50 protein-coding genes (2 of these 50 running past the window's edge) are annotated in these 57,671 nt (G+C 56.6%); 9 read left to right on the top strand and 41 right to left on the bottom strand.

The features are described from left to right. From BLP82_RS11450 to BLP82_RS11440, 3 genes are all read right to left on the bottom strand, one after another. Positions 1-204, bottom strand: partial view of an urea carboxylase-associated family protein gene (locus BLP82_RS11450; protein ID WP_092167565.1) — the start only. 648 nt of this gene lie to the left of the window's left edge; only the first 204 of its 852 coding nucleotides appear in the window; it begins with the start codon at positions 202-204; its stop codon lies beyond the left edge, outside the window. A gap of 15 nt (positions 205-219) precedes the next feature. Beyond that, on the bottom strand, positions 220-873 hold the full coding sequence (locus BLP82_RS11445; protein WP_092167563.1) for a GntR family transcriptional regulator: 654 nt from the start codon (positions 871-873) through the stop codon (positions 220-222). 154 nt (positions 874-1,027) lie between these two features. After that, complete coding sequence (locus BLP82_RS11440; protein ID WP_063322342.1) at positions 1,028-1,363, bottom strand: ComEA family DNA-binding protein; 336 nt, start codon at positions 1,361-1,363, stop codon at positions 1,028-1,030. A gap of 397 nt (positions 1,364-1,760) precedes the next feature. Between BLP82_RS11440 and BLP82_RS11435 the strand changes: the two genes are divergently transcribed. Next, positions 1,761-2,723, top strand: a complete 963-nt coding sequence (locus BLP82_RS11435; protein ID WP_170842298.1) for an acyltransferase family protein — start codon at positions 1,761-1,763, stop codon at positions 2,721-2,723. 55 nt (positions 2,724-2,778) lie between these two features. Here BLP82_RS11435 and BLP82_RS11430 read toward each other — a convergent pair whose 3' ends face one another. The 28 genes from BLP82_RS11430 to mtnA all read right to left on the bottom strand — a co-directional run bounded on the left by BLP82_RS11430 (position 2,779) and on the right by mtnA (position 36,919). Continuing rightward, positions 2,779-4,773 carry a polysaccharide biosynthesis protein gene (locus BLP82_RS11430; protein WP_092167558.1) on the bottom strand — a complete coding sequence of 665 codons (1,995 nt, stop codon included), beginning with the start codon at positions 4,771-4,773 and terminating at the stop codon, positions 2,779-2,781. 114 nt (positions 4,774-4,887) lie between these two features. Further along, positions 4,888-5,904: an MraY family glycosyltransferase gene (locus BLP82_RS11425; protein WP_092167556.1), complete on the bottom strand. Its 1,017-nt coding sequence runs from the start codon at positions 5,902-5,904 to the stop codon at positions 4,888-4,890. 4 nt (positions 5,905-5,908) lie between these two features. Then, a complete protein-coding gene (locus BLP82_RS11420; protein ID WP_092167553.1) occupies positions 5,909-6,865 on the bottom strand; it encodes an NAD-dependent epimerase/dehydratase family protein in 957 nt (318 codons plus the stop codon). Positions 6,866-6,879: 14 nt separating this feature from the next. Further along, complete coding sequence (locus BLP82_RS11415) at positions 6,880-8,100, bottom strand: glycosyltransferase family 4 protein (RefSeq protein ID WP_170842297.1); 1,221 nt, start codon at positions 8,098-8,100, stop codon at positions 6,880-6,882. Between the two features lie 46 nt (positions 8,101-8,146). Continuing rightward, positions 8,147-9,211, bottom strand: a complete 1,065-nt coding sequence (gene wecB, locus BLP82_RS11410; RefSeq protein ID WP_092167548.1) for a non-hydrolyzing UDP-N-acetylglucosamine 2-epimerase — start codon at positions 9,209-9,211, stop codon at positions 8,147-8,149. 7 nt (positions 9,212-9,218) lie between these two features. After that, positions 9,219-10,319, bottom strand: coding sequence for a glycosyltransferase family 4 protein (locus tag BLP82_RS11405; RefSeq protein ID WP_371914133.1), 1,101 nt, complete (start codon positions 10,317-10,319; stop codon positions 9,219-9,221). A gap of 30 nt (positions 10,320-10,349) precedes the next feature. Further along, positions 10,350-11,483 (bottom strand): N-acetyl sugar amidotransferase, encoded by a 1,134-nt coding sequence (locus tag BLP82_RS11400; protein WP_092167612.1) that lies wholly within the window; start codon positions 11,481-11,483, stop codon positions 10,350-10,352. A 101-nt stretch (positions 11,484-11,584) separates the two neighbouring features. Beyond that, positions 11,585-12,346 (bottom strand): AglZ/HisF2 family acetamidino modification protein, encoded by a 762-nt coding sequence (locus BLP82_RS11395; protein WP_060738580.1) that lies wholly within the window; start codon positions 12,344-12,346, stop codon positions 11,585-11,587. Next, positions 12,346-12,954 carry an imidazole glycerol phosphate synthase subunit HisH gene (hisH, locus tag BLP82_RS11390; protein ID WP_092167544.1) on the bottom strand — a complete coding sequence of 203 codons (609 nt, stop codon included), beginning with the start codon at positions 12,952-12,954 and terminating at the stop codon, positions 12,346-12,348. The genes BLP82_RS11395 and hisH overlap by 1 nt, the downstream gene beginning before the upstream one ends. Next, positions 12,951-14,186, bottom strand: coding sequence for an oligosaccharide flippase family protein (locus BLP82_RS11385; RefSeq protein ID WP_218189414.1), 1,236 nt, complete (start codon positions 14,184-14,186; stop codon positions 12,951-12,953). The genes hisH and BLP82_RS11385 overlap by 4 nt, the downstream gene beginning before the upstream one ends. Then, positions 14,183-15,499: a polymerase gene (locus tag BLP82_RS11380; RefSeq protein ID WP_092167542.1), complete on the bottom strand. Its 1,317-nt coding sequence runs from the start codon at positions 15,497-15,499 to the stop codon at positions 14,183-14,185. The genes BLP82_RS11385 and BLP82_RS11380 overlap by 4 nt, the downstream gene beginning before the upstream one ends. Positions 15,500-15,502: 3 nt before the next feature. Continuing rightward, on the bottom strand, positions 15,503-16,585 hold the full coding sequence (locus BLP82_RS11375) for a DegT/DnrJ/EryC1/StrS family aminotransferase (protein WP_092167539.1): 1,083 nt from the start codon (positions 16,583-16,585) through the stop codon (positions 15,503-15,505). Between the two features lie 2 nt (positions 16,586-16,587). Next, on the bottom strand, positions 16,588-17,163 hold the full coding sequence (gene wbpD, locus BLP82_RS11370) for a UDP-2-acetamido-3-amino-2,3-dideoxy-D-glucuronate N-acetyltransferase (protein ID WP_092167537.1): 576 nt from the start codon (positions 17,161-17,163) through the stop codon (positions 16,588-16,590). Further along, positions 17,160-19,010 (bottom strand): acyltransferase family protein, encoded by a 1,851-nt coding sequence (locus tag BLP82_RS11365; RefSeq protein ID WP_092167607.1) that lies wholly within the window; start codon positions 19,008-19,010, stop codon positions 17,160-17,162. The genes wbpD and BLP82_RS11365 overlap by 4 nt, the downstream gene beginning before the upstream one ends. Before the next feature lie 110 nt (positions 19,011-19,120). Then, entirely contained in the window at positions 19,121-20,071 is a 951-nt protein-coding gene (gene wbpB / locus BLP82_RS11360) for a UDP-N-acetyl-2-amino-2-deoxy-D-glucuronate oxidase (RefSeq protein WP_092167535.1), read from the bottom strand. Positions 20,072-20,088: 17 nt separating this feature from the next. Beyond that, positions 20,089-21,402 carry a UDP-N-acetyl-D-glucosamine 6-dehydrogenase gene (gene wbpA, locus BLP82_RS11355; protein WP_092167532.1) on the bottom strand — a complete coding sequence of 438 codons (1,314 nt, stop codon included), beginning with the start codon at positions 21,400-21,402 and terminating at the stop codon, positions 20,089-20,091. A 617-nt stretch (positions 21,403-22,019) separates the two neighbouring features. Then, the gene (locus BLP82_RS11350; protein ID WP_092167529.1) at positions 22,020-23,075 is read right to left on the bottom strand and encodes an LPS O-antigen chain length determinant protein WzzB; all 1,056 of its coding nucleotides are present in this window, start codon (positions 23,073-23,075) and stop codon (positions 22,020-22,022) included. A 176-nt stretch (positions 23,076-23,251) separates the two neighbouring features. Next, positions 23,252-23,476: a lipopolysaccharide assembly protein LapA domain-containing protein gene (locus BLP82_RS11345; protein WP_041475801.1), complete on the bottom strand. Its 225-nt coding sequence runs from the start codon at positions 23,474-23,476 to the stop codon at positions 23,252-23,254. Positions 23,477-23,502: 26 nt separating this feature from the next. Beyond that, on the bottom strand, positions 23,503-23,799 hold the full coding sequence (gene ihfB / locus BLP82_RS11340) for an integration host factor subunit beta (RefSeq protein ID WP_003199243.1): 297 nt from the start codon (positions 23,797-23,799) through the stop codon (positions 23,503-23,505). A gap of 144 nt (positions 23,800-23,943) precedes the next feature. Continuing rightward, positions 23,944-24,222, bottom strand: coding sequence for a hypothetical protein (locus tag BLP82_RS31605; protein ID WP_092167526.1), 279 nt, complete (start codon positions 24,220-24,222; stop codon positions 23,944-23,946). 231 nt (positions 24,223-24,453) lie between these two features. After that, entirely contained in the window at positions 24,454-26,145 is a 1,692-nt protein-coding gene (rpsA, locus tag BLP82_RS11330) for a 30S ribosomal protein S1 (protein WP_053120388.1), read from the bottom strand. 120 nt (positions 26,146-26,265) lie between these two features. After that, complete coding sequence (gene cmk, locus BLP82_RS11325) at positions 26,266-26,955, bottom strand: (d)CMP kinase (RefSeq protein WP_014337227.1); 690 nt, start codon at positions 26,953-26,955, stop codon at positions 26,266-26,268. Continuing rightward, positions 26,952-29,159: a bifunctional prephenate dehydrogenase/3-phosphoshikimate 1-carboxyvinyltransferase gene (locus BLP82_RS11320; RefSeq protein ID WP_256576585.1), complete on the bottom strand. Its 2,208-nt coding sequence runs from the start codon at positions 29,157-29,159 to the stop codon at positions 26,952-26,954. The genes cmk and BLP82_RS11320 overlap by 4 nt, the downstream gene beginning before the upstream one ends. Before the next feature lie 28 nt (positions 29,160-29,187). After that, positions 29,188-30,300, bottom strand: coding sequence for a histidinol-phosphate transaminase (gene hisC, locus BLP82_RS11315; RefSeq protein ID WP_092167521.1), 1,113 nt, complete (start codon positions 30,298-30,300; stop codon positions 29,188-29,190). Between the two features lie 13 nt (positions 30,301-30,313). Beyond that, on the bottom strand, positions 30,314-31,408 hold the full coding sequence (gene pheA / locus BLP82_RS11310) for a prephenate dehydratase (RefSeq protein ID WP_003199233.1): 1,095 nt from the start codon (positions 31,406-31,408) through the stop codon (positions 30,314-30,316). Next, complete coding sequence (gene serC, locus BLP82_RS11305) at positions 31,408-32,493, bottom strand: 3-phosphoserine/phosphohydroxythreonine transaminase (RefSeq protein ID WP_041024563.1); 1,086 nt, start codon at positions 32,491-32,493, stop codon at positions 31,408-31,410. The genes pheA and serC overlap by 1 nt, the downstream gene beginning before the upstream one ends. Before the next feature lie 239 nt (positions 32,494-32,732). Next, positions 32,733-35,396, bottom strand: coding sequence for a DNA gyrase subunit A (gyrA, locus tag BLP82_RS11300; protein ID WP_092167520.1), 2,664 nt, complete (start codon positions 35,394-35,396; stop codon positions 32,733-32,735). Positions 35,397-35,842: 446 nt separating this feature from the next. Then, positions 35,843-36,919 carry an S-methyl-5-thioribose-1-phosphate isomerase gene (mtnA, locus tag BLP82_RS11295; RefSeq protein ID WP_092167518.1) on the bottom strand — a complete coding sequence of 359 codons (1,077 nt, stop codon included), beginning with the start codon at positions 36,917-36,919 and terminating at the stop codon, positions 35,843-35,845. 106 nt (positions 36,920-37,025) lie between these two features. On the opposite strand from mtnA, the gene BLP82_RS11290 reads away from it, so the two are divergent. From BLP82_RS11290 to BLP82_RS11270, 5 genes are all read left to right on the top strand, one after another. Next, positions 37,026-38,357, top strand: coding sequence for a TRZ/ATZ family hydrolase (locus BLP82_RS11290; protein WP_092167515.1), 1,332 nt, complete (start codon positions 37,026-37,028; stop codon positions 38,355-38,357). A 61-nt stretch (positions 38,358-38,418) separates the two neighbouring features. Next, entirely contained in the window at positions 38,419-39,117 is a 699-nt protein-coding gene (gene ubiG / locus BLP82_RS11285; protein WP_063322361.1) for a bifunctional 2-polyprenyl-6-hydroxyphenol methylase/3-demethylubiquinol 3-O-methyltransferase UbiG, read from the top strand. 4 nt (positions 39,118-39,121) lie between these two features. Beyond that, positions 39,122-39,793 (top strand): N-acetylmuramic acid 6-phosphate phosphatase MupP, encoded by a 672-nt coding sequence (mupP, locus tag BLP82_RS11280; RefSeq protein WP_092167513.1) that lies wholly within the window; start codon positions 39,122-39,124, stop codon positions 39,791-39,793. Positions 39,794-39,978: 185 nt separating this feature from the next. Next, a complete protein-coding gene (locus tag BLP82_RS11275; protein ID WP_060738597.1) occupies positions 39,979-40,719 on the top strand; it encodes a YciK family oxidoreductase in 741 nt (246 codons plus the stop codon). Between the two features lie 348 nt (positions 40,720-41,067). Further along, positions 41,068-41,994 carry a GGDEF domain-containing protein gene (locus BLP82_RS11270; protein ID WP_092167510.1) on the top strand — a complete coding sequence of 309 codons (927 nt, stop codon included), beginning with the start codon at positions 41,068-41,070 and terminating at the stop codon, positions 41,992-41,994. A 254-nt stretch (positions 41,995-42,248) separates the two neighbouring features. Here the strand turns inward: BLP82_RS11270 and BLP82_RS11265 are convergent, their stop codons facing one another. The 7 genes from BLP82_RS11265 to BLP82_RS11235 form a co-directional block, all read right to left on the bottom strand. Beyond that, on the bottom strand, positions 42,249-43,019 hold the full coding sequence (locus BLP82_RS11265; protein WP_371914132.1) for an iron-containing redox enzyme family protein: 771 nt from the start codon (positions 43,017-43,019) through the stop codon (positions 42,249-42,251). A gap of 78 nt (positions 43,020-43,097) precedes the next feature. Next, a complete protein-coding gene (locus BLP82_RS11260; protein ID WP_092167504.1) occupies positions 43,098-45,557 on the bottom strand; it encodes an EAL domain-containing protein in 2,460 nt (819 codons plus the stop codon). 181 nt (positions 45,558-45,738) lie between these two features. Beyond that, positions 45,739-47,565 carry an ABC transporter ATP-binding protein gene (locus tag BLP82_RS11255; RefSeq protein WP_092167501.1) on the bottom strand — a complete coding sequence of 609 codons (1,827 nt, stop codon included), beginning with the start codon at positions 47,563-47,565 and terminating at the stop codon, positions 45,739-45,741. Beyond that, positions 47,558-48,160, bottom strand: a complete 603-nt coding sequence (locus BLP82_RS11250) for a DsbA family protein (protein WP_170842299.1) — start codon at positions 48,158-48,160, stop codon at positions 47,558-47,560. The genes BLP82_RS11255 and BLP82_RS11250 overlap by 8 nt, the downstream gene beginning before the upstream one ends. A 36-nt stretch (positions 48,161-48,196) precedes the next feature. Further along, positions 48,197-49,138: an oxygen-dependent tRNA uridine(34) hydroxylase TrhO gene (locus tag BLP82_RS11245; RefSeq protein ID WP_092167497.1), complete on the bottom strand. Its 942-nt coding sequence runs from the start codon at positions 49,136-49,138 to the stop codon at positions 48,197-48,199. 302 nt (positions 49,139-49,440) lie between these two features. Further along, a complete protein-coding gene (locus BLP82_RS11240; protein ID WP_014337210.1) occupies positions 49,441-49,740 on the bottom strand; it encodes a BolA family protein in 300 nt (99 codons plus the stop codon). A 12-nt stretch (positions 49,741-49,752) separates the two neighbouring features. After that, positions 49,753-50,274: a DUF2059 domain-containing protein gene (locus BLP82_RS11235; protein ID WP_092167494.1), complete on the bottom strand. Its 522-nt coding sequence runs from the start codon at positions 50,272-50,274 to the stop codon at positions 49,753-49,755. A gap of 202 nt (positions 50,275-50,476) precedes the next feature. On the opposite strand from BLP82_RS11235, the gene BLP82_RS11230 reads away from it, so the two are divergent. Then, on the top strand, positions 50,477-51,871 hold the full coding sequence (locus tag BLP82_RS11230) for a class II fumarate hydratase (protein ID WP_092167491.1): 1,395 nt from the start codon (positions 50,477-50,479) through the stop codon (positions 51,869-51,871). 133 nt (positions 51,872-52,004) lie between these two features. On the opposite strand, the gene BLP82_RS11225 is transcribed toward BLP82_RS11230, so the two are convergent. Further along, positions 52,005-52,967: a DMT family transporter gene (locus BLP82_RS11225; protein WP_092167488.1), complete on the bottom strand. Its 963-nt coding sequence runs from the start codon at positions 52,965-52,967 to the stop codon at positions 52,005-52,007. 192 nt (positions 52,968-53,159) lie between these two features. Here BLP82_RS11225 and BLP82_RS11220 point away from each other — a divergent pair, with 192 nt between their 5' ends. Next, positions 53,160-53,357: a DUF6316 family protein gene (locus BLP82_RS11220; protein WP_060738608.1), complete on the top strand. Its 198-nt coding sequence runs from the start codon at positions 53,160-53,162 to the stop codon at positions 53,355-53,357. A 195-nt stretch (positions 53,358-53,552) separates the two neighbouring features. On the opposite strand, the gene BLP82_RS11215 is transcribed toward BLP82_RS11220, so the two are convergent. Continuing rightward, positions 53,553-54,737, bottom strand: a complete 1,185-nt coding sequence (locus tag BLP82_RS11215) for a thiolase family protein (protein ID WP_092167486.1) — start codon at positions 54,735-54,737, stop codon at positions 53,553-53,555. Between the two features lie 103 nt (positions 54,738-54,840). Further along, complete coding sequence (gene pap, locus BLP82_RS11210; RefSeq protein WP_092167484.1) at positions 54,841-56,355, bottom strand: polyphosphate:AMP phosphotransferase; 1,515 nt, start codon at positions 56,353-56,355, stop codon at positions 54,841-54,843. 151 nt (positions 56,356-56,506) lie between these two features. Here pap and mnmC point away from each other — a divergent pair, with 151 nt between their 5' ends. Next, a protein-coding gene (gene mnmC / locus BLP82_RS11205; protein WP_092167482.1) for a bifunctional tRNA (5-methylaminomethyl-2-thiouridine)(34)-methyltransferase MnmC2/FAD-dependent 5-carboxymethylaminomethyl-2-thiouridine(34) oxidoreductase MnmC1 crosses the window boundary here: on the top strand, positions 56,507-57,671 show its 5' portion. 818 nt of this gene lie beyond the right edge of the window; the window shows 1,165 of its 1,983 coding nt (coding positions 1-1,165); the start codon lies at positions 56,507-56,509; its stop codon lies off the right edge, out of view.

Here is a 57,671-nt window from a genome sequence, read left to right as displayed (position 1 = left end):
CACCTGCGGGCCCACTGGCGTCGTGACGCGGAACACATGCCCGGCCGGCACGTGCCAGGCGCGACCGGTACGGATCGGCACCTCGAACTGTTCGATCAGGGTGCGCTTTTCCTGCTGCGCGCGAATTCGTTCGTAGAAAGGTTTATCCACCTGCAGGGCAGAACCTTTGCTGACCTGGTAGGCGGCTGGGTAGTCTTTGTACATGGCGCAGGTCCTTGATCATTGGTGATGGGTGGGAGCCAGCAACTGCAAAAGCAGTTGCTCGGAATCGTCGAGGTAAAGACCCATGGCTTCGTGAGCCGCAAGCTTGTCGCCCTCGGCCAGCGAATCATGGATGTACCGGTCACGGGCCAACCACGGAGCCTGAAAACACGCCTCATCGGGCGCGGAGCTGAACACCAGGCGCAGTTGTGCAACCACATTGGTGAAAAACTCATCCAGCAACGGACTGCGCATCAAGCCCACGATGTGCTGATGAAAGGCCAGGCCATGGGTGCCGACCGAACGCCAGTCTTCACGCTCCCGAGCCAAATCCGTCGCTTCGAGGGCTTCGAGCATCCGGTCAGATTGATACTCGCGCAGTGGCTGACTGCCCATGATGGCTTGCAGCTCCAGAGTGCGACGGACCTTGAACAGATCTCGCACGTCATCGACACCTAACCTGCGGACCATCACCCCTTTGTTGCGCACGTAACGGGGCAACCCTTCCTGGCCCAGGCGGTGTAAGGCTTCACGGATGGTGTTGCGCGAGGCGTTGTAGGCCGAGACCAGGTTGTTCTCCACCAGCGCGATGCCTGGCAGCAAGCGGCCACCGATGATGTCGGCGCGTAGCTCCAGAGTGATCTGGTCGGCCAAGGAAAGTGTATGGATCATGGAAGAAAGGCCTCGGATTGTTGAACAATCGGTTGGCTGTAGGTAATCATTATTTATGCCAACGGCTGAATGCCTCCAGAATGCGTCCAAAAATGTGCATCCGCCAGACAGCAAAAAGGCCAGTCAATACGACCGGCCTTCTTCACTCACAAAATCAATTCACTTCCAGTTTGTCACGGTTCCTGTCGAGAATCGCCTTGCCAATCCCCTTGACCTCCAACAGCTCCTCCACCGAAGAGAACGGCCCATTATTCTCCCGATACGCAACAATCGCCTCGGCCTTGCCCTTCCCTATTCCTGACAGCTCGCGCTGCAGCGTGGCAGCATCCGCCCCGTTTAAATCCACCTTGGTACTCTGCGTTTTGGCTGGCTGCTCCACTGCTTGCGGCGTAGCGACCACCTCAGGCTTGACCACTGGGGCGGCGATAGCAGCAATCGAGGCGCTGGTGAGAAAGGCAAAAACCAGAGAGTAGAAATAGCCTGTACGCATATAAATGACGCTCCATGACATCGTTAAGAGAGAAGCAGCTTTTCCGAAGCTGCCTCTCAAACTTAGGCGATGAAGATAGCTTGTCAAAAATCAGAATGTTACAGAAAGCGTAAGAAAGGGCGCGAATCCATCGAGGTGACGTCGTGGTCGGCGGCATCCTTATGACCCTGAATATCGGGCTAAAAACTGGAAGCCCCAGGGAAGCGACCTTGGCGGTTGCGCGCATCGTGACCATACGGCAAACTTGCCGCGCTTTTAATTTTTGGGAACGTGATGAGTTTAAAGATATAGGGACTTGACGGTCTGCGTGGCATTTCGGTCCTACTTGTTATTATGTCCCACGCGGTCATCTGGCCTGTCATAGGTAGGGATCACGAACCCTGCCTTCCTGTCAGTTTTGAGTTCTCATGTAGGTGTCAGCACCTTCTTTGTTCTATCTGGCTTCCTGATAACCTTTTTGCTCATTAAAGAGAAAGAGACTACTGGAAGAGTCGACATCTTTTCCTTTATAAAACGACGTGCCCTACGTATATGCCCACTCTATTATCTGGCTATTTTCTTCCTGATAATCATGGATGTAACGGAAAAAGCCGGAATAACCAATTGCATTTATCCCTACGCATTGACATACACCATAAACTTCGCCCCCAAGGCGTGCGCGTTTTCTGCAATGTCACACTTCTGGTCTCTGTCCGTTGAAGAACATTTTTATTTATTCTGGCCAATAGTTTTTGCTTTTGGCAAACGAACCGCGATCACGACGATTTCGCTGCTGGTCCTCGGCTGCCTTTATTTCGGAACCAGTCTTTATGAACCTACAACGCTCTATTATTTGAGCCGGTGGACTTTTCCGGCAATGTTGCCGATTTTAGTCGGCTGCCTGGTTGCCTTTGTTTGCAACATTGAAAAGGTCAAGAGCATTTTCACAAATACGGCCACATCGGGAATATTACTCATCTCGATATTAGCTGGACTCACTGCACCGGCCTTCATAAAAACGGAAGCTGCCTGGCTTGTCTCGGTAGGCGCCTTAGTTCTATATATCTATCACAATCAGGACTCTCTGCTGGTGAAGCTACTTGAACTCAAACCTTTAGCAGCCGTTGGAGTCATCAGCTACGGCTTGTATGTATGGCAAGGCATTTTTACAGGTAACGGCCCATATCGAACAAAACATGTTTTTCCGCCCAGCGTGGACATCGGCTTATGGCTAACTTTTGTAGTCGCCCCATTAAGTTATATATTCTTTGAAAAGCCGCTATTGAAGCTAAAGAAAAAATATTCCTGGCAAGAGAAAAAGTCAAAGGACGATGAAGCTTTCAACCTGGAGAACTTAACTGTCGCAAGAAAGCTGGATTAACAATTAGCTTAAGATGCCCAGGGTCTGATACCAGGCCCTGGGCATACACACTTCGTCAAGGCTCAAGACGACGTTGTTGATAGATCCAGTCGACAATTTCCCCGTCAGGGGCGTACCCACTGACCGTGTCCCGCAGCAACTGACGGACTCTCGAGTAGTCATCATGCTCGATGGCGGTCAGCAGTTCAGCCAACCTCGCCTTAAGCACATCCCACGGCAGATGATCTTCGTTGGCACTCATGATCATCGGATGGGAGGTTGCGACAACGTTGTCGCCGATCAGCAACTCCTCGTAGAGCTTCTCGCCAGGACGCAACCCTGTGAACTCGATTGAAATATCGCCTTGAGGGTTTTTCTCCGAACGCACACTCAAGCCAGATAAGTGAATCATTTTTTCCGCCAGCTCGACAATCTTCACCGGCTCGCCCATATCCAGCACAAACACATCCCCACCCAGCCCCATAGAGCCCGCTTGAATGACCAGTTGAGCGGCCTCAGGGATCGTCATGAAATAACGTGTGATCTTCGGATGGGTAACGGTTAATGGTCCACCTGATTTGATCTGTTTATGAAACAGTGGAATAACCGAACCGGATGACCCCAGTACATTACCGAAACGGACCATCGTAAAACGGGTTTTGTTGACACGTGATACGTTGGCGTTGTCGCCAAACAGCACAGGCGCCAATTCACGGCTAAGGGCTTGCAAGGTCAGTTCGGCAAGGCGCTTGGTACTGCCCATCACATTGGTTGGACGTACGGCCTTATCCGTCGAAATCAATACAAAATTCGATACACCTGCCTGAAGCGCGGCTTGCGCAGTATTCAGCGTGCCGATCACATTGTTCAAAACGCCTTCGGCAATATTATGCTCCACCATCGGCACATGTTTATAAGCGGCTGCGTGATAGACCGTATCGACATTCCATGTCTTCATCACGTCCAGCAACTTGTCCTGATCCCGCACCGATCCGAGGATAGGTAATAATCGAACCGACAGTGACTCACGAGCAATTCGAGGCTCCAGTTCGGACAAAATGCTATAGAGATTGAATTCGCTATGTTCGAATAACAGCAGCGTGGTTGGCTTGAGAGCAAGGATTTGCCGACAAAGCTCGGAGCCGATCGAACCACCCGCCCCTGTCACTAAAACCGACTGTCCCGCGACGCAATGCTCAAGCAAATCAGCCTGTGCGGGTACTGGATCACGCCCAAGGAGATCCGCGATATCGACTTCCTGGATGTCGTCGACTTTGACCCGGCCGCTGGCCAGGTCCATGAAGCCGGGGACGCTACGCACATGCAGCGGAAAACCTTCAAGCAACGTCAATATCTCTCGCCGGCGACCTCGCGAGGAGGACGGAACAGCAAGCAAAATCTCTTGCGCACCGGTGGAATCAATCATTTTTTGAATGTGTTTAGGTTGATAGACCTGCAACCCTGCAATGACTCTATCGGCGATGCTACTGTCATCGTCGATGAACGCGACCGGCCGCATCACTCGCCCCATGCGCAATGCAGCAACGAGTTGGTTACCGGCGGCCCCAGCACCATAAATAGCGACCTTGGGCAGGCCATCGTCACGACTGGTAAACGGCACATGCTGGGCTGCGGTAAACCAATCCCCGAGAAAATACTGCCGCATCACCAGACGCAGCCCGCCAATCATGATCAGGCTCAACCACCAGTAGTTAAAAATGATAGAGCGTGGCACTACGGTCTTATGATTGCTGTACCAATACACCACAAGAGCCAGCAGCAAGGCCGAAAGGCTGACAGCCTTGCAAATGGTAATCAGCGCATCGTTACCGAAATAACGCATGACGGCGCGATACATGCCAAAACGGATGAAAATCGGGATGGCAATCAGTGGCGCGGAGGCAAAAAGCCAAAGATGTGTTTCGATCGGACTGGCCAAAGCCTCGACCCCCAGCCGCACGACGAACGCCAGCCATAAGGCGACCCAGACCAGAACGACATCAGTGGCCACCTGGATAGCGCGCTTGTGGCGTCTTGGCAGCCCCAGCAGGACGGTTCTCAATTTGTCCATAAACCCTTCACGCACCTCGGCCAGCTCCTAAATCCAATCCATTTTCGATACACGCAGTTACATCTTCGTCCGTTGGACAATCGATAAACGAAAAACGCGAACCCTACAGCGAAATCAGGCTTTCTCAAGCTCACCGGCGTGAAACCTGACCGCCAGCACGAGCAGTGGCACGTAAGCCAATATTAAAGCCAATGCTCCATCCATGTTCCACAACACGACACAAGCTGCCAAAGGCAGCAGCCAGAACAGATTGATTGCCGTCACTACCAGTGTAACGGGCAGGTGGCCGCCATAATGACGGGAAGCGAATTGATAGGCATGGCTGCGATGAGCCTCGTAGACCTTATCTCCACGTAGCAGGCGCCGTAACAATGTAAGGGTTGCATCGACAATAAAGACCCCCAGCAAAATCAGCCAGACCCACAGCAGCTTAGGTGAACTCCAAGCCGCCTGCAGCGACAGCACCCCCAGGATAATGCCAAGAAATCCACTACCCGCATCGCCCATGAAGATACGGGCGGGAGGAAAATTCCAATACAGGAACCCCGCTACAGCCATCGCTAGTACCAGCGGAGCCAAGATCAGGTTTTCAAAACCTCCCAACCAATAGAGCAGGCAGGCTCCAAGACAAGCACAAATAGCCTCGACGCTGGCGATTCCGTCGATCCCGTCCATGAAGTTATAAAGATTAAGCATCCAAACCAGATAAATCGCCGCGAGCACATGCCCTAGCCAGCCCAAATCCAATACGAAACCAAACAGCTCCAATGCAGGCAAGCCACCCAGCCAAAAAAGCGCCCAGATAGCACCGAGGAAATGTCCCAGCAATCTCCAGCGTGCCGCGATGTGGCCATGGTCGTCGAGAAAGCCCAAAAGCGCTATACCTGATCCCGCCCCCAACAAGGCCCAGGTGAATGTCCAACTAAGCCCCCCAAGAAAAGCCAGGATCGGCAACACCGATAGAAATCCTAATACGATCGCCACCCCACCACCGCGAGGGGTTGGAACCGAATGAGAACTTCGTGCGTTCGGAACATCCATCAGGCTTCGCGCCAAAGCGTAACGTCGCAAGCCACCGGTTAAGACCAACGAAACAAAAAACACTACAAACACTACAAAAAAAATTGCCATGAATTCAAACTCGACCTTTTTTTGATGAAAGGGTCATATAATCCGCGCCGGCCTTGGATAACGCTTCAGTTGTTCCAAGCGGTGGGGTCCAGCCAAGCAGCTGATGCGCCTTGCGGGAATCGATAACCAAAGAACCAAACAATTGGGAAAACATATTCTCTCGCCCTAATAGCTTCGCCGCCACACGAATGACTCCAACGGGTACATAAATCAAGCGAGGTTTACGCCCCATACCATTGGCAATGGTACGCACAATATCTACAGTAGAGACATCCGTTCCATCGGAAATCAAAAATAGCTCCCCGGCCGCAGCAGGATGCTTAATACAATGCACGATAAAGTCAATAAGATTATCCAGCGCTATCATGCTACGTTGATTATTGGCTGCCAAGAAGGGAAGTGGCATACCGAGTCGAACAATCTTTAGCAAGCGGTGAAAGTTTCCAGGAGCACTCCCGCCATAGACCAAGGGTGGGCGGATAATAACCAGCTCCATGGAGGAATCTTTGACCAGCGCTTTTAACGCCTCTTCAGCTTCAAATTTTGAAAGCGCATACGGCGTACTTGGGTTATTGCCACTCAACTCTGAAACCTTTGAATTCTTTGTCTCAGTGGCGCTGACACCAATTGAACTGATAAAAACAAACCTCTTGACCCCCCCCCGCATTGCCTCTCTGGCTAAGCGAAGAGTCGCGTTCACATTCGCACGCCTGAACGCCGAAAGAGGATCCTCTTCCTTGTCATTCAGAATATGTGCCCTTCCCGCAAGATGTACGATTGTCTCGACACCAAGGCATACCCCGTCCAAAGGGTCATTTTCAAGATCCAGGCAAACATAGTCAAAATCTTGTGACGGAGTCATGGAGCTACGACCTATGCCCTTTACGGCGTAGCCTCGCTCCTTCAGAACCTTACAAAGCAAACTACCTATATAACCTGACGCCCCGGTAACCAACTGCATGCAATGCACCTTAATCAATTTTCCAGAATCCGCCGAGCCAGAGACGTATACTCAAAATTAGCCTCAAGGAAAAGGCGACCTTTCGCGCCCATCTCACGCAAAACAGTCCCATCAAGTAACAACATTTCCTGGAACGTATGTGCAAGCTGCTCAGGTTGATCGGGAACCACGGACATGCCGCAACCAGCCTCTTTTATTGGATCATTAAAGGCATTATAAGAAGCAATGACAGGGACCCCGGCAGCCATGTAATCATATAGTTTGTTTAAACTCACACCGAATCTGTAAATAGGCAGGTCATGCATAACAAAAAACCCGGCATCGACAACACGAAGAGCTTGCTGGATCTCTGCTTTATCGACCTGCGGGTAAAAAAGAACAAAGTCGTAACCGAGTTTACGACAGCGAGCATTAAGCTCAGCGCTTTGCTCCCCCTTACCAACGATGATAAATTTTACTGACACCCCCTCTGGAACCTCAAAAAAATGCAGCGCATCCAAAAACAGGTGCATCGCATTGGGTTCCCCCAAGGCGCCGGCGTAAAAAAACAAAAAATCGCCTTGCGATTTAAATCTCGTCAGGTCATCTAATAAATTAGAGCCCTGAGACTCACCGCTTGCATTTACATCATTAAGCGAAAAACCATTAGGAACGTATCGAAACTTCCCCGGTTTCATTCCCCGTGACACCATGTGCTGTTTGGCACCCGGCAAAAGGGAAATCACAGCATCCGCTGAAAAATATGCGAACCTCTCAATAAGCGACAAAACCACAACGACGGGGTGGAATTTATTGAATCCAGCAATTTCCACCAAACTCAAAGGCCAGATATCCCTAACCTCAAATAGAATCTTCGATCTGAATAATTTTGCACATAGAAAGGCAGCAGGGTAGCCAAAGGGATGTGCAGAAGAATACAAAACCAGATCCGGCCTTTTCTTCAACCCCAAGCGCAGAAGAAAAAAGAATAGAAAAAAGCCGAAACACAACATGGACAAAAATCGCCCCAGGCCATTTCCTTTATATTTAGGAGCTGGAACAAAATTATATGAAACGCCTTCCAGGACCTGGCACCCCGCCTTCCCTGAGTCATCGTCCATCAAATGGTGATAGCCAGGCGTGATTATCTCCACATCATGTCCCTGAGCCTGCCATGCGTTCGCCAGATAAAAGGAGCGCCAATAGCGCCCGACTCCAGGGCCGCCAGCATAAGGGTTGATATACCAAATATTCATTGTGCTTCCCAACACGACCATAAGCGCTTATCTAACTCATGACAGCTCATGAGTGAGAAAGACAATCAGCTATGAATGACGCCGCCTGCCCACCACCGTATAAGTTCTCGTTGTCATGCACGGTGCGATTGATACCATCACGTACTGCAGCAGTAATTAAACCAGAGTCCGCCCCGCACAACACATTCGCCCCAGACTCAACGAGCTCTACCCATTCGGTTTGGTCGCGCATGGTTACACAAGGTTTTGAAAAGAAAAAAGCCTCCTTCTGGACACCACCGCTATCAGTTAATACCAAACCACAGCGTTGAAGGAGCCAGATCATCTCCAGGTACCCGACTGGATCAATCAGATTGACTTCCAATGCGAGACCTGTCTTTTCGATCATGTTCCGGGTACGAGGATGCAAAGGTAATACAACCGGTGCCACTGTATTATGAATAGTATTCAGTGCATCAACGATAGACTTCAACCTAACAGGGTCATCGGTATTTTCCGCTCTATGCAGTGTTGCCAGGACAAAACCGTCGGAAAGATTGAAACCCTCCGGCTTAGATGCACGACGAGCAAAGAACATAGCGCTGTCCTGCATGACATCGCCCGAATTCCATATTTTTACAGGCTTTTCCGAAAAGCCTTCCTTAGCCAGATTATTAATCGCAGTTTGCGTAGGGCAAAAGAGAAGATCACTCATCTGATCAGTCAAAATACGATTGATCTCCTCGGGCATGCGCATGTTAAAACTCCTCAGGCCGGCTTCAATATGGGCCACCGGAATATGAAGCTTGGCCGCTGCCAAAGCACCCGCCAGGGTTGAGTTCGTATCACCGTAAACCAGCACCCGATCCGGCTTCTCCTGAATCATGACCCGCTCAATTTCCATCAGCATTCGGCCAGTCATTTCACCATGCGAACCGCCATGGATATCTAATTGAAAATCCGGTCTAGGAATACCCAGTTGATCAAAAAAAATCTCCGACATATTGGCATCAAAATGCTGCCCGGTATGGATGATTTTTTCGGATAATCCGACCTGCTCAATAATTGCCTTGGATACAACGCTGGCCTTGATAAACTGAGGTCGAGCACCAATAATCGTGAGTAGTTTCATAATATTATTATCCCTTGGCCAAGCCGGCGTAGAATTTCAGTAATCGACGCCCTTCAACGTCCCAGTTATAGCGCTCAGTGACGGCCTTCTGACCGTTACGCCCCATCTGCTCGGCACGTTCAGGGTTCTCTATTATAAAATCGATCGCGTCGGCAATAGACTGCGGATTCAGCGGGTCTACACAAACCCCACAGTCATTTCCTTCAATAATTTCACGCCACAGGGGAAAATTAGAAGCAATAACTGGGATTCCCGAAGACATATACTCGAACATCTTATTGGGTTGGGCATCGACATGATTGGGCAGCGGATAAAAAGTTACCAAACCTGCAGCCGACCGCCCCAAAATATCACGCACCTCGGAACGACCCAACTGGCCACATTGATTAACGGAAGACCATCCATTTTTTTTCTTAACATCAACCTCAACACCGGGCTCAGAAAAATTACCCACCAGATTCAGCCGCGAACCCGTATGAACAAGCCCCATCGCCTCAACAACTTCGCGAATACCTCGGATCGAGGTGATCCCGCCCACATAGCAAACTTCTTGTTTTTTTTCGCCCCATGCGACATCAGCAGCAAGCTCGCCCACCAAGGGAAAGTTATTAATATCTACAACATTCGCATTGATAGACAAAAACTTATCTCGTATATATGGCGTCGCGGTCAAAATGCCATCCATCTTACGACAGGCGAAACGTTCATAAACGGAAAACAGGAAAGAAATAACTCTGCGCGAGACCGGGCGCAAATAGGGCTTACTTAATATTTGCTTAGGAACATCCTCATGGGAGTCAAAAATTACAATTTTCCCAAGCTTCTTTAATTTCAGCCCGACTGGAATCAATTCAGGATCGTGCAAATGATAAATATCGGCCTGAAGAGAGGCAGCTTTTTTGTAAACCATCTTGGTAGTTTTGAACATTCGATTCAAGCGTCCACGCAAGAATCCCACATCCACAATATTGACTCCATCAGCCTTTTCGTCGCCCTTACCATCAGCGACTACTAACGAAACGTCATAACCATGCGCAGCCAATGTCTTGCATTCTTTCTGAAAAATGCGAATATCGAAACGAGTATGAGCTGAAGTTACATGTGCCACTTTCAAAAAGGCGTCTCCATTACTATATCTTTAAGAATAAACGCTGAGACGCCGTCCCAGAAGCTTCTGTAGGAAGACTTGAGACTTTTTGGCAACCGCCTGCAACTTATCCCAACTCTTAAAGTCAGAGTAATCATGGATTGGGGCTTGCATTAACTCATCGAACTGTTGCCGGTTGACTCGCATTTTTTTACAGAAATAATCAATATCATTCTCTAGTTCATCTGCGGCATATAAAGGCTCCGCAAGCTTAACAATCGCCTCCTCACGCGACATCTGCCCAGAAAGAATCATGCTGGAATAGTGCAGCTTACGCTTGTCATAGCCAAACTTGGTAGGGAGATAGTAGTTCTGAAACAGCTTGGTGAAGATGGACTCACCATGCTTGCGAGCATATGACCTATACCCCACTGTTTCCTGAAGGTACTTTTCCGCTTCGCGCTTATCATATTCCATAAAGTTCAGCGGTCTTACAGTTCGCATTCCTTTAGCAAAAGGATACCAAAAATAATACTCAAAAAAGCTAATAGTCTTATAATCACGCAAAGGCTTTGAACCGTACGTTCTATGAATGTCTTTTAGGTTAATAGCATCCATCGCACTTCCATGCCAAGAATCTGGAAATACTGCCTCGGTTGCAAGATTCCCACCGCTCAGAATGTATTTGATATCATTCTTCACCGCAAAGTGATACATGCTCGAAAAAAACGCATGATCTTGAGGAACGTCTTGATTGGCTACTGCAGCCTTCATATAAGAAAGCTGCAAGTCACGCATCTCCTCCCAGTTCATCACGTGGGTATGAAGATCGTATCCGCAATGTTTGATAATTTTCTCAATGTTACTAACCGCAAGCTCGCTGTTCCAACCTGCATCGACGTGCACGACTAATGGACGCAGTCCGAAATCCTTGATCTTTACAGCCAAATAAGAGCTGTCAACCCCGCCACTCAAACCGATAATGCAATCGTATTCTTTACCAGCCCCTTCCTTCTTTATCTTGTCCACAATGTTTTGCAGCCGGGTCTTTCCGTCGACCCCGCTAAACAATTGAAGAGACTGTACCTCATCAAATCTATGACAATGATTGCAAACGCCATGCTCGTCAAACTTGATATTCGCGTCAGTCTCATCCATCACACAGCGTGAACATACTTTATACACAGTCTTCCCTCTCGAATTCATTACAACTACTTTTCGCTTTCAAATCAATAATGACGGTACTAGCAGGCTCTAGATACTCATCAAGATTCAAGAAAAGCAATTTATTTACTTCCGGACATGGACTGATTAAGGTCCGGATAACTTATCAAAACCGCTTTGTGCTTTCCGTGAAAAACAAAAAAACTTCCCGCTGCGACCGCCGACACGCCCGCTTTTTCAAAGGGTTCGTTAAGATCAGCTATTGAACCCGCCCCACCACATGCGACGACAGGTATATGAACCCCAGCAACAACCGACTTGATGAGCGGTATGTCAAACCCTTGCATAGTTCCATCGCGGTCTATGGAGTTCAGGAATATTTCCCCGGCTCCGGCATCCTCGACCCTCTTTGCCCACTCGACTGGTGAAACTTTTGTATCTTTCGTACCTGATTGAGAATAGACCGAATAGCGACCCAGTAAACTTTTCTTACAATCGATAGAACAGACGACGCTTTGAGAACCGAATTGATCAGCTATTTTTCGAAGAAGCTCGACATCTGCCAAAGCTGCGGTATTCAGGGCTATTTTTTCAACGCCCAAAGCAAAAACACGTTGTGCGTGCTCAAGCGTACGAATACCACCACCATAACAAATAGGCATGAAACATTCGCCGGCCACTTCCGCTAACAGCTCATAGTCAGGTTCACGACCTAATATAGACGCTTCTATATCCAGTAGAACCAGCTCATCAACTTCTTTTTCATTGAAAATACGAATAGCATTAACAGGGTCGCCCACATATTTCGGAGACTTAAACTTCACCGTTTTAACCAGTCCCCTGTCCTTTAACAGCAAACATGGAATTACGCGCTTTCTCTGCATCAGATTAACTCGACGAAATTCTTGAAAAGCTGCATGCCGAAGCGATGACTCTTTTCAGGATGGAACTGAAAACCGAAAATATTATCTTTGGCGACCGCAGCCGTAAATTTTTGCCCATAATCAGCCGTCAGAAGCGTGTCGTGCTCATTGTCAGGACACATGTAATAGCCATGAACAAAATAATAGCGACTTTCCTCTGTCAGACCTCGAACCAATGGATGCTCATAATTACAGGAGACATGGCTCCAACCCATGTGAGGCACTTTTCGTTCTGGGCGCTTCTCAAAACGCTTGATATCCATATCAATCCAGCCTAGCCCTGGCTCGACACCCTCCTCAGAACGACGCCCCAGCATCTGCGACCCCAAGCATACTCCCATCACAGGTTTACGAGCGACAAGCACCTGTTGATTAAGTACATCTATGAGACCGCTCTCACGCAGGGTTTTCATTCCGGCATCAAACGCACCAACACCGGGCAAAATCAGCTTTTCTGCGTTTACAATATCGTCGACGAGGTTCGAGGACTTGGCCTTCGCCCCAACTCGCTTCAACATATTCAGCACCGAGGCTATATTCCCCACGCCATAATCGACCACTACAATCATGAGGAAACTCCCTTAGCACAACGATATGACATCGCAAAATAAATAACATACATTATGGCATAGCTTGCCGAGTACCACCACAGGGCCTCCGTCACCTCCCTCGCGAGCAGAAAGCATGCCGCCGTGATGACCAGTAACCCCAGTTGCCAAATCAGATCCAATCCTTGTCGTTGGGCAATATAGATAGTGTAACTAAGGGGGCTCACGATAAAACGCATATAAAACATGGGAATAAGTAAAATTGCATATTTCCCTGACTCAATCCATTCTGTACCAAATACAAACATGAACGCCCACTCACCCAGCCACCAAAACAAAAGAAATGGCGGAAAGGCTAATAGGGAGAGGACAATGAAAGTACGCAAGAAAACGGAACGGCAAGAGCCCGTAACCCTGTAATCCCGAGCAGCTTGCTCTTTGAACACATCCAGGACTGAAGTAGCAAGCAGAGTAATGGGTGCCCCCATCATTTTTATTGTTAGTGCGAACCAACCTGCAGCCTCCGCGCCAAATCGGGAGGCTATCAAGATGACAGGTAATTGGCTGGCAATGGTGTTGATCAGATCAGCGGGCAGCGAGAACTTTGGAAAGTCCCTGTATCTGTACGCGACGCTTCTTACAGAACCAATACTTTCGCTAAAACATGCTTTTAGCCAAGAGCGATCAAACCAAAAAAATACTAACAGCGTAGCCAATAGCACACCAACCGCTTGGCCGTAGATTAGGCCGCTGACTCCCAACGCGAAATAACCAGCCACCACCTGTGCCACCGCGACAGCGCCCGCCAGAGCAATTCTGGCAACGCCAAGTTTGTTAAAGGCTTGTTGAAAAGCCAATAACGAAAGGAGTCCTTTATTAGCCCCCATCCCAAAGACAACAAAAGCCAAGACAAGGGAGTAACTTTTGACTATCGGCGGAATTCCCTCAACAAACGAACTCACAACTGCGATTAAAAACGTAGCTAAAATCGACAGTGCAACGGTTATCAGCAAGACCAGTTTAATGATCGATTTTGAATCATCATTCGTATCACCGCTGAACAACGCCAACTCATAACGCCCCGTGACCAAAACAGCCATTATCGTAGCGAATGAAAGCCAAACGTTAAACGAGCCCAATTCTTCTGGAGAGTACAGCCTTACCAGAAGCAGCATCACACCCAACGATATCAACTGGGCCCCTAGAGTCCCGACGAGCACACTTCTTACTCGAGAAAAGAATTGACTCTTCAAGCTATACTCCTAGTCCTGCTCTTGGACTCCCTAGAGAAAGCCATCAACATTAGAAGCAACAGCATGAAGAAAATACCAGAACCTAACAAAACCGTTGGCAACGATTGCTCAACAATTTTAGTTACGAAGAGCAATGCAACGGGCATCGCAATAAACATGGAGCGCTTCATGTAAAGAAGATTCAACAGCATAACAATCACAGCAACAATAAAAGCTTCGATTATTACTGCCGTGTATCCAAGCCTCAGATAGGCCACCGCAAAAAAATTCACGTTGGCATTAGTTTCCGAATTATTATAAATATACTCACCAATTCGAAACGTGATCGATTCACTTTTGCTAAAACCTGACAAAAGACCTATCGCTGTATCGCTATAATTATTAATCCCGTACGAGTCGTAAAACAGCTCCGCAGCCCCCAACATTGTGGCCGGCACAGTATAGGCTCGTCTAATCAGATAGTCATTTAGGTAAGAATAGCCCATAAGCTCGAACTCAAGAAAACCTGCAAGCAACAAGCCTATTGCACCAAACAGCAACCAAGAGACATTGACCCTCCCATAATATCTAAAATAGGTCATCAGAACATAAACCAAAAACAAAACAACAAAGGGATATTTCTGTCCAAAGGCTCCCCACAGGATCAAAACGTTAAAAACCCCAAGCCAAAAGAAGAAATTAGATTTTTTATAGACTCCCCAAGCAAATAAAACAGGAAAAAATGCCTGCGTCCCTATCGACGCAATATATCCATCTATAGATCCTGCTGAAAAAACGTCGCGCGCGATAGCACGTCGAAGGTATTGACCAGAAAAGTCGAGAGAAAAAAACGACATACTTTTGAGCAGAATAAACACCAAAACCAATATATTAACGACTGAAACAATAAACAGATATCTTTCACCACTGCTGGATTGACCGCTGTCACGACGAAATTTAATCTTATTAATAAGTGAGACAAGAACAACACCCATCAGCACTGACAAACACAGCCCAGAAAATGGGCTGGCCTCTGGGTAAAATGCGTTCGCCCCGTTCAAAACAAGCGCATGAGGCACGATAACCAAAAACAGCAAGGCTACGACGATATCCCCAGGCTTACTTATACTTGAACCGCATAAAAGAGAACTGCCCACAGCTAAAAACAACAAGTAAACGATCTGGAGGCCATCCATGCTTTTCTGGGAGGCCCCCATATAGTCATACAGCAAGTACAGATAATTATTATTCATCCACAACAACAGGACAAAATAGACAAAAAAGTACAAAGCATTCAAAAAAGTTGCTTTATCAACTTTTAAAGAAATGTACATAGCTTAACCAGCCACCGCAGCACAAATAATTGCCACAGCCTCGTCATCCAGATACGGATGCATTGGCAAACTCATGACCTGTTCTGCGACGCGATCTCCCGTAGGTAAATGGGCGTTTGCATCGGCTACAGCGGGCTGCTTGTTCAACGGGATGGGATAATGAACTGCCGTCGGAATGCCCTGCTTCTTTAACTTATCTTGTAACTGGTCACGCTTGTCAACAAGAATTGTATATTGAGCATAGGCACTGGTGTTCCATTCTTCCACATAAGGGATTGTCTTTACCCCCAAGGCCTCGAGTGACTCACCGTACAACTTTGCAACACGCTGACGTTGCTCAAGCTCCTCTTCAAAGATTTCAAGTTTGGGCAGGAGAATTGCCGCTTGCAGCGTATCCAGGCGACTATTAACTCCCACGCGCACATGGTGATAGCGGCGGTCCTGCCCGTGCCTGGCGATTTGACGCAGTACTTTGGCCAATTCGTCATCATTGGTAAAAATCGCGCCACCATCCCCATAGCATCCCAGCGGTTTGCTTGGAAAGAAGCTAGTACACGCTATTGTGGTGAGGTTGCAGGAGCGTTTCCCTTTGTAGGTAGCGCCAAAGCTTTGTGCTGCGTCTTCGATTACTGGGATCGAGTATTTAACGGCAATCGCATTAATCGCATCGTAGTCTGCACATTGCCCGTATAGAGAAACCGGAATGATAGCTTTCGTACGCGGGGTAATTGCTGCTTCCAGCTTTTGCGGATCAAGATTATATGTGCGTGGATCAATATCCACATACACCGGTTTTGCGCCGAGTAAGGCAACTGTCTCGGCGGTCGCAATATAGGTGAAACCAGGTGTTATAACTTCGTCACCCGGGCCAATTCCCAGCGCCATTTGAGCGATTTGCAAGGCGTCTGTACCATTGGCGCAAGTTATGCAGTGTTTAGCGCCAACAAACTGAGCAAGTTTTTCCTCGAGCTCCGCTACCTCTGGGCCGAGAATGTACTGGCCGTGGCTCAAGACGCGCTGGATGCCGGCATCGATCTTGTCCTTGATACGTGCTTGCTGGCTTTTCAGGTCAATGAATTCAATCATGCTCAGGCATCCGTCTTGTTCAAAAGTTTTCCGTTCAGCACGTAGCGCGCTCCCGTATGCGAGCAGAAGGCCTCACCCTGCTCGTTCAACTGCAATTGCTCGCCAAATTCGCTCATCCAGCCAATCTGCCGTGCGGGCACACCCACCATCAATGCATAGGCCGGTACATCCTTGTTGATGACCGCGCCGGCACCGACGAAGGCATATTCACCAATGGTAACGCCGCAGACGATGGTGCAATTGGCGCCAAGCGTCGCGCCCTTTTTTACCAGCGTATCGAGGTACTGGTCCTTGCGCTCGATCAGCGAACGCGGATTATAGACATTGGTGAAGACCATGCTGGGGCCACAGAATACGCCCTCTTCCAGCGTGACATTGTCGTAGACCGAAACATTGTTCTGGATCTTACAGCGGTCGCCGATCACGACTTTGTTGCCCACGAACACATTCTGACCGAGCGAAACGCCAACACCGATGCGGGCGCCCGCGCAAACATGGACAAAGTGCCAGACACGGGAGTTTTCACCGATCTGCGCGCCCTCATCGACGATCGCGCTTGGGTGCTGATAGTAATTCATGGCTTCAGACTCACATTAGACTGAGGTTGATCGAAAGCACGCTGCAGTGGCTCGGCAGCATAGTGCCCATAACGACGTGCACCTACCTCGTTGAGGTGGTGGCTGTCACGGTAGATGAGCAAACCTTGCTGGTAAGGCGCAGCGGCAAAGAAGCTGCTATTGGAAAGGTCCAGGAAACGCACGCCCGGCGTGCGGTCGACAATGGCCTGCACTTGCTGGTTGGCAACCTGCCACTCACGATTGAATGTCAATGGCGCCGGCAGGCCAAGCTCGGTAAAGCGCCTTACCCGCTGCACGTCTGTTTCAAACATTGGTACCTGAGCAAGCACCACGATATGTTTATGGGCTCCTGCAGTATCGACGAGAAATTCAGCAAACGCCTTGGCGAATGCTTGGCTCTGCATCTGGTACTGCCACATGCCTGCGACAATCACCCGCTCCACCTTCGGCAACTCACGAGCCACCGCCTCGATCTGCGCGCGGCAAGGTTTTTGCGCCCAGGCTGGCAGGCGTTCAATGTCAAAGCCGGGGATAGGCACGCAACTGCTGGCAGTGAGCACGCGGTAAGCAACGCCCTGCTCTTCGCCCACCTGGTCGAAGAAGTAGTTCAATTGGGCAGCATGGCTATCGCCAATTACTAGAACGGACACTTCGGCATCCGCCTTGCCTCGCTTGCACGCGCCCACTTGGGTGCCATGGCAGATAAGCTCTGGAGCAGCATAACGGGTGAGTTCCACAGACAACGGAGCGACCAGCGAGGCGTTTACACGTTGTCCACCCCACACCACCAGCGCGACCACGGCACCGGTTACAGCCCACTTGGGCAGCTGGCGCATCATGCCGGAAGCGTTTCTGGCGGGTGTTTCGACCAAGCGATAGGAAAGACATGCCAGCAGTACAGAGCTGGCCACGAAAATCGGCAACCATGCAGCCGTCAGCTCGTACTGCCCCGTGTAATAGCGAATGAACGCCAGCACCGGCCAATGCCACAGGTACAACGAATAGGAAATACCACCGATCCAGACCATCGGCCGAGTGGCTAGCAACGCGCTGACCGGACCACGCCGGGCAACGATGAGCAGCCCTGCCGCGACACAAGGCAGGATAGACCAGAAGCCTGGAAAGTGTTGCTTATCGATAGCCAGCACCGCCCAAGCCAGCAGGATTGCGCCCAGCCCACCGAATACGCTTGCAAGTAACATGGGCAGCTCGCGCTGGCGCATCAGCAAGGCAACGATGGCACCGACCATGAATTCGGGAATCCGTGCCGACAGGGCAAAATACATCCCTTCTTGCGATTCGCCCAGTCCACGGTAGCCGTTCCAGGCAAACAGACTGGCGGCTAGCAAGGCAAACGTTATGAGACGCCATTGCTTTGGCAAGCAAATGACCAGCACCGGGAAGAACAGATAGAACTGCATCTCGATGGCCAATGACCAGGTATGCAGAAGCGGCAATTCATCGGCCCGCGGCGCGAAATAACTGCCGAAGCCAGAGAAGTACTGATTGCTGGTAAACAACGCCGAGGACTTCAGGCTGTCGAGGAAAAATGCGAAGTCATCAGGCAGAAACAGGAGCGCGGACAGCGCGGACACCACCACCAGCATGACGAAATACGCCGGCAGAATACGCTTGATGCGGCTGGCATAGAATGAAACGAGATCGACCTTGTCGCTTCGCTCGGTCAACAATGCCGTTATGATGAAGCCAGAGATGACAAAAAAGATGTCGACGCCGACATAGCCGGCTTTCAGCCAGCCACTATTGGCGTGATAAAGCATGACCGCCAGCACCGCGATTGCACGCAAGCCCTGAATATCGAGACGAATGCTGCGCACGCGGCGCATCGCACCCGCTTCGTTTGGCTTGTTGAAATTATCGTTCGACACGCTGGCTTGCGATCCTGCTTGGAAAACTTGAAACGGGTGGCGCAAGGCCACCCGTGCTGTCTCGCCGATCAGCGAGAAAGGGCTTGGACGAACGGATGCGCTTCGTTGTCCGCTGCAACGACGATGGCCGCACTGCGAATGGTGTTGACCGTCTCCACGCAGTGGCGAGCATCCTCGATGCCATAACCACGCCCAGCCAGGATTTCCTCGTAGCTGGTGGTGTGCAGGTCAGTGAAGCCTTCGGAGAACTCCATTTCCTCACCGTTGACGGTAATCGAACGGTAAGTTGGCTTCTTGCCCTTTACCGATTCCGGCAGGTCGTCGGCGTCGACCGACAGGAACCAGCGTACACGTGCTTTCTCGTACTCCAGGTAACCGGCCGCCTTGTGTTCGGAAGTGAAGTGCACAACGTTGCGCTGCAACTTGCCGAAGATGAAGTGCAGCATGTCGTAGAAGTGCACGCCAATGTTGGTGGCTACGCCGAAGGACTTGCGTGGGTCACCTTTCCAGCTTTGCAGGTACCACTTGCCACGGGAAGTAATGTAGGTCAGATCGACTTCGTACTTGTGCGGGTTGTTCTCGCGGGCAACCTTGTCCTTCAAGGCAATGATTGCCTGGTGATGGCGCAGCTGCAGGATGTTGAACAGGCGCTTGCCGGTTTCCTGCTCGATCAGGGCCAACTGGTCCAACTGCTGCGGGGTCGGCACCAGCGGTTTTTCACAGATTACGTCACAGCCCAGGCGCAGACCGGCGGCAATGTGCGGTTGGTGCAGGTAGTTGGGCGAGCAGATCGACACATAATCCAAGGCGGTCTCTGGGTCGCGCTTGAGGCTGTGAGCGTGATCAAGGAAGAACTCGAACTCGGTAAAGAATTCGCTTTGCGGTGAAATGCTGTCGATGATGCCTACCGAGTCATTGATGTCATAAGCGGACACCAATGTATTGCCGGTATCCTTAATGGCGCGCATATGGCGGGGGGCGATATAACCGGCAGCACCAATTAGAGCAAAACGTTTCATCCAGAACTCTCCTGTCATCAAGCTTTGATAATATTCGATTGAGGGGCGCGATATTTACCACGACTATCGATGATCAGTTGAGCATGTTGGCTGATAAGCTCATAGTCGAACTTATCGTGGTCGGTGGCCAGAATGACAGCATCATAAGCTTTTAGAACTTCAGCAGTCAGAGGCTCACTGGAAAGGTCAAAGTGGTGCTCGCGCATCTTCGGAAACTTCAAGACGTGCGGATCGGAGTACCCTACGACGCCGCCTTTAGCCTCGATCAGTTCCATGATTTCAACCGAAGGCGACTCACGCATATCATCTACGTTCTTCTTGTAGGCGATACCAAGCACTAGAATTCTGCTGCCTTTCAAAGGCTTACCGCGCTCATTCAAGCCGTCCATCAACTTGCTCAGGACGTACTCCGGCATGGCCTGATTGACCTCTCCCGAAAGCTCGATAAACCGTGTATGCAAACCATACTCACGGGCTTTCCAAGTCAGGTAGAACGGGTCGATTGGAATGCAGTGACCACCGAGACCAGGGCCAGGGTAGTAGGCAGTAAAACCGAAGGGCTTGGTTGCAGCGGCGTCGACCACTTCGAAAATATCGATGCCCATGCGGTCAGCGACCACTTTCATCTCATTCACCAAGCCGATATTGACCGCACGGTGGATATTTTCCAGCAGCTTGGTCATTTCAGCTGCTTTGGTAGAGCTGACTTGTACAACTTGGTCAATCGCGTGCTCATAGAGAGCGACACCGACCTCGAGGCACTCAGGCGTATGCCCACCGATTACTTTTGGAATGGTACGGGTTTCAAAGTTGGGATTGCCCGGATCTTCGCGCTCCGGGGAATAGACCAGAAAGATATTCTCACCGACACGCAATCCTTTCTCTTGGACACGTGGCAGCAACTCTTCTTCTGTCGTGCCCGGATAGGTTGTACTTTCAAGAGAAACGACTTGACCAGCCCTTAAATAAGGCTTTATCGCATCAGTCGTATTTATTACGAAACTCATATCGGGTTCGCGATATTTATTTAATGGTGTCGGCACGCAGAGAATCAGCGCATCACATTCCGGCACACGAGTAAAATCGGTAGTGGCTTCAAATCCGTTTTGGCAAGCGGCTTCGATTTTTTCGCCAGGAATGTGCTCGATGTAGCTTTTACCTGAATTCAGAAGTTCAACTTTTGAACTATCGATATCAAGTCCAATAACTTTAAACCCGATCGCATTATAACGCAGCATCAAAGGCAGGCCGACGTATCCAAGACCGACGATACCGATGACGGCCTCTTTTGCTTTAAATTTGGCGACGCTCGCCTGCTTTATGCTCGACATCCAACTCTCCATTTAACTTGTCAAAACCATCTAATTCATCAGAGCTATGAATCAAGCCTGAATCCGCCTGACCCCTACCATTGCACAACTGGCAAACCTCCGCCTCAGCCCGCCGAACGGATGCTGGACGCTTTCACTTCAGTTCTTGTCAAAACTCATTATGGAGCAGCACCTCCGGCGCCTACCGCCGACTTTCCAGATGTCCCCACCATGCACAAATTTCGATACGCCACAGGCCTGTTGCTACCGACCTCCGAACGAGACGGCCATCCCGTCCCTCACAAACCGCCATTATGCCTGTTGTGTAGCAAAATGGCTTTCCTGGATTGTACTTTACTGAGTTCTGACTAGTTTTTTCAGGGCTTGCCTCAGTTGAACGGCTCGCTTCTGCCATCATTATGACATCTAACCACTGAGACCCGTCCCGACGGAGCACCTCGTGACTACAACCGATGGAGCCTCGGCACACATTAAAACCATGAACACCTAGAGTTATTCGCCACACCAATAAAAAACCCGCCTTACGAAGATAATCCTCATAAAGACGGGCTCAAACAAGCATTCGAAATCTCTCTAAAGAGTTACGAAAATACTTTAGGATCGAGAAATTGATCATCTCAACCCTGTAATTGCTGTTCCTTGCTCCGAATAACCGCAAATCGAATTAACGCAATGAAACTACCCAGCATCCCGCCAGCAATAATGCCCAGCAGCAAAATCAAAGCCTTTCTTGGTTTAATCGGGCTTTGCGGCACCTCAACGCTACCGTCTTGCCGATAAACCGAGATGCTTTCTGGATCAATATTCAATTTACGATAGAAACTGTATCGCATTTGGAGCGAACGCAAATCCGATATGAAGGCGTCGTCAGAAGCTCTCGACTCCAGCGCTTTTACTTCCGCAGCCAAGGCTTTGCTGCCTCGCTGGTAGTCCATTTTATTGCCAGTTTCTACCGTTATATCAACAGCCGCCGTAGAATTTATACTCGGGCTGCTGAGACCAATTGCTTCTGCGATCTTCAACGCTTCGCGCAACTGCTGAATCCGATCCTCACGTATTCGCTGCGCAGTCTCGCGCAAACCGACAATACGCTGCTCCAGATTACGCGCTCTTACCGCAGCCTCAGCCGTAACGTTCTTGATCAGCTCTGACTCAGCCGCTTCACTGGCGCGCGCCACATAAGCCTTCGCCCACTCCGTAGCTCGAACGGGATCTCCGCCCTGGACCGTTACCGAATAGCGATCCGGCGTATCCTTACCAGGCCCCTTGATTATTAGCTCTCGTGAGAAACGTTCGTACAATCGGTCGAGCGCGCCCTTTCGTTGGGACTCATCAAGTGAAGGAAGATAAACTTCACTGAAGAATGTCTGACGAAGAGATTCACCCTGTAAGTTTCGGGCAAATACGTCATAGACATGCTTGATGGAATAAGGATCCAGCTCAGTGCTTTTCCCTCGACCATAGTTCAACTCCGCAATACCATTCTGAGTAGGAGGCATGATAAAAAGCTGAGCTTGATAGACCGGTTTGCTGAGGTACGCATAAGCAGCTGCACCCGCGGTAACCAACAAGGTGACCGCAAGGATCAACCACTTTTGCCCCCAGAGCCCGCGCGCAAGTGCGATCAGATCGATCTCATCGGCGCCCTGGGTTTCGATACGATTATTTGGCATGGGTGATCCCGCCTCCCTTTTTTGGCATTGCGTCTACAGACACATCGAACTCACTAAAAGGCAAGACGGGCACAGCGATAGACTGAATCAAGTTAAATTTGAACAAAACGCACCCAAAGTCAGAAAAAATTGTTGGCCGTGATCCTTACACCAAGACTACTGGGCTCACATATCCATTATTTCGGCCGTCTACGCATTCCCAGGAACCACGCAAGCGACGGCCCGACTATCATACCAGCGAGAAGCGCCAGGATCACGAAAACCGAGACGGGAAGCTGCGGAGCTGACCAGCCCAGAAACAGGAGTGCGACCGGCTGGTTGTTTTCAAGTACGAACAGGACAATAGCCGAGGCCACAAGTAGTGCCAGTACGACAAGGGCCAAACGCTTAAAGTTCCGCATGAAGACTCCTCTGTTTAGGTGCTGCGTCAGAGCTCATCCCCCTCCTCCTCATTGACACGATCCCTAAGCTCTTTGCCCGGCTTGAAATGAGGGACAAACTTTCCATCCAGACTGACGGATTGACCGGTCTTTGGATTTCGACCTACACGCGGGGCGCGGTAATGCAGGGAAAAGCTGCCAAAACCACGGATTTCAATACGATCCCCCGTTGCCAGGCACTGGGACATTTGTTCAAGCATGGTCTTGATGGCCAGTTCCACATCCTTGGATGAGAGTAGCCCTTGATGGGTGACAATTCGTTCGATCAACTCCGACTTCGTCATATTTTTCCCTTCTTTTTCAAGCAGCTAGGAAAATCGCTTGAAAAGGTTTTAGCATGACCGGAGGGATTTGAACAGCCCAAGTATTGACATTCTTCACCACTCCCTTGTTGCTTCTTTCCATGCCGACAGGAAGTTTTCCTCAAGCTATCGACAGATGACCAGCATCGTACGAGTCAAATAGCCAGCCGGATTAAAACCAAAAGGGTACTGATCGTCATCCTTCGCGTCGTCGGACCGGGTAATGACCTTGTAGCCAGCCCCCTTGCACTCCCTCGCAGCCCTCTTATGGCACTTCTCCCAGCCAGAGCCCAGCCCCGAACAGTCGACCTCGATACCACTGACTCCACGCACTGCATGGGTCTTGGCGCTCGTAGAGCAACCCGCCACCACCAGGACACTCAACACCAGAAAGAGCCTATTCATTCAATTCCTTTAGACAAAGACCCAGATCGATCACTTATACAAGTCGGAGCCTTGCCCTGAATAGACGAGTGATCTGCTTCATAAAAGAGACATCTTGGTCGCAGGATTGGTTTCGCAATGCCCCAAATGAACACCATCATCGACAACGGCTTGCAGGAAGCAAAGAGCTTTGAAATATCGCACCCACAAAAAAGGGCGACCGAAGTCGCCCTTTTCATGGTCTGACAGAACTCAGTTCTGTTTTTCCATTTGTGCACGCAGCAGGTCGCCCAGAGTGGTAGGACCAGCAGCAATGTCAGCGGCTGGCTTGTCGCGCAGGCTCTGGATTGCTTCTTTCTCTTCAGCATCGTCTTTCGACTTGATGGAGAGCTGGATTACGCGGCTCTTGCGGTCAACGCTGATGATCTTGGCTTCTACTTCTTCGCCTTCTTTCAGAACGTTGCGCGCGTCTTCAACGCGGTCACGGCTGATTTCGGAGGCTTTCAGAGTCGCTTCGATATCGTCGGCCAGGGTGATGATGGCGCCTTTGGCGTCAACTTCTTTCACGATGCCCTTAACGATTGCGCCTTTGTCGTTCTCTTGAACGTACTCGGAGAACGGATCGCTTTCCAGTTGCTTGATACCCAGGGAGATACGCTCGCGCTCTGGGTCAACCGACAGGATAACGGTGTCCAGCTCGTCGCCCTTCTTGAAACGGCGTACGGCTTCTTCGCCCACTTCGTTCCAGGAGATGTCGGACAAGTGAACCAGGCCGTCGATGCCGCCGTCCAGACCAATGAAGATACCGAAATCGGTGATCGACTTGATGGTGCCGGAGATTTTATCGCCCTTGTTGAACTGGCCAGAGAAGTCTTCCCATGGGTTGGACTTGCACTGCTTGATGCCGAGGGAGATACGACGACGCTCTTCGTCGATGTCCAGAACCATGACTTCCACTTCGTCGCCGACTTGTACGACTTTCGAAGGGTGGATGTTCTTGTTGGTCCAGTCCATTTCGGAAACGTGTACCAGGCCTTCAACACCTTCTTCCAGCTCAGCGAAGCAGCCGTAGTCGGTGAGGTTGGTAACACGAGCGGTGACGCGGGTGCCTTCTGGGTAACGGGCTTTGATAGCAACCCATGGATCTTCACCCAGTTGCTTGAGGCCCAGGGAAACACGATTGCGCTCGCGATCGTACTTCAGAACCTTGACATCGATCTCGTCGCCAACATTGACGATTTCCGAAGGATGCTTGATACGCTTCCAGGCCATGTCGGTGATGTGCAGCAGGCCATCGACGCCACCCAGATCGACGAATGCGCCGTAATCGGTGAGGTTCTTGACGATACCCTTGACCTGTTGGCCTTCCTGCAGCGATTCCAGCAGAGCTTCACGCTCGGCGGAGTTCTCGGCTTCCAGGACACTGCGACGGGAAACGACAACGTTGTTGCGCTTCTGGTCCAGCTTGATGACCTTGAATTCCAGCTCTTTGCCTTCCAGGTGCGTGGTGTCGCGCACTGGACGGACGTCAACCAGGGAACCTGGCAGGAACGCACGGATGCCGTTAACGTCGACAGTGAAGCCGCCTTTAACCTTACCGTTGATAACGCCCTTGACCACTTCCTCAGCTGCGAAAGCCGCTTCCAGAACGATCCAGCATTCAGCGCGCTTGGCTTTTTCACGGGACAGCTTGGTTTCACCAAAGCCATCTTCAACCGAGTCCAGCGCAACGTGAACTTCGTCACCGACGTTGATGTTCAGTTCGCCAGCGTCGTTGTAGAACTGCTCAAGCGGGATGAGTGCTTCAGACTTCAGACCAGCGTGAACGGTTACCCAGCGCGCTTGGTAATCGATATCAACGATAACACCGGTGATGATGGAGCCTGCCTGAAGGTTCAGGGTTTTCAGGCTTTCTTCAAAGAGTTCCGCAAAGCTTTCGCTCATTTTAATTCCTGTTGATTAGGGCGAAGAATACGCCCGCCTCCACACCCCAGACGGTGTGGGTTAGTTTCATATAAAAGAAGCATCGCAGGACTATGACTGGTCCCCTGCGAAGCTTCCTGGTCACCCGGCGATATCGCGAATGGCGATCTCGCTCATGATGCGTTGCAGCACCTGATCGATGGACAACTCCGTTGAATCCAGCTGTATCGCGTCGGCCGCCGGCTTGAGCGGGGCTACTGCGCGCTGGGTGTCACGCTCGTCGCGTGCACGGATCTCATCTAGCAGACTCGACAGACTAACATCCTCGCCCTTGCCCTTCAACTGCAAATATCGGCGGCGCGCCCTCTCCTCGGCGCTGGCGGTGAGGAAAATCTTCAAAGGCGCGTCAGGAAAGACCACCGTGCCCATGTCGCGACCATCAGCCACTAGCCCCGGCGGCTCCTGGAAAGCGCGCTGACGTTGCAGCAACGCTTCGCGCACCGCTGGCAGCGCGGCGACCTGGGAGGCCCCGGCGCCCACGCTTTCGGTACGGATGACATCACTGACTTCATCACCCTCCAGGATAATGCGCTGGAGCTGACCGTCGGTCGCCGCAATGAACTGTACGTCCAGGTGAGCCGCCAGCGCCTTGAGCAACTCCTCGTTGGTCAGGTCGACGCCATGGTTGGCGGCGGCGAACGCCAGCAGACGGTACAAGGCACCCGAATCGAGCAGGTTCCAGCCCAACTGCCTGGCCAGGATCCCGGCGACGGTGCCCTTGCCCGAACCGCTTGGGCCATCGATGGTGATGACCGGTGCCTTGATGTTCACGACTGCGCCTCTTGTGCTACTCGAATACCGACCTGTGCGCACAGCGCCAGGAAGTTCGGGAACGACGTGGCGACGTTGGCGCAATCATGGATGCGAATCGGCGCGCTGGCGCGCAAAGACGCAACACTGAAGGCCATGGCGATGCGATGATCACCGTGACCATGGACTTCGCCGCCGCCGATCTGGCCGCCGTCGATGATAATGCCGTCCGGCGTCGGCTGGCACTTGACGCCCAGGGCGAGCAAGCCATCAGCCATCACCTGGATGCGATCCGACTCCTTGACCCGCAGCTCTTCGGCACCAGTCAGCACGGTGCGCCCTTCTGCACAGGCGGCCGCTACGAACAGCACCGGGAACTCGTCGATGGCCAGCGGAACCAGCGCCTCCGGAATCTCGATACCCTTGAGCTTAGCTGCTCGTACGTGCAGGTCCGCTACGGGTTCGCCGCCAACTTCACGCTGGTTTTCCAGCGTAATGTCAGCGCCCATCAGGCGCAGGATGTCGATCACGCCGGTACGGGTCGGGTTGATGCCGACGTGTTCGAGCACCAGGTCGGAGCCTTCGGCGATCGAGGCGGCCACCAGGAAGAATGCCGAGGACGAGATATCGCCCGGCACTTCGATGTGGGTCGCGGTCAGCTTGTTACCAGACTCGACGGACGCCGTGGCGCCATCCACCGTAACCGGGTAGCCGAAGCCGCGCAGCATGCGCTCGGTATGGTCGCGGGTCGGGGCCGGTTCGGTGACGGTGGTCTTGCCCTCGGCGTAGAGACCGGCCAGCAGCAAGCAGGATTTCACCTGGGCGCTAGCCATCGGCATGGTGTAGGTCAGGCCCTTGAGCTTGTTGCCGCCACGAATGGTCATCGGCGGACGACCGTCTGCCGCGGTCTCGATGACCGCGCCCATTTCCCGCAACGGGTTGGCGACGCGGTTCATCGGGCGCTTGGACAGCGAGGCGTCGCCGGTCAGGGTGCTGTCGAAGTCCTGCGCGGCCAGCAGGCCGGACAACAGACGCATCGAAGTCCCGGAATTACCCAGGTAGATCGGCCCTGGGGCAGGCTTGAGGCCGTGCAGGCCGACACCATGGATGGTCACACGGCCGTGGTGCGGGCCTTCGATGACCACCCCCATGTCGCGAAACGCCTGCAGCGTGGCCAGGGCATCTTCGCCCTCGAGGAAGCCTTCCACCTCGGTCACACCTTCGGCCAGGGAGCCGAGCATGATCGAACGGTGGGAAATCGATTTATCGCCCGGTACACGAATACGCCCACTCAGGGAGCCACCAGGTTGTGCCAGGAAAATCAGATCGTTGGAGTTCATAGCGTCCACATAGGCCCGACGGGCCAGGATTTTACTGAAATGCTCGCGGGCCACCCTGGCGCGCGTGAAAACGCCCAGCAATTGGTGCCCGTCCCCTGCATCGACCGCGTCGCGCAAGGCGTCGAGGTCGCTGCGAAATGTATCGAGTGTGCGCAAGACAGCTTCGCGGTTGGCGAGGAAGATGTCGTGCCACATGACCGGGTCGCTTCCGGCGATTCTCGTGAAATCGCGGAAACCGCCGGCAGCGTAACGGAAGATCTCAAGATTTTCATTGCGTTTGGCCAATGAATCCACCAGGCCGAACGCCAACAGGTGTGGCAAATGGCTGGTGGCGGCCAATACTTCATCGTGACGCTCGACCTGCATGTGCTCGACATCAGCGCCCAGTTCGCGCCACAAACGGTCCACCACCGCCAGCGCGGCTGGATCCGTCTGGTCCAGCGGCGTGAGAATCACTTTGTGACGACGAAACAGTTCGGCGTTGGAGGCTTCCACCCCGCTCTGCTCCGAGCCGGCAATCGGATGACCGGGCACGAAGCGCGCCGGCATCCCGTCGAAGGCCTCGGTGGCGGCGCGCACGACGTTGCCCTTGGCGCTGCCGACGTCGGTCAGGATCGCCTGCCCCAGGTTCATGGTCGCCAGGCGCGCCAACAGTTTTTCCATAGCCAGGATCGGCACTGCCAGCTGGATCACGTCCGCGCCCTGGCAAGCGATCGCCAGGTCGTCCTCGCAGCGATCGACCACACCCAGCTCCACGGCCAGCTTGCGCGACCGCGGATCCAGGTCGACACCGACCACCTCGCGGCACAGGCCGCTTTCACGCAAGCCCTTGGCGAACGAACCGCCGATCAACCCCAGGCCGACCACCACCAGGCGACCGATCATAGGGGCAGCAGATTGCAGCGAAGTGACATCAACCACGAACCAGGACCTTGCTCAACACCTCGAGGAAACGGCTGTTTTCCGCCGGCAGGCCGATGGTGACGCGCAAGTGGTTCGGCATGCCGTAATTGGCCACCGGACGCACGATCACACCTTCGCGCAACAGCCCCTGGTACACCGGCGCGGCGACACGCCCCAGGTCGATGCAGATGAAATTGCCTTTGGATGGAATCCAGCCCAGGCCCAGCTCACGCAGCCCCGCCTCCAACTGCTGCATGCCGGCCGCGTTGAGGCGACGGCTTTCAGCCAGGTAGGCTTCATCCTGCAAGGCCGCACAGGCGGCGGCCAGGGCGAAGCCGTTGACGTTGAACGGCTGGCGCACGCGGTTCAGCACATCGGCCACCACGGCGGTGGACAGGCCGTAGCCGACCCGCAGCGAGGCCAGGCCATAGGCTTTGGAGAAGGTGCGCGAAACCAGCAGGTTCGGGTAGGCGGCGAGGAAATCCAGCCCATCGGGCAAATCGCTGCCTTCGGCGTATTCGATGTAAGCCTCGTCCAACACCACCAGCACGTGCGCGGGCACGTCCTGCAGGAAGTCATCCAGGGCCTGGGCATCGAACCAGGTGCCGGTCGGGTTGTTCGGATTGGCAATGAAAACCACGCGGGTGTTGGCATCGATGGCGGCCAGCATGGCGGGCAGGTCGTGCCCCCAGTCCTTGGCGGGAACCACATGGGCATCCGCGCCGACGGCCTGGGTCGCGATCGGGTAGACCGCGAACGCGTGCTCGCTGAACACCGCGTTGAGACCTGGCGCCAGGTACGCACGAGCGACCAGCTCAAGGATGTCGTTGGAACCATTGCCCAGCGTCACCTGGCTCAGCTCGACACCACAGCGCTCGGCCAGCAGGCTCTTGAGCGCAAAGCCATTGCCATCGGGGTAACGGGTCAGCTCGGCCAGTTCGTCGCGGATCGCCGCCAGTGCCTTGGGGCTTGCGCCCAACGGGTTTTCGTTGCTCGCCAACTTGACGATGCTGGCCGGATCCAGGTCCAGCTCACGGGCCAGCTCGTCCACGGGTTTGCCCGGAACGTAAGGCGAGAGTTGTTGCACGCCTGGCTGAGCCAGAGCGAGGAAGTTGCCACTCATTTGCTATCCGCCCTTAAAGAACTGCCTTGGGGTAGGAACCCAGCACCTTGAGTGCCACTGCTTCCTGACTGATTTTCTCCAGCACACCTTTTACCAGCGGATCGCGGTGGTGGCCGACGAAATCGATGAAGAACACGTAGGTCCATTTACCGCTGCGCGACGGACGGGTCTCGATCCGCGTCAGGTCGATACCGTTGTCATGGAACGGCACCAGCAGCTCATGGAGCGCACCGGGCTTGTTGCTCATGGAAACGATGATCGAGGTCTTGTCGTCGCCGGTCGGCGGGACTTCCTGGCTGCCGATCATCAGGAATCGCGTGGAGTTGTCCGGGCGATCCTCGATTTTTTCGGCCAGGCGCGTCAGCCCATAGAGGCCGGCCGCCATATCGCCAGCAATCGCCGCCGAGTTCCATTCGCCCTTGACCCGCTTGGCCGCCTCGGCGTTGCTCGATACAGCCACGCGTTCGACGTTCGGGTAATGGGCGTCCAGCCACTTGCGGCACTGGGCCAACGACTGGGCGTGGGAATAGATCCGGCTGATGCTGTCGGTCTTGGTGTTCTCGCCCACCAGCAGGTGGTGGTGGATGCGCAACTCGACTTCGCCGCAGATCACCATGTCGTGCTCGAGGAAACTGTCCAGCGTGTGGTTGACTGCGCCTTCGGTGGAGTTCTCCACCGGCACCACGCCAAAATTCACCGCGCCGGCGGCCACTTCACGGAACACTTCGTCAATGGCCGCCATCGGCTTGCTGATCACGGCGTGCCCGAAGTGCTTCATGGCCGCCGCCTGGGTGAAGGTACCTTCCGGCCCCAGGTAGGCGACTTTCAGCGGCTGCTCGAGGGCCAGGCACGACGACATGATTTCGCGGAACAGACGCGCCATCTCTTCGTTGCCCAGCGGTCCCTTGTTGCGCTCCATGACACGCTTGAGCACCTGCGCTTCACGCTCGGGGCGATAGAACACCGGCACTTCGCCTTCGGCCAGGGAGGCCATCTTCACCCGGGCGACTTCCTGGGCGCAGCGCGCGCGCTCGCTGATCAGCTCCAGGACCTTTTCGTCCAGGGCATCGATACGCAAGCGCAGCGCCTTGAGTTCTTGCTCAGACATCAGCCATGTTCCTTCTCGAACTCTGCCATGTAGGCGATCAACGCATTGACGGCGTTGATGTCGACGGCGTTGTAGATGGAGGCGCGCATGCCACCGACCGAACGGTGGCCCTTGAGGTTCAGCAGGCCACGCTCGTCGGCACCGGCCAGGAACGGCTTGTCGAGACGGTCATCGGCCAGGCGGAACGGCACGTTCATCCAGGAACGATCGGTCTTGTTGATCGGGTTGCTGTAGAGGCCGCTGGCGTCGATGAAGTCATACAGCGTGCGCTGCTTCACTTCGTTGAGCTTGCCGATGGCTTCGACACCGCCCTGCTCCTTCAGCCATTCGAACACCAGGCCCGACAGGTACCAGGCCAGGGTCGGCGGGGTGTTGTACATCGAGCCGTTGTCGGCCGCGACCTTGTAGTTGAGCATGGTCGGGCACAGGGAGCGGGCACGCCCCAGCAGGTCTTCACGGATGATGCTGACCAGGATGCCGCTTGGGCCGATGTTCTTCTGGGCACCCGCGTAGATCATGCCGAAACGGGAGATATCCACAGGGCGCGAGAGGATGTCCGAGGACATGTCGGCCACCAATGGCACGTCGCCCGTTTCCGGGATCCAGTTGAATTCCAGGCCACCGATGGTTTCGTTCGGCGCATAGTGAACGTAGGCCGCGTCCTTGGACAGGTTCCACTCGTTCTGGCCGGGAATCGCGAAATAGTCGTAGGGCTTGGCGGTGGCGGCCACGTTGACGTGACCGTAGCGCGAAGCTTCTTCGATGGCTTTCTGCGACCAGATGCCGGTGTCGATGTAGTCGGCCTTGCCGTTTTCCGGCAGCAGGTTCAACGGAATCTGGGCGAACTGCTGGCTCGCGCCGCCTTGCAGGAACAGCACCTTGTAGTTGGACGGGATGTTCAGCAGATCACGCAGGTCCTGCTCGGCCTTGGTGGCAATGGACACGAACTCATCGCTGCGATGGCTCATTTCCATGACCGACAGGCCCTTGCCATGCCAGTCGAGAAGTTCACCCTGGGCACGCTTCAGGACCGCTTCAGGAAGCGCCGCCGGGCCGGCACAGAAGTTATAGGCTCTCTTGCTCACATCCAATCTCGCTCTGATCTGGTGGTCACATAAATCTTTTGGTCTACGGATGATCGTTCCTACGCTCTGCGTGGGAATGCATCCAATGACGCCCTGCGTCATGGGACGCGGAGCGTCCCAAGCGGCATTCCCACGCAGAGCGTGGGAACGATCCTGCTCTTGTTCAACGCCAAGTCGCAAATTTTCAAAAGAGACAAACAACAAGGGGGCGAATCTTCATCCGCCCCCTGCGTGTCCGCTTAGTCCTGCGGTTCTTCTTCGTCTGCGGCGGCGTCGAGCGGTTGGTCGCCGACAGCGTCGTCGACATCGGCCCCGAGGGTGCCGTCGAACGCCGCGTCTTCCTCGCCTTCCAACTCCTCGCCTTCAACCTCCGACGGTTCCTGGACCCGCTCAAGCCCGACCAGTGTTTCGTCGCTGGCCAGCTTGATCAGCGTCACGCCCTGGGTGTTACGACCCAGGCTCGACACTTCGGCGACTCGCGTGCGCACCAGGGTGCCCTGGTCGGAGATCAACATGATCTCCTCGCCATCGAGCACCTGGACCGCACCCACCAGACGACCGTTACGCTCGTTGCTGACCATGGCGATAACGCCCTGGCCGCCACGCTTGTACTCGGGGAACTCGCTGATGGCCGTGCGCTTGCCATAACCACGGGCCGAAGCGGTGAGGATCTGGCTGCCTTCTTCGGGGATCAGCATGGAAATCAGCTTCTGGCCTTCCGGCAGACGCATGCCGCGCACACCGCGAGCGGTACGGCCCATGGCGCGAACGTCGGACTCCTTGAAGCGAGTGACCTTACCGCCGTCGGAGAACAGCATGACCTCACGCTCGCCGTCGGTGATGGCGGCGGAGATCAGCACGTCACCTTCATCCAGTTCCAGGGCGATCAGACCGACGCTGCGCTGACGGCTGAAGGATTCCAGCGGGGTCTTCTTCACGGTTCCGTTGGCGGTGGCCATGAAGATGTAGTGACCCTCGGTGTACTCTTCCACCGGCAACATGGTGGTGATGTATTCACCATCGTCCAGCGGCAACAGGTTGACCAGCGGACGGCCACGAGCGGCACGGGACGCTTCCGGAATTTCGTAGGTCTTGAGCCAGTACACCTTGCCCTTGCTGGAGAACAGCAGCAGCGTGGTGTGGCTGTTGGCGACCAGCAGGTGAGCGATGTAGTCCTCGTCCTTGACGCCCGTCGCGGACTTGCCTTTGCCGCCGCGACGCTGGGCCTGGTAGGCGGCCAGCGGCTGGGTCTTGGCATAGCCGCCGTGGGAAATGGTCACCACGCGCTCTTCTTCCGGGATCATGTCACCCAGGGTCAGGTCCAGGCGCGCATCGAGGATCTCGGTGCGGCGCACGTCGCCGTATTCGGCGCGGATCACTTCCAGCTCTTCGCGAATCACTTCCATCAGGCGCGTAGCGCTGTTGAGGATGCGGATCAGCTCGCCGATCTGGTTGAGGATTTCCTGGTACTCGGCCAGCAGCTTCTCGTGCTCGAGGCCGGTCAGGCGGTGCAGGCGCAGCTCCAGGATGGCTTGCGCCTGTTCCGGGGACAGGAAGTACTTGCCTTCGCGCAGGCCGTATTGCGGGTCGAGATTCTCCGGGCGGCAAGAATCGGCGCCAGCGCGCTCGACCATTGCCATCACCGCAGTGGACTCCCAAGGGGTGCTGATCAGCGCTTCCTTGGCTTCCGACGGGGTTGGCGAGGCCTTGATCAAGGCGATCACCGGGTCGATGTTCGACAGGGCAACGGCCTGGCCTTCGAGAATGTGGCCACGCTCGCGAGCCTTGCGCAGTTCGAACACCGTGCGGCGGGTGACCACTTCACGACGGTGACGCACGAAGGCTTCCAGCAGGTCCTTGAGGTTCAGGATCCGCGGACGGCCGTCGATCAGCGCAACGATGTTGATGCCGAACACGCTTTGCAGCTGGGTCTGGGCGTAGAGGTTGTTGAGGATCACCTCAGGTACTTCGCCACGGCGCAGCTCGATCACGACACGCATGCCGTCCTTGTCGGACTCGTCACGCAGCTCGGTGATGCCTTCGAGTTTTTTCTCTTTCACCAGCTCGGCGATCTTCTCGATCAGGCGAGCCTTGTTCAACTGGTACGGCAATTCGGTGATGACGATCTGCTGGCGGCCGCCGACCTTGTCGATGTCTTCCACCGTCGAGCGGGCGCGCATGTAAATGCGGCCACGGCCGGTGCGGTAGGCTTCGATGATGCCGGCGCGACCGTTGATGATCGCAGCGGTCGGGAAATCCGGACCGGGGATATATTGCATCAGCTCATCGACGGTCAGCTCGGGATTGTCGATGAGGGCCAGGCAACCGTCGATGACTTCACCGAGGTTGTGCGGCGGGATGTTGGTCGCCATGCCCACGGCGATACCGCTGGAACCGTTGACGAGCAGGTTCGGGATACGGGTCGGCATGACCGCCGGGATCATTTCGGTGCCGTCGTAGTTCGGCACCCAGTCCACGGTTTCCTTGTGCAGGTCGGCCAGCAGCTCGTGGGCCAGCTTGGTCATGCGCACTTCGGTGTATCGCATGGCCGCGGCGTTGTCGCCGTCCACCGAACCGAAGTTGCCCTGGCCGTCTACCAGCAGGTAGCGCAAGGAGAAGGGTTGCGCCATACGAACGATGGTGTCGTACACGGCAGTGTCGCCGTGGGGGTGATACTTACCGATCACGTCGCCGACGACACGGGCGGATTTCTTGTACGGCTTGTTGAAGTCGTTGCCCAGCTCGCTCATCGCGAACAGCACGCGCCGATGCACGGGCTTCAAGCCATCGCGCGCATCCGGCAGCGCCCGCCCGACGATTACGCTCATTGCGTAGTCGAGGTAGGACTGTTTCAGCTCGTCTTCGATATTGACCGGGAGGATTTCTTTGGCCAGTTCGCCCATGAGAAGCCTGATTCCTTTTTCTGGTGAAACCTCGTCACATCCAGATGGGACGAACGAAGCTCGCCGCTGCAGAACAAATGCCGTGCAGCGACTTACGACAAATCAACGAGTTATGCCATGGATCTGCGCAGTAAAGGCCACCTCGCGAGGCAGCCCTGGAAACCGCCGGATGTTATCACAAGAGCCGCCACGCACCTATCCCCCAGATGCGCATGGTGCATAGTTAGTTGACCGGTGACAGGCTGATATGGGACCAGAGGGGCTTAGAAGCGCTGCGGATAGAGATTCAGGGGCAAAATGCAAGGGATTTGTTGCCTTCAAGGGCCTCATCGCGAGCAAGCTCGCTCCCACAGGGATCTGTGCATGCTCGAGATTTCGGCCACGAACCCGATCCAATGTGGGAGCGAGCTTGCTCGCGATGGCGACAGGTCAGACAGCACAAGCCATCAGTGCAACCGCTTGCGGCACATCAACTGCGCCAGTTTCGCGGTGTCCGGGCGCTCGATGATGCCCTTCTCCGTGACGATGACGTCGATCAGGTCCGCCGGAGTGATATCGAAGACCGGATTGAAGGCACCTACCTCCGCGCCGAGCCCCCTGCCACCGATTTCCAGCAGTTCGCGCCCGTCGCCCTCCTCCGCCGGAATGTCTTCACCGCTGGCCAGGCTCATGTCGATGATCGAGCTCGGTGCCACTACCATGAAGCGCACACCATGGTGCATGGCACAGACCGCCAGCTGATAAGTGCCTATCTTGTTCGCTACGTCGCCATTGGCGGCGATGCAATCGGCACCGACGATCACCCAGGTCACACCCTTGGTCTTCATGATATGGGCAGCGGCGGAATCGGCGTTGAGGGTCACCGGAATGCCTTCCCGGGCCAGTTCCCATGCCGTCAAACGCGAGCCTTGCAGCCACGGCCGGGTTTCGTCGGCATAGACACGCTCCACCATGCCTTCGATATACGCACCCCGGATAACCCCCAAGGCCGTGCCAAAACCGCCGGTGGCCAGGGCGCCGGTGTTGCAATGGGTGAGAATGGCCTGGGCGTTGCCCTGGTGCTTGCGGATCAGGTCGACCCCCAACTGGGCCATGGTCAGGTTGGCTTCGCGATCGCTCACGTGGATCGCGATGGCTTCGGCCTCGAGTGCCGCCAGCGGCTCGGTATGCTCTTTCAAGCGCCCCAGCCGGTCGCGCATTCGATCCAGCGCCCAGAACAGGTTTGCCGCCGTCGGCCGGGCTGCGGCCAGCAAGGCAAAATCGGCCTCCAGGGCCGCTTGCCAATCGCCTCCTTCGGCCATTCTGGCCTGCGCCGCCAGCACCACGCCATACGCCGCACTGATGCCAATGACCGGCGCACCGCGCACGGCCATCGAGCCAATGGCCTCGGCCACATCGGCCACACGTGTGCAGGCGATCCAGCTTTCCTCGAACGGCAAGCTACGCTGGTCCAGCAGGTACAGGACGCCATCACGCCAATCGATGGCCTTCACCTTCTCCGCAGCCAATAGTCGATCGCGCATCCTTCACCCCGCACTCATGAACAAAAGCCGCCGATTATAGCGATCCCTCCGCGAAGACGCTCGGGTATACTTCGCCATCCTTTATACCCCATGGAACCGTTCCACGATGCCCAAGCCTGCCGTTGCGCTCGACTTATTATTGCTGCCGACCTGGTTGGTGCCTGTCGAACCCGCCGGTGTAGTGCTCAAGAACCATGGCCTGGGCATTCGCGACGGTTGCATCGTGTTCATCGGTCCACGGGCAGAGGCCCTGAAGTGTGACGCCACCGAGGTCCGTGAACTGCCCGGCATGCTGCTCAGCCCCGGCCTGATCAACGCCCACGGCCACGCGGCCATGACCCTGTTTCGCGGCCTGGCCGACGACCTGCCCTTGATGACCTGGCTGGAACAGCACATCTGGCCGGCTGAAGCCAAATGGGTCGATGAAGATTTCGTCCGGGATGGCACCGACCTGGCGATCGCCGAGCAGATCAAGGGTGGCATCACCTGCTTCTCCGACATGTATTTCTACCCCAAGATCGCCAGCGAGTGCGTCCACGACAGCGGTATTCGCGCGCAAATCGCCATTCCGATCCTCGACTTTCCGATCCCCGGTGCCGCCAGCGCCGACGACGCCATTCGTCAGGGCATCGAATTGTTCGGCGACCTCAAGCACCATCCGCGGATCAAAGTCGCATTCGGCCCGCACGCCCCCTACACGGTGGGCGACGAGAACCTGGAGAAAATCCGCGTGATCGCCGAGGAACTGGACGCGGCCATTCATATGCATGTTCATGAAACCGCCTTCGAAGTGCAGCAGGCTGTGGATAACACCGCTGAGCGGCCAATGGCTCGCCTGGGACGCCTTGGCCTGCTGGGACCACGCTTCCAGGCCGTGCACATGACTCAGATCAGCGACGAGGACCAAGCCCTGCTGGTAGAAAGCAATTGCAGCGTGATCCATTGCCCGGAATCGAACCTGAAGCTGGCCAGCGGTTTCTGCCCGGTGGAGCGCCTGTGGCAAGCCGGCGTCAATGTCGCCCTCGGCACCGACGGTGCGGCGAGCAACAACGACCTGGACCTGCTCGGCGAAACCCGCACCGCCGCCCTGCTGGCCAAGGCCGTCGCCGGTTCGGCCACGGCCCTGGATGCCCATCGGGCGCTGCGCATGGCCACGCTCAACGGTGCCCGGGCACTGGGCATCGAAGCGACCGTTGGCTCCCTGGAAGTCGGCAAGGCCGCCGACCTGGTGGCCTTCGATCTGTCAGGCCTGGCCCAGCAGCCGATCTACGACCCGGTGTCACAACTGATTTATGCCACCGGCCGCGATTGCGTCAAACACTTGTGGGTAGCCGGCAAGCCGTTACTGGAGGATGGCCGGCTGACCCGCATGGACGAACCGACACTGATCGCCACGGCCCAGGCCTGGGGTCGGCGCATCAGCGGCCACAACGAATGACCACGCCCCTGGAGCCACGGCTCGGGACATCTGATTTTTCAAGCTTTTCGAGGATCTGCACATGAGCAACGTCGACCACGCCGAAATCGCCAAGTTCGAAGCCCTGGCCCATCGCTGGTGGGACCGTGAAAGCGAATTCAAACCGCTGCACGACATCAACCCGTTGCGGGTCAACTGGATTGACGAACGGGTCAACCTGGCGGGCAAGAAGGTCCTCGACGTCGGTTGCGGCGGCGGCATCCTCAGCGAAGCCATGGCCCAGCGCGGAGCGACGGTGATGGGCATCGACATGGGCGAAGCGCCGCTGGCGGTGGCGCAACTGCATCAATTGGAGTCCGGCGTCAGCGTGGAATACCGGCAGATCACCGCCGAGGCCCTGGCCGAAGAAATGCCCGGCCAATTCGACGTGGTCACCTGCCTGGAAATGCTCGAGCATGTGCCGGACCCGTCCTCGGTCATCCGCGCCTGCTTCCGCATGGTCAAGCCGGGCGGCCAGGTGTTCTTCTCCACCATCAACCGCAACCCGAAGGCCTACCTGTTCGCCATCATCGGCGCCGAATACATCATGAAGCTGTTGCCACGGGGCACTCACGACTTCAAGAAATTCATCCGCCCTTCCGAACTGGGCGCCTGGAGCCGCGCGGCCGGGCTGACGGTCAAGGACATCATCGGCCTGACCTACAACCCATTGACCAAGCACTACAAGCTGGCCGCCGACGTTGACGTCAACTACATGATCCAGACCCTGCGCGAGGAGTAAGTCGATGCGTCTCAAAGCGGTTCTCTTCGACATGGACGGCACGCTGCTCGACACCGCGCCGGACTTCATCGCCATCTGCCAGGCCATGCGCGCCGACCGTGGCTTGCCACCGATGAACACCCAGCACATTCGCGACGAAATTTCCGGCGGCGCCCGGGCGATGGTCGCGGTGACCTTTTCCATGGACCCGGAATCACCAGGCTTCGAGGAGCTGCGCCAGGAGTTCCTCGACCGCTACCTCAAGGGTTGTGCGGTCCACAGCCACCTGTTCGACGGCATGGCCGAAGTACTGGCCGATATCGAAGCGGCCAACCTCATCTGGGGCGTGGTCACTAACAAGCCCGTGCGTTTCGCCGAACCGATCATGCAGCAACTGGGCCTGGCCGCGCGTTCGAAAGTGCTGATCTGCCCTGACCACGTGAAAAACAGCAAGCCGGACCCGGAACCGCTGGCCCTGGCCTGCAAGATGCTCGACCTGGACCCGGCCAGCGTGCTGTTCGTGGGCGATGACCTGCGGGACATCGAGTCCGGCCGCAGCGCCGGCACCAAGACCTGCGCGGTGACCTATGGCTACATCCACCCGGACGACAACCCGAACCATTGGGGCGCGGATGTGGTGATCGACCACCCTTCGGCGCTACGTGAAGTGCTGGATAACGCGTTGTGCAGTTGCTGAACTGAGCCGTTGTGGCGAGGGGATTTATCCCCGCTGGGGCGCGAAGCGCCCCCCTCCATCACCAGTTCAGAAAACCTGGATCCCGATGGCATGAAAAACAGGGGCTGCTTCGCAGCCCAGCGGGGATAAATCCCCTCGCCACAACAACGCACCACCACGCATCGTTATGTTTCGTGAGGTTTTTTATGTTTGATTATTCCGCCCGTCCCGACCTGCTCAATGGCCGGGTGATCCTGGTCACCGGCGCCGGTCGCGGGATCGGTGCCGCTGCGGCGAAAACCTACGCCGCCCACGGTGCCACCGTACTGCTGCTGGGCAAGACCGAAGCCAACCTGACCCAGGTCTACGATGAAATCGAAGCGGCCGGTCATCCGCAGCCAGCGGTGATCCCCTTCAACCTCGAAACGGCGCTGCCTCATCAGTACGATGAACTGGCGGCGATGATCGAAACCGAGTTCGGACATCTGGACGGCTTGCTGCACAACGCCTCGATCATCGGCCCACGTACGCCACTGGAACAGTTGTCCGGTGAGAACTTCATGCGGGTGATGCACGTCAACGTCAACGCGATGTTCATGCTCACCAGCACCTTGCTGCCGTTGCTCAAGCTGTCCAAGGATGCGTCCGTGGTGTTCACCTCCAGCAGCGTCGGCCGCAAGGGCCGGGCCTACTGGGGCGCCTATGGCGTGTCCAAGTTCGCCACCGAGGGACTGATGCAGACCCTGGCCGACGAAGTCGATACCGTCGCCGCCGTGCGCGCCAACAGCATCAACCCCGGCGCCACCCGCACCAGCATGCGCGCCCAGGCCTACCCGGGAGAAAACCCGCTCAACAACCCGACGCCCGAAGCGATCATGCCGGTCTACCTGTACCTCATGGGCCCGGACAGCACCGGCGTCAACGGTCAGGCGTTCAACGCACAATAATGAAGCCGGCATCGCGACGATTTACCGTCGCGATGCCGGCCCCGGTCAACGCCAAACCAGGCGAACCGCCAAGTCCATGTCGCCCCTGCCTTCGCGACTCGCCATCAATTCATTGATTCCTAATCGGTTTTTACGCAAGTGAACCGAATGGCACGACTTTCGCTCTAACCTCTTCAAACATGCCATGTTCGGCAGGTAATGGACGGTGAGACGAGACTTATGCCTGCCATGGAAAGCGGACTAGACTCAAATCAGTTGTCCTACGGGACTGAAGGACCAGTACGACGTGCAGCCCAAAGCCGCCGCACCCAACCTGCGGGACAGATTTAGCTTAGGGGCTAACGCCATATGAAAACGCCCACCCAGATCAACGCGTTCGACTTCGACAGCGCCAAATTGCAGCGTTTGGGCCTGACTCGGCCGTCGCCGCTCCCTGCACGTTCCGTCAGTCTGTCGCAATTGCGCCAGCAACTGAGCCAGCAACTACAGACCAGCCTGGAGCCTCAGCGCATCCTGGGCCTGTTTTTCCGGGAAATCCAGCGACTGGTGCCCCTGGATGCGTTGGCCTATCAGCACAAAGCCAGTGATCTGCGTCTGGAGTTCGGGCAACGCGGGCATCACACCCTCAGCTACAACCTCAGCCATGAAGGCGAACACCTGGGTGAACTGGTATTCCGTCGTAACCAACGTTTCTCCGAGGCGGAACAGAGCGACCTCGAATCCATCATGTCGACGCTGCTGTATCCGCTGCGCAACGCGCTGCTCTACCGCGCCGCGACCCAAAGCGCCCTGCGCGATCCGCTGACCGGTACCGGCAACCGCATTGCCATGGACCAGACCCTGATGCGGGAAATCGACATGGCCAAGCGTCATTCGCAACCCTTGTCGGTGCTGATGCTCGATATCGATCATTTCAAGCGCATCAACGACAGCCATGGTCACGGTGTTGGCGACGAAGTGCTCAAGGCCGTGGCCGAGTCGATCAAGGGCCAACTGCGCAATGTGGACATGGTGTTCAGGTTCGGTGGTGAAGAATTTCTGATCCTGCTGGCCAATACCAGCCGGGATGCGGCGGCGATGGTCGGTGAACGACTGCGTCATGCCGCCCAGGCCCAGGATTACTTCGCCACAGGCACAAGGATCGAGCTGACGGTCAGCCTGGGGTGCGCCACCCTGCTACCGGGGGAATCCTCGGAAAGCCTGCTACGCAGGGCCGACAGCGCGCTGTACGTGGCCAAGCGCGAAGGCCGCAATCGATTGACGATGGCCGGCTGAAAACAATTGTGTGCGAGCTTGCTCGCGATGACGGCAGCACATCCAACATCTGCGCGAACTGACCCACCGCTATCGCGAGCAAGCTCGCTCCCACAGGGATTTGGGGTGAACCTGAAGCCAGCACTCATCCAAAACAACTGTGGGAGCGGGCCTGCTCGCGATAGCGGCCTGGCAGTCAACCTCCCCGTCGACTGTCAGACCGCTTCGCGAGCAGGCCCGCTCCCACAGGTTGTGGCTATCTGTAGCGGTAGTAATCAGCTACCGGCCAGCGCCAGACGCTCACGGGTGGCTGACGCCCTGCTGGCAGGCTCCGCCTGTTCCAGCTGCATGCAACGCTCCAGGAACAGGTACATGTAGTCATAGCTCTTGCACACGGCCTGGCGCAGCTCCGTTTGCAGGGCCTTGCTCGGGTTCATCCCCGCCAGCGTACAGATGATTTCCAGGGCTTCCCAAGGATGGGCATCGTCGTACTGGGCATGCATCTTCAGCCACTTCATGGCCCGCTTGCGCTCTTCCTCGGCGAAGGCGGCCGCGTAGACACCGTTGGAACACACCAGCGCCGACCACTCTCCCGTGGCGCCCTCGATGGCGTAGTTGGTCGCGGCGATGGCCACGATCAACGAGTCCGAGGAACTGGTGTGCCAGCACCAGTGGCTCAAGGCATGCAGCTCAGGCGGCACCTGCTGGGCTTGCAGGTCTTCCAGGGTCACGCCATGGGCGGCGCTCCAGTTGACCCAGTAGTCGGCATGGTTGAGTTCGACACGAATGTTGCGCATCAGCCAGCGACGCGCCATGTCCTCGCCGGGGTGGCGGGCAAAGCGGGTCTTGGTGAGGTTCTGTGCCATGTATAAAGCGAACTGTTCAACGACCGGCCAACCACCAATGAGGTAGTGGCGCATGGTCTTGGCGCTGAGCTTGTTGTCGCGCATGCGCTGATACAGTTCGTGTTCGACAACCCGGCGCTTGCTCTCGCTGCAATCGGTAATGAGCTGCTGTGCCCATTTCGGATAGCTTGTGGCGTCCATGAGCGGGCCTGTTCGGTTGAATGTGTCGATCACTGTCGGGCTCCTTTTGATTGTGATTTTCTCGGATCAACAAGAGTTTCAGCGGAACGTGCCGGGGGCCTTGAATAACAGCGGCTGGGGCCGGGCCGGCCGACATTGCAACGTGTCGCAGGTAAACAATTGCGGGCGTTCGATCACATACCCCTGAGCGAAGTCCACCCCTATCTCCAGCAACGCCTGCTCGATCTGGGCGGTTTCAACAAACTCGGCAATCGTGCGCTTACCCATGACGTGACCGATGTGATTGATCACCTCGACCATTGCACGGTTAATCGGGTCGTCCAGCATATCCTTTACGAAACTCCCGTCGATCTTCAAGAAGTCTACAGGTAAATGTTTCAGGTAAGCGAATGAAGACATTCCGGCGCAAAAGTCATCCAGAGAAAAATAGCAGCCCAAGCTCTTGAGTTCATTGATAAAGCGGATCGCACTGCCCAGATTCGAAATAGCGCTGGTCTCGGTAATTTCAAAACAAATCATTTCCGGCGGAATCGAGTAAGCCGCGAACTGTTTACGCAAGAAGTCGAGGAACGCCTGATCTCCGATAGTTGTGCCTGACAGATTAATCGCACACATCGCCATGGGCCCCTGCCGCGATTCATTCAGGCACTGGCGGATGATCTTGAAGACATTCTCCACCACCCAACGGTCCAGGGACGTCATCAGCCCGTAGCGTTCCGCCGCGGGAATGAAGCTGTCCGGCAGGATCATCCGCCCGGCTTCGTCATGTAGGCGCAACAGGATTTCAATATGGCCGCCACCATGATCGCCCGGACCCAGCGCGGCGATTTCCTGGGCGTAGAGGCAAAAGCGGTTTTCCTCCAGGGCCATGTGCAAGCGCTGGACCCAGGCCATCTCGCCAAAGCGCAGGGACAACTCCGAGTCGTCGGCGTGATAGACCTGGACCCGGTTGCGCCCCTTTTCCTTGGCCATGTAACAGGCCATGTCGGCGGCCCGCAGGGAAGCCTCCAGGGTCGTCGGAGTCTGGGCGATATGCACCAGGCCGATGCTCACGGTGGTCACGAACGGCCGGCCCTTCCAGACAAAGTGCAGGTTCTGTACGGTCTGGCGCAGCCCTTCAGCGATCTTTTCCGCGGCCTCCGGCGAACAGTTCTCCAGCAAGATCCCGAACTCATCGCCACCCAGCCGGGCCAGGGTGTCATTCTCCCGCAGCCCTGACTGCAGCAAGGCGCAGATATGCCGCAACAATTCGTCACCCGCCGCATGACCGCAGGTGTCGTTGACCAGCTTGAACTGATCCAGATCGAGGAACATCAAGGCATGGCGCCCGGTCTGGCGAGTGAGGTTGTGCAAGGCTTGCTCGAGGCGATACTCGAACTCCCGGCGGTTGGCCAGGCCAGTCAGGGCGTCATGGGTGGCTTGCCATGACAGGTTGGCGATGTATTGCCGCTCCTGGGTCATGTCATGCAGCACCAGCACAGCGCCACTGACCTGGCCCGCATGGCGGATCGGCGCGCCCACCAGGGTGACCGACACGGTGCTGCCATCCAGGCGCTGGATCAGTTTCGAATGTTCACTGGCGCCGCTGAGCCGACCGCTGAGGATGTGCTCGATCAGGGTCAGTCCTTCGGTCTGTGCATTGTCATCGAGCAAATTGAACAGCGCGGCCAGGGGCAAGCCCGTGGCGTGTTCGGCCTTCCAATGGGTCATCGCTTCGGCGGCGGGGTTCATGTAGGCGATGGCTCCGCCCACGTCGGTGGTGATCACCCCATCACCGATGGATTGCAGGGTGATCTGTGCCCGCTCTTTCTCCATCTGCAGCGCATTGGCGAACACCTGCCGCTGGGCCAGCAGTTTATGGGTACGCAACAACGCCAGGACGATCAACCCCAGGGCCGTGGCGAAATTGGTCACCAGCAAGAGCCGCAGAATGAAACGCGAGCCCTCGCCCAACGCGTCGCTGAACGCCTTGGCAGCCGGGGTGACGGAATCGTTGATCGCAAAGATCTGGGCCTTCCAGCCACGAATATCCACCTCTGACGCCTGGCCCGCGACAATACTGCTGTGCATCTGCCGGGCGACGTTATCCAGTTCGGTCAGGTAGCCATCACCCACCGTCCAGAGATCGATGGCTTCTTCCAGGTAACTGAAGTGACGGAAATTCAGATAAAGCCAGATCAGGCTGGCCACATCGTCCGGATGATTGCCGCCCTTGAGGATGCCGGCCCGCGCCGCTTCCAGGTTCGGCGGTTGGCTGTCCAGCGCTACCCGCAGCTCATGGCCACCCTCGGGTACGGCGATGGCTTGCTGGTATTTGCGGAAAATCGCCTCGTCACGGCTGTCGGCGTAGAGGTTGAGGTAATAGATGGCATCTTTCTGGCCCTTGGACCAGAGACTCTCCCCCGCTACATAGCCGCGGACTGCGGAAAGCACGTAAAGGCTTACGCCGCCAAGCAATGCCTGAAATAGCACAACGGCAATAAAGGGCCAGACGATGCCCAGCAGCCGTGGTGTTCCGAGAGTCTGCTTTTGCTTCATGAGGTCCCTTGCACAGGTACTGCCGGACGAACACCCGCCAGAATTCCGCTCCTGACTCAACAGCCTAGGCTAGTTTTCGACCCATAGAATGAATGGATGAAGAGATCTTTGCGCGGAATTTGGAAGAATCGGCGTGTTTGCCTGTTTTTTTCGATACTAAGCACAGAAAACGGCGGGAAACTCAAGGCTGTTGTATCTGTTGCAAATGACCGTAGAGTCGAGCGTAGAGCCCCCCGTCGGCAATCAATTGCAAATGGTCGCCGTCTTCGGCGATTCGCCCACCGTCGAACACCAATACCCGATCGGCCTGCTTCACCGCCGAAAGCCGGTGGGCGATGATCAACGTGGTGCGTGCGCTCAAAAAACGCGCCAGTGCCTGGTGAAGGTTGTACTCGGTGGCCGCGTCCAACGCCGAGGTGGCTTCGTCGAGAATCACCACCCGTGGGTCGGCCAGTACCATGCGGGCGATGGCCAGCCGTTGGCGTTGTCCGCCCGACAGCCGAACCCCGGAACGTCCTACTACGCTTTCCAGGCCCTGGGGCAGCGCCCGTACCGTGGCGTCGAGCTGGGCGATTTCCAATGCCCGCCAGCAGTCGTCGTCGCTGCACTCACGCCCCATGGCCAGGTTGGCCCGTACCGTGTCGTTGAACAGCGCCGGATGTTGCAACACCACTGCAACATTCTCCCGAATGGTTTCCAGGCCGATCTCCTGCTGCGTGGCGCCGCCGAAACGAATACTGCCCGACTGTGGCGTGTACAACCCCAGCAGCAACTGCACCAAGGTGCTCTTGCCGCCGCCACTGGCCCCGACAATGGCGACTTTCTCGCCCGGGGAAATGGACAGGTTCAACTGGTCGAGCACCAGTTCCTCGCCGTAACCGAAACTCAACCCCTGGATTTCGATGCCCACGGTGTCACGGCCCTTGAACGGATCGACGCCACCCGGGTACTGGGGCTCGTCGGCCCGGGCCAGCAGTTCGTTGATCCGGTTCAAGGCGCCGCCGGCCGCGTAATAGGCGTACTGCAAGTTCAACAGTTGCTCGACCGGACCGATCATGAACCAGAGGTAGCTGAACACCGCCAGCATCTGGCCGATGGACAGGTCGGAAAACACCACGGTGAGCATGGCCGCCGCGCGAAAAATATCGATGCCGAACTGGAACAGCAAGCCACTGGCGCGGTTCGAGGCGTCGGTTTTCCACTGTGAATTCACGGCGTAATCGCGGACCTCCTTGGCACGCATCCCCAATCGGCCAAGAAAATAACCCTGGCGGTTGCCGGCGCGCACTTCCTGGATGGCATCCAGGGTTTCGGTCAAGGCCTGGGTGAAGCGCGAGGTGCTGTCGTTCTCCAGTTTCTTGAGGTGTTTGACCCGCTTGCCCAGTTGCACCGTGGCGTAGATCACCAGCGGGTTGAACAGCAGGATCAGCAGCGCCAGTTCCCAGTGCATCCACACCAAGATCCCGGCAGTGCCCACCAGGGTCAGCATCGCCACCAGGAAACGGCTGAGGGTCTCGCCGATGAATTTGTCGAGGGTGTCCAGGTCGGTGACCAGATGGGCCGCCACGGTACCGCTGCCCAGGCTTTCGTACTCGCCCAAGGAGATTCGCTTGAGACGTTCGATCAAGCGGATGCGAATGCGATAGACAATGTCCTTGGCCAGCCTGGCGAACAAGCGTGCCTGCACCACGTTGAACAGCAAGGCGCCACAGCGCAGGGTCAGGGTCGCCAGCAACATCAGCCCGATATAGCCGGCGGCGCTCTGCCACGCCGTCGGCAAGGCATGGTTCATGACTTTCAGGGCCGCATCACCGTGGCCCAGCAGGACCTCGTCCACCAGCAGCGGCAACAGCAGCGGAATCGGCACACTGCACAGCGTCGCCAGCACGGCCACGCCGTTGGCGATCCACAGGGCTTTTTTATGCTTGAGGGCCAGGCGACGGATTTCCGCCCAGCTCAACCGGTCGATGCGCTGCGAGGTCGATGGTGCTGACGGCCGCTCAGGCACAGGTCGCGCGCTCCAGCCAGCGGCCAAGCAAGGGCGACAACTGGCTCAGGGGCTGGTAACCGTTGGTCAGCAAGGCCAACTGGCCGTCACGCTCGGCCAGCAGCGTGGGGAACCCGGCAATGCCCAAATCCTGGACCCAGGTGAAATCCGCAGCGGTGGCCGCATGTTGGTCGGCGCGGTCGAAGGCCGCGGCGAATTCGATGCGAGGCAGCCCGGCCTGCTCGGCCAGTTCCACCAGGACGCTGGCGTGGGTGACGTCACGGCCTTGTACATAAAAGGCCTGTTGGATCAGCTTCAACAGCGTCCAGGCCAGGTCCGGGGCCAGGCTGCGGGCCGTCACCAATGCCCGGCAGGCGGGCTCGGTGTCGTAGACGAAACCGTCCGGCAACGCGCCTTCAAGCTTGAAGGGCTGGCCGGTGGCCTGGGTCACGGCCTGCCAGTGCTCGAGAATGTAGCGCCGGGTGGTCGGCTCCAGCGCCGAACCGCTGCCGGTGCGCAAACCGCCCACCACCAGGTGCAACTCCACGCCCGCGGCGTGCGCCTGCCCGACCAACGCCTCGGCCACCGGCGCAAAGCCCCAGCACCAGGAACACATCGGGTCCATCACATAGAGCAGGCGTGACGTCATGGCTCAAGCCTCGGAAGATGTTTGCTTGTAGTTGTAGCCGATCGGGTGCGGCATGTTGCGCGCCTTGGCCAACTCGATCTGTTTCTGCCGGTCGATGGCGCTGCGACGGGTTTTCTCGCTCAGCTTATCCCAGCAATGCGGGCAACTGATGCCAGGCACATAGTGCTCCGAAGCGCGATCTTCCACGCTCACCGGAGTACGACAAGCGTGACATTGATCGTAGTCCCCTTCGCTGAGATCGTGGCGAACGGTCACGCGGTTATCGAACACGAAGCAGTCGCCGCGCCACTTGGTTTCCTCCTGAGGGACCTCTTCGAGGTATTTCAGGATGCCGCCCTTGAGGTGATAGACCTCGTCGAACCCCTGGCCGAGCATATAGCTGGAGGCTTTTTCACAGCGAATGCCACCGGTGCAGAACATCGCGACTTTCTTGTGCCTGGCCGGGTCGAAGTGGGCCTTGATGTACTCGGGGAACTCGCGAAAGCTGGTGGTCTTTGGGTCGATGGCGCCTTCGAAGGTGCCGATGGACACTTCATAATCATTGCGGGTGTCGATCAGCAGCACTTCCGGATCGCTGATCAGCGCGTTCCAGTCCTGCGGTTCGACGTAGGTACCGACTTGCTTGTTCGGGTCCACGCCTTCGACACCAAGGGTGACGATTTCTTTCTTGAGCTTGACCTTGGTGCGGTAGAACGGCTGCTCATCGCAATACGACTCTTTATGGTCGATGTCGATCATGCGCGGATCGTTCTTGAGCCAGGCCAGCAGGCCGTCGATGCCTTCGCGGGTGCCGGAGACCGTGCCGTTGATGCCTTCTTCGGCGATCAGCAACGTGCCTTTGATGCCGTTGTCGAGCATGGCCTTGAGCAAGGGCTCACGCAGCTCGACGTAATCTGCCAGGGTGACGAACTTATACAGTGCCGCCACGACAATGGGTTGTGTCATGGGTGTTTCTCCAGGTGGCTACCCTCGTAAAGGGTGAACCGGATGCGAAAAAAAACGCGCCGGGTGAGCGGCGCGTTGGGGATTCTAACAAAAACAATATGGCTTTAGGAGCGAAGTGCCCTGCAGGCAAGTGGAGCGAAGCGCTTATCGTGGCGAGGGAGCTTACCGCAGGCTGCTCTGTAGGAGCTGGCGAAGCCTGCGATCTTTTAATCTTTCGCTTGAGATTCAAGTGTAAGGAGAAGGATCGCAGCCTCGTTGCACTCGGCAGCTCCTACAGCCCCAATGGGAGCAAGCCCTATCGATCAGTGCTTGCTACCACCGGCACAGGTCGGCGAAGCCGGGGCGGCGTCGATCTGGGCCCATTCCTCGGGTGTGTAGGTGTGCAGCGCCAACGCATGGAATTCGCCCATCAGCTCGCCCAGCGTGCCATAGACCTTCTGGTGACGCTTGACACGATTGAGCCCTTCGAACTGCTGGCTGACCACCACGGCCTTGAAGTGGGTCTGCAGGCCACGGCTGTGCATGTGGCTTTCATCCAGCACTTGCAGATGCTCGGGCTGCAACAGCCCAAGCGTTGATTCGATGCGTTGTTGCATGCTCATACCGGGCTCCGCTTACGGCTTTTTCTTGGCTGGAGCAGCGGCTTTTGGCTCGAGCTCGGCCGTCATGTCGGCCAGCAGCTTGTTGACCACCGGCACTGCGCTTTCAAGCTTGGCCTGGGTCAGTTGGGCCGATTGCTGGGTCAACTGTGGCATTTTTTCCAGGACTTTCTTGCCCAATGGCGATTGGTAGAAAGCGACCAGGTCCTTGAGCTCCGATTCGTTGAAGTTGCTGGTGTAGAGCTTGACCATGTCCGGCTTGAGCTTGTTCCAGCCGATGGCTTGGTCCAGCGCGGCATTGGCCTTGGCCTGGTAGGTTTCCAGGGTGGCTTTTTTCGACTCAGGGGCCTTGGTCTGTTCAAAGCGCTGGGCGAACATCTGCTGCACTTGCATGTACACCGGAGTGCCCAGTTTGTCAGCGTGCGCGAGGGTCAGGAACGCTTCGGCGCTGGCGTTGTGGCTGGCGGTATCGGCGAAAACAGGGCCGCTGGCACACACCAGAGCAACTGCGGTACAGATGGCACGAAGACGGGTCATCGAGTTTCCTTTCATTACAGGCGAGGTAAAACCCCAAGGGCGACCATTCTGCGCCTAAAAAACGCCGGGGCTCAACCCCGACGGTTGCCGGGTCCGATTGACGGGCCGAAGCCACCGTTGCTGGATTGAGGGATGATTGAGGGAACCGGAGCCGCCCATCTGGGCCTAAACTGCGCATTCAGCCTTTAAGGAGTTTGACCCGATGAGCCGTATCGAAACCGACAGCCTTGGCCAGGTTGAAGTCCCGGACGACGCCTACTGGGGCGCGCAGACACAGCGCTCCATGATCAACTTCGCCATTGGCAACGAACGCATGCCGCTGTCGGTGTTGCACGCCCTGGCGCTGATCAAGAAGGCCGCCGCACGGGTCAACGACCGCAACGGAGACCTGCCCGCCGACATCGCCCGCCTGATCGAACAGGCCGCCGACGAAGTGCTGGCCGGCCAGCATGACGATCAGTTCCCGCTGGTGGTCTGGCAGACCGGCAGCGGGACCCAGAGCAACATGAACGTCAACGAAGTGATCGCCGGACGCGCCAACGAACTGGCCGGCAACCCCCGCGGTGGCAAGAGCCCGGTGCACCCCAACGACCACGTCAACCGTTCGCAGAGTTCCAACGACTGCTTCCCCACCGCCATGCACATCGCCGCCGCCCAGGCCGTCCATCAGCAATTGTTGCCGGCCATCGGCGAGCTGTCCGGCGGTCTCGCGGAACTGGCCGCGCGCCACATGAAGTTGGTCAAGACCGGCCGTACCCACATGATGGATGCCACGCCAATCACCTTTGGCCAGGAACTGTCGGCGTTCATTGCCCAGCTCGATTACGCCGAACGGGCGATTCGCGCCGCGCTACCGGCGGTCTGCGAACTGGCCCAGGGCGGTACGGCAGTGGGCACCGGGCTCAATTCACCCCATGGGTTCGGCGAAGCGATTGCCGCTGAACTGGCGGCGCTGTCGGGCCTGCCGTTCGTCACCGCACCCAACAAGTTTGCCGCGTTGGCCGGCCATGAACCCCTGACCTCGTTGTCCGGCGCGCTGAAAACCCTCGCCGTGACCCTGATGAAAATCGCCAACGACCTGCGCCTGCTGGGCTCCGGACCACGGGCCGGGTTCGCCGAGGTGAAATTGCCGGCCAACGAACCGGGCAGTTCCATCATGCCCGGCAAGGTCAACCCGACCCAGTGCGAAGCCTTGTCGATGCTGGCCTGCCAGGTCATGGGCAACGACGTGACCATCGGTTTTGCCGCCAGCCAGGGGCATTTGCAGTTGAACGTGTTCAAACCGGTGATCATCCACAACCTGCTGCAATCGATTCGCCTGTTGGCCGATGGTTGCAGCAACTTCCAGCAGCACTGCATCGCCGGACTCGAGCCGGACGCCGAGCAGATGGCCGCGCACCTGGAACGGGGATTGATGCTGGTGACCGCGCTGAACCCGCACATCGGTTATGACAAGTCAGCGGAAATCGCCAAGAAAGCCTACGGTGAAGGGCTGACCTTGCGCGAGGCGGCGTTGCAACTGGGGTACCTGACCGATGAAGAGTTCGATGCCTGGGTGAGGCCGGAGAATATGCTGGAGGCCGGTAGCCAGGGTTGAAGATTTGCGGTAACCGATAACCTGTCTTCGCGAGCAAGCCCGCTCCCACAATGGATTGGGGTCGGATACACAACCTGTGTCCGATGAGATCGAATGTGGGAGCGGGCTTGCTCGCGAAGAACGATAACGCGGTCTATCGCTCTACAACCATCCGCTGCCGCCGGGCCTTGAGCCCGGCGATCAGCGAGGGCCCCAGGGCGACCAGCGCCGACCCCAGGACCACCAGCACCGCCCCGCCATAGCCCAGCAGGTTGATCTGCTCGGCATGGACATAATCAGGCCACCACCAGGCCGCCATTGCCACCGCGGCGAAGGTCACCAGCGGCGTGATCGCCAGGGTCGCGCTGACCCGCGAGGCTTCCCAATGGGCCAGGGCTTCGGCAAACGCGCCATAGGCAATCAGGGTGTTGAGGCAGCAAGCAAGCAACAACCAGCCTTGCAACGGGCTCAATTGCAGCGCCTCCAACGGGTGCACCCAGGGTGTGAGCAGCAGCGCGCAGAACAGGTAGATCACCATCATCACCTGCAACGAGTTCCACACCGTCAACAATTGCTTCTGGCCCAGGGCATAGAACGTCCAGACCGTCGACGCCAGCAACACCATCAGCACCCCGGCGGTGTAGTCGCTCAGGGACGTCAGCAACTCGCCCAGGCGCTGGTTGAAAAACAGCGTGAAACCGATCAGCAACACCAGCAGGCCGATGCCCTGCCCCACGCTGAACCGCTCCTTGAACACGAACAGGCTGGCGACCAGCAACATGATCGGCCCCATCTGCACCACCAGTTGCGCGGTGCCGGGACTCAAGCGATTCAGGCCCATCAGGTACAACACGTAGTTGCCCACCAGCCCGAGCACCGCCATCGCCACCAGCCAGCCGCCGCGAGGGCCGAGCACCTTGCGACTGGGCAGGCGCCGGGTGGCCGCCAAATAGATGAACAGCAAACCGCCGGACACCAGCAAGCGAAACCAGGTCACGGTGACCGGGTCCATCACTTGCAGCACTTGCTTGAGCTTGATCGGCAGGATTCCCCAGAGCAGGGCGGTCAACAGGGCAAGGAACAAGCCGTAGACCCAGCGACCGGACGATATGTGCATGCAACCCTCGAAGCCCAAGACAAAGAACGCCCATTCTAGGCCTCTATCACCCAGCAACACAGGAACAGTTGGGGATTAATTGAACCGGCTACGGGTATGGCACATGGCCGCCTATCGGCTCGCCAAGCAGCCGTCGACGCCAACTCCTAAACTTCACTCAACCTGATCCCGCCACCTCTTTTGGAGCCCCCCATGCTCGGCAAACGCGCCCAGGACCTCGCGCCTGCGATGGTCTTTCCCAGTGACCGGATTTGCCGGATAAACGGCGAGTTTTACTTCAATACACGGGAAGGCACCCAGGAAGGGCCGTTCGCCAGTCGCGAGGATGCGTTGCGGGAGGTGGAGGCGTATGTACAGCGAATGCTGCAACTGACTCAGGTCGCCAGCTAGCACGACATCCACAGCTAGCACCACTTTACTTGTGGCGAGGGGATTTATCCCCGCTGGGTTGCGCAGCAACCCTAAAATCTACAAACACGGTGTATCAGGCTGACAGCATTGTCTGCTTTGGGGCTGCTTCGCAGCCCAGCGGGGATAAATCCCCTCGCCACAAATAATTACTCTCGCCAACTGTCAGTTCGTAGGTTATCCCACCACCTCGAACAACCCCGTAGCCCCCATCCCGCCGCCCACGCACATGGTCACGATGCCGTAACGCAGGTTGCGCCGTTGCAGCTCACGCACCAGATGCCCCACCTGCCGCGAACCGGTCATGCCGAACGGATGGCCGATGGAGATCGAGCCGCCGTTGACGTTGTATTTCTGCGGATCGATTTCCAGCCGGTCGCGGCTGTACAGGCACTGGGAAGCGAACGCCTCGTTGAGTTCCCACAGGTCGATATCGGCGATCTGCAAGCCCTTGGCCTTGAGCAGCTTGGGCACCGAAAACACCGGGCCGATGCCCATTTCGTCCGGCTCGCAACCGGCCACCGTAAAGCCACGGAAAAACGCCTTGGGCTTGAGCCCCAGGGCCAGGGCCTTTTCCAGGCTCATCACCAAGGTCATCGACGCCCCATCGGACAACTGCGAGGAGTTGCCCGCCGTCACCGAGCCGTCCTCGGCGAACACCGGCTTCAGGCCCGCGAGGCTTTCATAGGTGGTGTCGGGACGGTTGCAGTCATCACGATCGACCACGCCATCGAGGATCTGCGCGACACCCGTGTTCTTGTCCTCGACCCGGTACTTGACCGCCATCGGGATGATTTCGTCATCGAACAACCCGGCCGCCTGGGCCTTGGCGGTGCGTTGCTGGCTCTGCAAGGCGTAGCGATCCTGCTCCTCGCGGCTGACCTGGTAACGGCGGGCGACGATCTCGGCAGTCTGGCCCATGGGAAAATAAATCCCGGGCACCTGCTCCTTGAGCAACGGGTTGATCAGGTTGTCGGTGTTGACGCTTTTCATGGTCAGGCTGATGGACTCCACGCCGCCGGCCACGATGATGTCGCTGCAACCGGAAGCGATCTGGTTGGCCGCGATGGCAATGGCTTGCAGGCCCGAAGAACAGAAGCGGTTGAGGGTCATGCCGGCCGTGCCGATGCCCAATTGCGAGAGCACCGCCACGTTGCGCCCGATGTTGTAGCCCTGGGCACCTTCATTGGACCCGGCCCCGACGATGCAGTCCTCGACACTGGCCGGGTTGATGTCGTTGCGCGCCAGCAAGGCATTGACGCAATGGGCCGCCATGTCATCCGGACGGGTCATGTTGAACTTGCCACGAAAGGACTTGGCCAGGCCGGTCCGTACGCTGTCGACGATCACCACTTCACGCATGGCTGTACCTCATTGTTGTAGTCGGTTGAGAGTGGATCGAGCATAGATCCACTGGATAACCGACCGCGACAATCATTCACCTCGCGTATGCGCGCCCATCGCCCTAGCGCTTCTTCTTGCGAGCCTGTCTCGCACTGCGCTCGAAAGCCGCCTCCAGCGCCTGGTTGAGGGTGCGCAACACCTTGACCCGCGCCCAGCGCTTGTCGTTGGCCTCCACCAAGGTCCAGGGGGCAATCTCGGTGCTGGTGCGGTCGACCATGTCGCACACCGCGGCACGGTAGGCATCCCACTTGTCGCGGTTGCGCCAGTCATCCTCGGTGATCTTGAAACGCTTGAACGGAATGTCCTCGCGCTCCTGGAAACGCTCCAGTTGGGTTTCCTTGTCGATGGCCAGCCAGAACTTGACCACCACCACGCCGGCATCGGCGAGCTGTTCCTCGAAGTCGTTGATTTCCCCGTAGGCCCGCAGCCAGTCGGCCTGGCTGCAAAACCCTTCGACCCGCTCCACCAACACCCGGCCGTACCAGGAGCGGTCGAACATGGTGAACTTGCCGCGTGCGGGAATATGCCGCCAGAACCGCCACATGTAGGGGTGGGCGCGTTCTTCTTCCGTGGGCGCGGCAATGGGCACGATGCTGTATTGGCGCGGGTCCAGGGCCGCCGTGACCCGCCGGATCGCCCCGCCCTTGCCCGCCGCGTCATTGCCTTCGAACACCGCCACCAGGGCATGCTGGCGCATGCGTTTGTCCCGCAGCAGCCCGGCGAAGCGCGCCTGTTCGGTGATCAGCTGTTCTTCGTAGTCGGCCTTGTCCAGGCGCCGGGTCATGTCCAGGCTGTCGAGCAACGTGATCTGGCCATCCAACTCGGGCAGCGGCGCCACGCTGGCCTTTTGCGGCTTGATCTTCGGCCGGTCCAGGGCCTGGCGCAAACCGTCGAGCAGGATCCGCCCCACGGTGAGGCTGCGATAACAGCTGTCCACGCCTTCGATCACATGCCACGGCGCGTAATCGCGACTGGTGCGGCGCAGCACACGCTCGCCGTATTTGACGAACTTGTCATAGGTCTGGGATTGCTGCCAATCCAGCGGGCTGATGCGCCAACTGTGCAGCGGGTCATCCTTGAGCCCCTTGAGGCGGGCCTTCATCTGTTTCTTGGACAGGTGGAACCAGAACTTGAAGATCAGCGCACCTTCATCGCAGAGCATTTTTTCCAGGCGCTCGGCACCGGCGATCGCCTGGTCGAGCCGTGGGTCCTTGAATTCGCCATGGACCCGGCCTTGCAGCATCTGGCTGTACCAGTTGCCGAAGAAAATCCCCATGCGCCCCTTGGCCGGCAGCATACGCCAATAACGCCATGCAGGAGGCCGCGCCAGTTCCTCGTCGCTCTGCTGGTCGAAGGTGCGCACTTCGATCAGCCGCGGGTCCATCCATTCATTGAGCAACTTCACCGTCTCGCCCTTGCCCGCGCCTTCGATGCCGTTGATCAACACGATGACCGGAAACCGACCCTGCTGCTGCAACTCGAACTGCGCTTCCAGCAGTGCTTCACGCAGCGCCGGCACCTCGGCTTCAAAGGTTTCTTTATCGATGACGTGACCGATTTCAGCGGATTCGAACATGGACAGCTCCTTCCAGGGATTGGGGCAAGACTAGCGGATTGGATGCGGCCCTGTGCAGCAGATTCCATCAAGAACAACGCTGTGTTGCGATGGGTCAAGCAAGCGGATACCGATCGGCTAGAATGGCTACCTTGTTTCGACCGAGCCTGCCATGACGCCTGTACAGCACCACGCCCAAATCGACTGGGACGACCAGGGTCGCCCGCACTCGCGGGTATTCGACGACGTGTATTTCTCCGATCAGTCCGGGCTGGAAGAAACCCGTTACGTGTTCCTCGAGCAGAACAACCTGGCCGAGCGCTTTGCCGCGCTGCCCGCCGACGGGCGCCTGGTGATCGGCGAAACCGGCTTTGGCACCGGCTTGAACTTCCTCTGCGCCTGGCAGTTGTTCGAACAATGCGCGCCGTCCGGGGCGCGGCTGCATTTCGTCAGCGTCGAGAAGTATCCATTGACCCCGCAGGACCTGTGTCGGGCCCTGGCCCTCTGGCCGCAGCTCGCCCTCCAGGCCGAGCAACTGCTTGGGCAATACGTGGCGATCCATCAGGGTTTCCAGCGCCTGGTCCTGGCCAATGGGCGGGTGACGCTGACCTTGTTGATCGGCGATGCCCTGGAACAGTTGCCGCAGCTGGACGGACAGATCGACGCCTGGTTCCTCGACGGCTTCGCGCCAGCCAGGAATCCCGAGATGTGGACCGCCGAGCTGTTCGCCGAACTGGCCCGGCTGGCCGCACCCGGCGCCACCCTCAGCACCTTCACCAGCACCGGTTGGGTCAGGCGTTTGCTGAACGCGGCGGGCTTCAAGATGAAACGCACGCCGGGCATCGGCCATAAGTGGGAAATCCTGCGGGGCGTGTTTCTTGGCTGGCCGGAGCAGACAGCGGCGCCATCCCCGGCAAAACCCTGGTACGCCCGCCCCGTGCCCCCCACTGGCGAGCGCCGGGTCCTGGTGATCGGGGGCGGCCTGGCCGGTTGTGCCAGCGCGGCGAGCCTCGCCGACCGTGGCTGGCAGGTGACGCTGCTGGAGCGGCATGCCGGGTTGGCCGAGGAGGCCTCCGGCAACCCCCAGGGCGTGCTGTACCTCAAGTTGTCGGCCCACGGCACCGCATTGTCGCAGATGATCCTCAGCGGCTTCGGCTACACCCGACGCGTGCTGGAGCAACTGCAACGCGGCGTTGACTGGGATGCCTGTGGGGTCTTGCAATTGGCCTTCAACAGCAAGGAAGCCGAGCGTCAGGCGCAACTGGCCGAGGCGTTCCCCACGGATTTACTGCACACCCTGGATCAGTCCGAGGCCCAGGCCCGATCCGGCATCGGCC

Source organism: Pseudomonas sp. NFACC37-1 (assembly GCF_900101575.1).
Classification (GTDB): Bacteria; Pseudomonadota; Gammaproteobacteria; order Pseudomonadales; family Pseudomonadaceae; genus Aquipseudomonas; species Aquipseudomonas fluorescens_AA.
The sequence above is the reverse complement of the archived record's forward strand: the minus strand, read 5'-3'. Positions and strand labels throughout refer to the sequence as shown.

Excerpts from the sequence above, each read along its gene's own strand:
- BLP82_RS11445 (WP_092167563.1), bottom strand. The coding sequence starts at position 873 with ATGATCCATACACTTTCCTTGGCCGACCAGATCACTCTGGAGCTACGC.
- BLP82_RS11440 (WP_063322342.1), bottom strand. The coding sequence starts at position 1,363 with ATGCGTACAGGCTATTTCTACTCTCTGGTTTTTGCCTTTCTCACCAGC.
- BLP82_RS11430 (WP_092167558.1), bottom strand. The coding sequence starts at position 4,773 with ATGGACAAATTGAGAACCGTCCTGCTGGGGCTGCCAAGACGCCACAAG.
- BLP82_RS11425 (WP_092167556.1), bottom strand. The coding sequence starts at position 5,904 with ATGGCAATTTTTTTTGTAGTGTTTGTAGTGTTTTTTGTTTCGTTGGTC.
- BLP82_RS11420 (WP_092167553.1), bottom strand. The coding sequence starts at position 6,865 with ATGCAGTTGGTTACCGGGGCGTCAGGTTATATAGGTAGTTTGCTTTGT.
- BLP82_RS11415 (WP_170842297.1), bottom strand. The coding sequence starts at position 8,100 with ATGAATATTTGGTATATCAACCCTTATGCTGGCGGCCCTGGAGTCGGG.
- wecB (WP_092167548.1), bottom strand. The coding sequence starts at position 9,211 with ATGAAACTACTCACGATTATTGGTGCTCGACCTCAGTTTATCAAGGCC.
- BLP82_RS11395 (WP_060738580.1), bottom strand. The coding sequence starts at position 12,346 with ATGCAGAGAAAGCGCGTAATTCCATGTTTGCTGTTAAAGGACAGGGGA.
- hisH (WP_092167544.1), bottom strand. The coding sequence starts at position 12,954 with ATGATTGTAGTGGTCGATTATGGCGTGGGGAATATAGCCTCGGTGCTG.
- BLP82_RS11380 (WP_092167542.1), bottom strand. The coding sequence starts at position 15,499 with ATGTACATTTCTTTAAAAGTTGATAAAGCAACTTTTTTGAATGCTTTG.
- BLP82_RS11375 (WP_092167539.1), bottom strand. The coding sequence starts at position 16,585 with ATGATTGAATTCATTGACCTGAAAAGCCAGCAAGCACGTATCAAGGAC.
- wbpD (WP_092167537.1), bottom strand. The coding sequence starts at position 17,163 with ATGAATTACTATCAGCACCCAAGCGCGATCGTCGATGAGGGCGCGCAG.
- BLP82_RS11365 (WP_092167607.1), bottom strand. The coding sequence starts at position 19,010 with ATGCGCCGCGTGCGCAGCATTCGTCTCGATATTCAGGGCTTGCGTGCA.
- wbpB (WP_092167535.1), bottom strand. The coding sequence starts at position 20,071 with ATGAAACGTTTTGCTCTAATTGGTGCTGCCGGTTATATCGCCCCCCGC.
- wbpA (WP_092167532.1), bottom strand. The coding sequence starts at position 21,402 with ATGTCGAGCATAAAGCAGGCGAGCGTCGCCAAATTTAAAGCAAAAGAG.
- BLP82_RS11350 (WP_092167529.1), bottom strand. The coding sequence starts at position 23,075 with ATGCCAAATAATCGTATCGAAACCCAGGGCGCCGATGAGATCGATCTG.
- BLP82_RS11345 (WP_041475801.1), bottom strand. The coding sequence starts at position 23,476 with ATGCGGAACTTTAAGCGTTTGGCCCTTGTCGTACTGGCACTACTTGTG.
- ihfB (WP_003199243.1), bottom strand. The coding sequence starts at position 23,799 with ATGACGAAGTCGGAGTTGATCGAACGAATTGTCACCCATCAAGGGCTA.
- BLP82_RS31605 (WP_092167526.1), bottom strand. The coding sequence starts at position 24,222 with ATGAATAGGCTCTTTCTGGTGTTGAGTGTCCTGGTGGTGGCGGGTTGC.
- rpsA (WP_053120388.1), bottom strand. The coding sequence starts at position 26,145 with ATGAGCGAAAGCTTTGCGGAACTCTTTGAAGAAAGCCTGAAAACCCTG.
- BLP82_RS11320 (WP_256576585.1), bottom strand. The coding sequence starts at position 29,159 with ATGATCGGTCGCCTGGTGGTGGTCGGCCTGGGGTTGATCGGCGGTTCG.
- hisC (WP_092167521.1), bottom strand. The coding sequence starts at position 30,300 with ATGAGTGGCAACTTCCTCGCTCTGGCTCAGCCAGGCGTGCAACAACTC.
- pheA (WP_003199233.1), bottom strand. The coding sequence starts at position 31,408 with ATGTCTGAGCAAGAACTCAAGGCGCTGCGCTTGCGTATCGATGCCCTG.
- gyrA (WP_092167520.1), bottom strand. The coding sequence starts at position 35,396 with ATGGGCGAACTGGCCAAAGAAATCCTCCCGGTCAATATCGAAGACGAG.
- mtnA (WP_092167518.1), bottom strand. The coding sequence starts at position 36,919 with ATGCGCGATCGACTATTGGCTGCGGAGAAGGTGAAGGCCATCGATTGG.
- BLP82_RS11290 (WP_092167515.1), top strand. The coding sequence starts at position 37,026 with ATGCCCAAGCCTGCCGTTGCGCTCGACTTATTATTGCTGCCGACCTGG.
- ubiG (WP_063322361.1), top strand. The coding sequence starts at position 38,419 with ATGAGCAACGTCGACCACGCCGAAATCGCCAAGTTCGAAGCCCTGGCC.
- mupP (WP_092167513.1), top strand. The coding sequence starts at position 39,122 with ATGCGTCTCAAAGCGGTTCTCTTCGACATGGACGGCACGCTGCTCGAC.
- BLP82_RS11275 (WP_060738597.1), top strand. The coding sequence starts at position 39,979 with ATGTTTGATTATTCCGCCCGTCCCGACCTGCTCAATGGCCGGGTGATC.
- BLP82_RS11270 (WP_092167510.1), top strand. The coding sequence starts at position 41,068 with ATGAAAACGCCCACCCAGATCAACGCGTTCGACTTCGACAGCGCCAAA.
- BLP82_RS11265 (WP_371914132.1), bottom strand. The coding sequence starts at position 43,019 with ATGGACGCCACAAGCTATCCGAAATGGGCACAGCAGCTCATTACCGAT.
- BLP82_RS11260 (WP_092167504.1), bottom strand. The coding sequence starts at position 45,557 with ATGAAGCAAAAGCAGACTCTCGGAACACCACGGCTGCTGGGCATCGTC.
- BLP82_RS11250 (WP_170842299.1), bottom strand. The coding sequence starts at position 48,160 with ATGTGTTCCTGGTGCTGGGGCTTTGCGCCGGTGGCCGAGGCGTTGGTC.
- BLP82_RS11245 (WP_092167497.1), bottom strand. The coding sequence starts at position 49,138 with ATGACACAACCCATTGTCGTGGCGGCACTGTATAAGTTCGTCACCCTG.
- BLP82_RS11240 (WP_014337210.1), bottom strand. The coding sequence starts at position 49,740 with ATGAGCATGCAACAACGCATCGAATCAACGCTTGGGCTGTTGCAGCCC.
- BLP82_RS11235 (WP_092167494.1), bottom strand. The coding sequence starts at position 50,274 with ATGACCCGTCTTCGTGCCATCTGTACCGCAGTTGCTCTGGTGTGTGCC.
- BLP82_RS11230 (WP_092167491.1), top strand. The coding sequence starts at position 50,477 with ATGAGCCGTATCGAAACCGACAGCCTTGGCCAGGTTGAAGTCCCGGAC.
- BLP82_RS11225 (WP_092167488.1), bottom strand. The coding sequence starts at position 52,967 with ATGCACATATCGTCCGGTCGCTGGGTCTACGGCTTGTTCCTTGCCCTG.
- BLP82_RS11220 (WP_060738608.1), top strand. The coding sequence starts at position 53,160 with ATGCTCGGCAAACGCGCCCAGGACCTCGCGCCTGCGATGGTCTTTCCC.
- BLP82_RS11215 (WP_092167486.1), bottom strand. The coding sequence starts at position 54,737 with ATGCGTGAAGTGGTGATCGTCGACAGCGTACGGACCGGCCTGGCCAAG.
- pap (WP_092167484.1), bottom strand. The coding sequence starts at position 56,355 with ATGTTCGAATCCGCTGAAATCGGTCACGTCATCGATAAAGAAACCTTT.